The sequence below is a fragment of the Rothia sp. HMSC064F07 genome, from assembly GCF_001837265.1.
Lineage (GTDB): Bacteria > Actinomycetota > Actinomycetes > Actinomycetales > Micrococcaceae > Rothia > Rothia mucilaginosa.
The window spans coordinates 219,535-277,205 of the sequence record NZ_KV831928.1; the positions used below are offsets into that span (position 1 = coordinate 219,535).

Sequence of the window (57,671 nt, forward strand, 5' to 3'; positions counted from 1 at the left end):
GAGGCTTCACCGGCAGAGGAGACCGCTTCTTCTCAGGAATCCGAGCAGTCTTCGCAGAAGGATCCTCGCCTGCCCGCCAAGCAGTTTAGGACCCCGCCCTCGGGTATGGCGGTGGGCGGTTGGGCTCTGGCGCTGATTCTGCTGGGCATGGGTTCGAGCTTTACCGGTTGGTGGCTTGCGACCTCGCTGGTGCAGTCGCAGTGGTGGCGCAATATTGAGGCGTTCCTGACCTTCTAGTAGTGCTCCCCCTCGAGCACTCCGTCCTCGTCTGTGCACTCTGTCCTCGTCTGTGCACTCTGTCCTCGTCTTTGCAGTGCGCAGGTTAAACGCAATGCCCGGGTCTTCATTCACGATGAATGAAGACCCGGGCATTGTTTTTTCTGCTATTTCTCACTGACTAGTACGGCGAGGCGCATGAACGTTTTATGCGCGGTTCTTGAGGTACTCGGAGACCAGGAACGCGATTTCCAGGGACTGCGAGTGGTTCAGACGCGGGTCACACAGGGACTCGTAGCGGTCAGCCAGTGCTGCCTCGTCGATAGCGTCGGAGCCGCCCAGGCATTCGGTCACGTCGTCGCCGGTCATTTCCACGTGGATACCGCCGGGGAACGAACCCAGTGCCTCGTGCACCTCGAAGAAGCCGCGAACCTCGTCGAGCACGTCGTCGAAGCGGCGGGTCTTGTAGCCGGAGGGCACGGAGATGGTGTTGCCGTGCATCGGGTCGGTAACCCAGACGACCTTCGCGCCTTCAGCCTGCACGCCTTCAACGATTGCGGGCAGCTTCTCGCGGATGTTCTTCGCACCCATGCGGGTGATGAAGGTCAGGCGGCCGGGCTCGCGGTTCGGGTCGAGCTTGTCGATCAGTGCGAGTGCATCCTCAGTAGTGGTGGTCGGGCCCAGCTTCACGCCGATGGGGTTGCGGACCTTGGAGAGGAAGTCTACGTGTGCATCGTCGATGCCGCGGGTGCGCTCGCCAATCCACAGGAAGTGTGCGGAGGTGTCGTAGGGCAGGTGGGTGCGCGAGTCGATGCGGGTCAGGGCACGCTCGTAGTCCAGCACGAGTGCCTCGTGGCCGACGTACATGTCGGTGGTCTTGAGGGCTTCGAAGTTCACGCCGCATGCTTCCATGAACTTGAGGGCGCGGCCGATTTCGTTGGCGGTCTTCTCGTAGCGCTCATGCGCGGGGTTGGAGGTGAAGCCGCGGTTCCACTGGTGTACGGCGCGCAGGTCTGCGAAGCCGCCCTTGGTGAAGGCGCGCACCAGGTTCAGGGTGGATGCGCTGGCGTGGTAGCCGCGCAGCATGCGCTTGGGGTCGTGTACGCGGGCTTCGGGGGTGAAGTCGAAACCGTTGACGGTCTCGCCGCGGAAGGAGGGCAGGGTAACGTCGCCGCGGGTTTCCATGTCTGCGGAGCGCGGCTTGGAGAACTGGCCAGCCATACGGCCCATCTTCACCACGGGCATGGAGGCGCCGTAGGTGAGCACTGCAGACATCTGCAGGATGGTCTTGATGCGGCCGGAGATCTTGTCGGCGGTTGCACCAGCGAAGGTTTCTGCGCAGTCGCCGCCCTGCAACAGGAATGCGCGGCCGTCAGCAACCTCACCGAGTGCCTGGCGCATGGCGTCGACCTCACCGGCGAAGACGAGCGGCGGTACCGAGTTCAGCTCGGCGATAGTGCTCTCAAAATCTTCGTGCTCGCTCCAGGTGGGCTGCTGGTCAATGTGCAGCTGACGCCAGGTGTCTAGGCCGTGGTCGGTGGCCTGCGAGGTGCTGAGGTTTTGATTGCTCATCTTCACTCCATCGGGATGGTCTTGTGCGTTTTCTGGTTCACCCCTGCTTCAGGTGCTCGGTAGGCCGTATGTGGCATGCGTTCACGTGATTCTTAGGGGCGAATAGACCTAATTGTACTCTTGCTTGCTTCAACACCTAACCCTGCAGTCAGGTACATCTCACATGTTTAGATAGCGCCACCCGGTGTCGGCGATACGCGGGTTGATGTGCAGGGGATTTATACGCAGCAGGTTGATGAGCACCGTTGCAGAGCCGCATATGCCAGAGGGCGGGATGTGGCATGTACCGCATCCCGCCCTCTGGCGTATGTGTGCACCCGGGGTGCTGCCTCAGGGTGCTGTCTCAATGTTTAGTGTTGCAGGTGTGCGACTGCCGCATCAGCGCTCATATTTTTATCGGCCATGAGTTTCTTGACGCGGTCGGCGTACACGTCCACGTATTCCTGGCCGCTGAGGGCACGGATCTCGGAGCCAATACGGTCGGCGATTTCACGCTGAACGCGGTGGCTCAGGTCTGAGCCGTCGGTGTATTCCTCGAAGGTGAGGGGCTTGCCGATAATGGTGCGCACCTGGATGGGCTTGCCGTCGTGGCGCAGACGGATACGGTTCGAGCCGGAGGGCTGAATCAGGTCGGTACCGATCTGTCCGATGGGCACTACGGGCACGCCTGCTTCAACTGCGAGGCGGGCGACACCGACCTTGGGGCGGTAGCCGCGTCCGTCGGGACTACGGGTGCCTTCGGGGTAGATGCCAATCACGCCGCCGTCCTTGAGGACCTGCGCACCGGCGTTGAGGGATTCCTGGCTCTTCTGGCCGCCGGAACGGTCCATGGGAAGCTGACCGACACCACGGAAGAACGCCGCCATAGCACGACCCTTCACACCGGGGGTGGTGAAGTAGTCGCTCTTGGCGAGGAAGTTCACGGTGCGCGGCATGGCGAGAGGAATGAAGATAGAGTCGCAGAACGCCAGGTGGTTGCTGGCGACGATGTAGGGGCCCTCGGGCAGATTCTCTAGGCCCACCACGTCATGGTGGTACAGTCTCTGCAACAGGGGGGAGCCAAGAATCTTGAGCGTTGAATAGAGGGCGGTGTTAGGCATGGGGTCTCCTCTCTGAATGTTCCCGGCTCAATTCTAGCGTGTCTGGAGAGGCACGAGGGAACGCGCGATAATTAAAAAAAAAGGGAACGATTTTTCTGCGCACCGGTGTATTCGGGTGCGCTGGAGGCGATATACCGGCATCGGCGCTGTATCTGTGGCGCCCCACCGGGGTACGCTATAGAGCCTGCACCTGCGTTCATATTCTCGCAGGTTGGCGAAGGAGGACCATGAGCATTTTTGATAACTCGTTGGAGCCGCTCAAGCGGATGCGCCGCAAGGCTCGCGAGCGCAGGCTTCTAGCAACCCAAAATGTTAAGGACTCCCTGGCGCGTCGCCTCGAGGGCGACCAGGAAGCGTTCGATCACTCCCCCGTTTCTTTTAGTCCTGACCCGGCGCAGCATTCTGTGGGTATTTTGCTGGTGCACGGTTTTACGGGTTCACCGCATAGCATGCGCCCGTTGGCTCAGCATTTTATGGAGCTCGGGTATGCGGTGGAGATGCCGTTGCTGACCGGTCACGGTACTCATTGGAAAGACTTGCGCGATAGCACCTATGAGCAGTGGCTAGCTTCTGCCGAGCAGGGGTACCGTCGCCTAGCCGATCAGGGTCTGCGTGTGGTGGTCATTGGTATGTCGATGGGCGGCACGGTGGCGACCCATCTGTCGGCGCGCCTGCCGGTGGCGGGTACGGTGCTGATTAACCCCTATATGGTGGATGTGAACCCGATGATGCGCCACGCCGGTAAGGTGTCGAAGGTTCTGCCGATGCTCAAGGCGATTGGTTCCGATATTGCGGTTCCTGGCGTGAGCGAGGGCGCGTATTCTATCGTTCCGACGGCGGCGGTGCATCAGTTACATCTTTTGGGCGCTGAGACGCGTGCACTGATTCCGCAGTTGAAGGCGCCGGTTCTGTACGCGCGTTCACTGGGCGATCATACTGTGTCGGATAGCTCCCACAAATATTTTCTCGAACATTGTTCAGTTCCTGTAGAATTTAGGTGGCTGACCCGCAGCTACCATGTGGCAACGCTCGACTACGACGCCGAGTATCTTTTCTCTACTGTTCAAGCTTTTGTCGCATCCCTAAACCACTAAATTCTGACAGTTCCGCCCGCTGCACACCGGCGAATGCATCACCCGCCGCGGCGAGCAGAACAACCAGAAAGCCATCACGGCACCTCGAGCATTCGAGGACAGCCCGCGGCCCGGACCGCCCGAGCTTACGCCCTGATTCGAAAGGCGCATTATGAAAGTCTTCTCCACTCCCGCTGAGGTTCTTGTCGACCCCTCACTGAACCTGACAAGCATTGTTGAGCGTCACCGAGCCGACAGCTCCAACCCGGTGCTGTACCGCCGTCAGATGTCTCCGGGTAACTGGCAGCCGATTCGCGCCCAGCAGTTCCACCAGATGGTAACCGACCTAGCTAAGGGCATGATTGCTGCGGGCATCCGCCCGGGTGACCGTGTGGGCATTATGAGCCGCACCCGCTTCGAGTGGACCGTCATTGACTTCGCGATTTGGTACGCGGGCGCCATCTCCGTGCCGGTGTACGAGACCAACGCACCCGCACAGGCGGCGTGGGCGCTCGCCCACTCGGAGGCTACCGCCATCTTCGTTGAGGATGAGAAGCTTCTGGCGCGCATCGCGGAGGCTGAGGAATTCGCCTCCACGACCCAGGAGCCCATGCAGTTGAAGCACCGCTGGGTCATTGAGAACGGTGACCTCGATACCCTGAGCACTCGCGCCTCCGAGGTAAGCGATGAGCAGCTGGAGCAGGTACGTTCCGCAGCCGGTTGTGACGACCTCGCGACCATTGTGTACACCTCCGGCACAACCGGTCGCCCTAAGGGTTGCGCACTGACTCACGGCCACTTCCTGAACCTCAGCGCCAACACCAGGCTGGTCGAGCCGGAGATTGCGAACTCCCGCAACTCCTCCATTCTTTTCTTGCCGCTGGCGCACGTTCTGGCGCGCCTGATTCAGGTTCTGGCGCTGGATGCTGGCCTGGTTATTGGTCACTCCCCCAACATCAAGAACCTGGCAGCTGACTTGGATAGCTTCAAGCCGACCATGCTGCTGGTGGTGCCCCGCGTCTTTGAGAAGGTGTACGAAGGTGCCATGGCAAAGGCGGCTAAGGGCGGCAAGTTCAATAAGTCTCTGTTTGAGCGTTCCACCGATATTGCGGTGCGCTGGTCGCAGGCGAAGGTTGAGGGTCGTGTGCCCCTCAAGCTGGCGGCGCAGTACGCTCTCTACGACAAGCTGGTCTACTCGAAGCTGCGTGCGGCTCTCGGCGGCGAGCTGCGTTACGCGGTCTCCGGCGGTGGCCCCCTCGGCGAGCGCCTGGCGCACTTCTTCCACGCGGTGGGTGTGCAGGTGGTGGAGGGTTACGGTCTGACCGAGACCTGCGCCCCGATTGCTGCTGGCCGCATCAACCCGTACCAGATTGGCATGATTGGCCCGCTCATCCCCGGTTCCGAAGGCTACATTGCTGAGGACGGCGAGCTTCTGGTTCGTGGCGTGGGCGTGATTAGCAGCTACTACAAGAACCCCGAGGAGGACGCTCATGCGTTCACCGAAGACGGCTGGTTCCGCACCGGTGACCTGGCTCGTTTCGATGAGCGCGGCTACCTGAAGATTGTGGGCCGTAAGAAGGAAATCATTGTCACCGCCGGCGGTAAGAACGTGATTCCGGGTATTGCGGAGGGTCATTTGCGCACTTCTCCCCTGGTGTCTCAGGCAATGCTGGTTGGCGATGAGAAGCCGTTCATTTCAGCGCTGGTGACCCTAGACCCGGATACCTTGCCCGAGCAGCTCGAGCATCTGGGTCTGCCGCGTTCGCTCTCCATTCCGGAGGCTGCGGTTCACCCGGCGGTCCGCGCCGCGATTCAGAAGCTCGTGGATGAGGCGAACCAGCTGGTTTCCCGCGCCGAGGGTATTCGCGAGTTCCGCATCATGAACCGTGACCTAACCGAGGAAGATGGTTACCTGACTCCCTCGCAGAAGCTGCGCCGCGCGAAGATTCTGCAGGATTTCTCCTCTTACGTGGATGAGATGTACGGCAAGGTTTCTGATAGCACGTCGGATTCTTTGGCTCGTCTGCAGGAGTACGCGGCAGAGCAGTCTGAGAAGTTCGCTGAGCTGCGTGAGCAGGCTGCTGAGCGTCTGCACGAGTACGCGGATCAGCAGACGGAGCGTCTTGCTGAGTTGCGTGAGCAGGCTGCCGAGAAGTTCGAGGAACTACGCGAGCAGGCAGTTGAGCGCATGCAGAAGCCGCAGGAGGATAAGACCGAAACGAAGGAAGACGCCGAACGGTCTGAGAAGACTAACGACGATTCCGAGCATGAGACCGCTACCCCGGCTAAGGGTGTAGAAGCTAAGAAGGCAGATACTCAGCGTTCTGAAGGCGAAGACTCTTAGTCGTCACTAACTGATTGTGAATATATATGTGAGGAGGGGGTCGTACCGTTTAGGTACGACCCCCTCCTCTCTGTTTGTTCGCTAGATGCCTCGGCTTCCGGGCGTTATCTAGCCGTTGTTAGTTGGCGGGCTCGTCGAATTCCAGGCCGAGCAGCGCGTTCTCAATGATTTCGGTCAGTGCCGGGTGGATCCAGTACTGGCCGCGTGCGAGGGTGCGCGCATCCATGCCGAAGCTCATTGCCTGCAGTAGCGGCTGGATGAGCACGGAGGATTCTTCACCGACCAGGTGCGCACCGAGCAGCTCGCCGTTGTCCTTGCGGGCAATCAGCTTGCACAGGCCGATCTTGTCTTCCATTGCCCAGCCGTAGGCGGTGTCGCCAAAGTTCTGTGCCTTGACGGTGATCTCGAAACCTTCACGCTCAGCGGCCTGGCGCGCCTGCTCTTCGGTCATGCCGACCACGGCGATTTGCGGGTTGCTGAAGACCGCGCCGGGTACGTAGCGGTGGTCGCTGGCGCGCAGGTCCTCGGGGTGGCTGAGGTTGTGCTGCACCACGCGAGCCTCGTGGTTTGCCACGTGCTTGAGCTGGTAGCGGCTGGAGACGTCGCCGAGGGCGTAGACACCGGGTACGGGTGCACCGTTGTAGAGCACGCGCTGGTACTTATCGACGCTGAGCTGACCGCCGTCCTGCACGTCGAAGTAGTTCTTTGCGTTGAGGGTGTCGGTGTTGGGGCGGCGACCGGTTGCTACGAGCACAGCGTCTGCCGGGATTTCGAGCAGTTCTTCACCGTTCTCGGTGGTGCGCTTCGCTACGACGGTTACGCTACCGTCGGCGTTCTCACGGATCTCGGAGAGGGACGCATTCTTGACGATGTTCCACTGCTTGCTTGCGGCTTCTTCAAAGCGTGCCACGACCTCTTCATCCACGCCGCGCAGCAGGCGGGAGGAGCGGTTCAGCTGGGTTACTTCGGTGCCGAATGCGGAGAAAACGTGGGAGAATTCTGCCGCAATCACGCCGCCGCCGATGACGACCATGCGGGCGGGCAGTTCGTCCAGGCGCATGACGTTGTCGTTGGTGTAGACCTTGGAGGAGTCGATACCGGGCACGGGAGGCAGCACGGCGCGCGAACCTGCCGCAATGACAATCTGGCGGCCCTGCAGGCGGGTGCCGTCGGTCAGCTCAACGGTGTGGGAGCCGACGAAGCGCGCGTACTGGTCGTAGAAATCGACGTTGGGCAGACCGGCACGCCATTCGCGGCCGCCTTCAACAATCTGGTCAATGCGAGAGGCAAAGATGCGGTCACGAATCTGTGCCCAGTGCACGGCGTCTACGTGTGCGTCGACGCCCAGGTGCTTGACCTCACAGGTCTTCTGCGCGATGGTCGCCGGGTAGACGTACATCTTAGTGGGGATGCAACCAACGTTCAGGCAGGTGCCGCCGAAGATACCTCCGTCGATGAGGGCGACCTTCTTGTCGTCCCATTCGGGGCCGATGAGGGTGTTGCCGGATCCGGAGCCGATGACGATGAGGTCGTACTGTGCTACGCCGTCAATGCGTTCTACGTTCTCGATGCTCATGTGGTCCTCTCGTATAAGGTGTTGAGGCTGGGCTCGTTCCCAGCGTGCCCCTCGATAGCGGGGTTATTTCTGTTACTGCCACTATAACGCGTGGAGGCTACCGGCTATTCCCACTTCTGGTGTCAATGTTGACGGATATGCGAAAGTGCGCCGTCCCAAAGGACCACAGCACTGAGAACACAGCGCTGAAAATACAGAGGTTCTTTGAGAAGACGCACTTATTCGTTGAAACCTCAAGCGTTGAAACTATGTGAGCCCGCGGATTATTAAGGCTTAGATGTCTGCGCTTAGAGGTCTGCCATGAGCCCAGCCAGCAGACGGGTGAAGTCAATGGCGGGATCAACCGATTCTTCGTCGGGCCAAAAATGAATCGGGTACGCCGCACCCTGGGCGCGCTGCAGCACGGGGCTTTCAGCGAGCACGGGTTCTGCCACGAGCTCGCCGAAGAGGGAACGCATTTCGTCGCGTCGGTAGCGGTGTTCGCTGTCGTTGGGGCGCATCTTGTTGATAACTACTCCCGCACCGTCAATGCTGATGCCGCTTTCCTGCTGAAAGCGCACGATGGCGCGCAGGGTTCGTTCGGTGCCCGCCACGGAGAAAAGGGAAGGCTCTGCGACCGAAAGGATGCGCTCGCTAACCGCCCAGCCCATCGAAGACAGGGTTCCGAGGAACGGCGGGCAGTCAATCAGGATGACGTCGTAGGCGTCCGCAGCCGCCTCCACCATGCGCTTGAAGCGGCGGATGAACGGCGCGGCTTCTTGCCGGTCCACGAGGGTGGAGCGCGCCGAGCCTCGCGCCACCTTCACGCTACCGGTGGTCACGGGGTTATTGGTCAGCAGGGTGGGTTTGCCGACGAGCGCATTCCAGGAGGAGCTACCGGCTTCCTCCGCGAAGGCGCGCTCATTGGAACTGGCAATCAGGGAGGCGACGTCGGGGATGGTTTCATCCACTGCCAGGCCGGTGCTGGCGTCGCCGTGGGGGTCGAGGTCAATAACGAGTGTGGAGAGTCCGCTGTGTAATGCCGCGGAGGCGAGCCCCAAAGTGATGGACGTTTTACCAACGCCGCCCTTGAGGCTGCTGATACTGACGATGCGGGGCATGCAGGTCCCTTTTTTGAGTGAGGTGTAATGCCCCTTTATTTTAGCGAATCTTCGCTTTTCTTCTGGCTCTGACAGGGGTGTATCTTGAGTTTTTTCTCAAGTGAGCATTGAATATTCCCTCGCGTTTAAAGCTTCAGCCCGCGCTCGCTACCCGATAGGTAGTGAGCGCGGGCTGATTCACGTTTTGTGTTTTATGCCTGTGCGCGGCGGGCACGGCGGGCGGCGAGTTCGTCGCCTTCGAAGTTTTCGTGCATCTCTTCGCCGGGCTGGCCGTTGAGGTTCATTTCGATTTCGCGCCAGACGCGACCGATAGCGATGCCGAAGACGCCCTGACCTGCCTGAACCAGGTCAATGACCTCGCTCGGGGAGGTGCATTCGTAGACGGTGGTGCCGTCACTCATGAGGGTGATGTTCGCCAGGTCGTCAATGCCGCGGGTACGCAGATGCTCGATGGAGGTACGGATCTGCTGCAGGGACACGCCGGTGTCCAGCAGGCGCTTCACAATCTTGAGTACGAGCACGTCGCGGAAGCTGTAGAGGCGCTGGGTACCGGAGCCGGATGCGCCACGCACGGTGGGTACGACCAGGTCGGTGCGTGCCCAGTAGTCGAGTTGGCGGTAGGTGATGCCGGCTGCCTTGCAGGCGACGGCGCCGCGGTAGCCGAGGTTTTCCTCGACGACAGAGACAGGATCGGTGAAGAGTACGCCCTGTTCACCGCGCGGAGGCGGTGCTACAGGGAAGAGGGTGTCGAAGCCATCCAGGGGCTGGTCGAAGCCCTGGGGTGCGTGCGTGGTTGCGGCCTCGCCTGCATTTTCGGCTACCTGCTGCTCTAGCACGGTCCCTCCTTTTCGTTAAACCCTTTTAAGTGCTTCACCGCGCCCTATCAAATGCGGTCGATATCGTTCCGGTGTAGACCCGATTCTCAGGGAAAGATTATCGGGGTGAGATTCTAGGGTTGAGGTCTAGAATCTGCGTCTATGATTCGCGTGGTTCCTCTACTGGGTTCCGGCGCGGTTTTCAATACTACACAGCGGTTCGACAGTGCGACCGATGCGCGATAGGCGCGGTTGTTCAATCTATTTTAACTGATAGAGGGCTCTACTTAAAATTGAACCCACCGGAGCGAACGATCTTTTCAGATTCATTCTTACCTCATTAACGCCTCATAGGGGCACCCCTCCCCCACTGTTCCGTTCGCTTTTTCTGGGCACCCCCGCACAGGGGGAGTTTATACAGGGGGAGTTTAAAAAGTAAATGCGTACGGACTGGTAGTCCGTACGCATTTACAGCTGAGTTGAGTGAATAGCCTTGGCAGGCCGGGAGCCCCCTGGTGAGAAAGCTCTTCGTGTTGGACGAAGGGGTAGAAATTCCGAGCGTGCCAGCGTCGGCTTCGTCCAAGTCTAGAGGCCGCTACCCGTTGGTGCAGGTAGGGACTATAGAGGGAATCACCGTGGTCAGTGGTGTTTCCCGAGGGAAATCCCCGTTTGGGGTGCGGTGGAACCGCATGGGTTTGAGAAGGGTAGACAGTCCGGTCGTCTGCGCCTTCAGCCGCCTACTCGTAGGTAGGCATTGCCGATTCGACGAGGGTTGCGTGCAACTGCAGGCACAACTTGCGAATCTTGTCGGCTCGTTCCTGCGCCTGAGCCTGGGAGGCTGCGTCGCGGCGCGAAGCCAGCGGAGCTACCGCAATTTCCACGAGGGAGATTTCGCGGTCTGCCGCAGACTTGAATGCGCGCAGGTGACGGGGCTGAATGCCGTGCTGGGTCAGCTCTGCGCTCACGCGGGCGATCAGCACGTCGTAATCGGTGTACTCCACATCCGAGCCGTCTTCGAGCAGTCCAAAGTCAATCAGCTCGCGAATCAGTTCGGGAGTGGTGTTAGCGTATTCTGCCAGCTCACGGAGGCTGTATGTTCGGCCTTCCTGCTCGTCTGGTCCGAGGACGGTATCCAGGACGTCTTCACTTACGGTGGTGGGCATGGAGTTCAGTACGCGTCCGGCTTCCAGGTCCTCCAGATGCTGACGGATTACCTTGAGCGGCATGTAGTGGTCGCGCTGCATAGTGAGGATATAGCGCAGGCGCTCAATGTCAGTCTGGGAGTACTTGCGGTAACCGGTTTCGGTACGGCTGGGGTGCACCAGACCGCGCTCCTCCAGGAAACGAATCTTGGATGCGCTAATTCCGGGGAACTCCAGGTCAAGCTGACTAAGAACCTGACCGATGGTCCGACTCTTAACGTCACGCGGGTTACGGTCAGAGTCGCCGTTCTCCACGTCCTCTAGTTGAACCTCAGCGTTAGTGAGGTTTTCATCGATGCGTGAGGTCATCTATGTCTTTCGGGTACTTTGTTCAGCCGATGTCGATACGAGCCGAAGTTTGAGTGAGTGGCTCGTTCCCCCGGTCGGGGGTCTCGCTTCGTGCCGAACATCTTTGCTTAGTGTTGAGAGTGTGATAGATAAGTTTAGTTGTTTATCACGAAATGATAAACCGCAAACCTTCGAGACAATCTTATAGCCTCACAAGGCATTTTGCTATTTAGTTCGCCCTTTTCAGAGGCTTTTTGAACCCAAAAATAGCCACACAATCAAACATTAATCAGTAGAGACAGTACCAATTTTAGCAAAATTCCAATACTTCGAACACATATATCTCATATTGGACTGCTTTACGAGGAAAATTTTATCTTCTCGCGATAGTTGAAGTTTTCATCACATTTAACTTGAAAGAGGCCCCCACTAGGGGTTTAGCCATCTTTCAAGCCCCTTTAGTGAATTCCTGCACCTTCAAGACGAACCTTAAATACGCCCAACTATTTGCGTTTGTGTGCATTTTAAAAGAAAAACGGCGAGACCAATCGGTCTCGCCGTTTCATCAGTACGTACCTCTTAACACGAGGGACGCCAGAGCTATAGAGTCTATCGAGCTAGACTATCGACTTAGAGCTTAGCCAGCTCAGCCTTGTACGCCTCTGCATCCAGCAGGTTAGCCAGATCATCAGCGTTCTCGGGGCGAATCTCAATGATCCAACCCTCGCCGTAGGGATCGGAGTTGACCAGTGCGGGGTCATCCTCCAGGCCCTCGTTCACTGCGACAATCTCGCCAGCGATGGGAGCAAAGAGATCGGAGACAGACTTGGTGGACTCAATCTCACCGAAGCTATCCTCAGCAGCTACAGAATCGCCGACAGAGGGAAGGTCGACGTAGACGACGTCACCCAGTGCATCCTGAGCGTGGTCGGTAATACCAACACGTACGGTGCCCTCGGCGGTGAGAGCGGAAACCCACTCGTGCTCAGAAGTGTACGAGAGTTCTGCGGGAACGTTGCTCATAGCAGCGGTGTCCTTTCAGTGTGTTCTTGCGTAGCGCGGATCGTCCCGCGCACGGTGTCGTTCCGTATGTGGGATGACGGAACGTCCTACACCAATTATCACATAAGAAGTAATGCGGGGCACGTCCAAACACCCCCGTACCACTTCTAAGACACTATATTTTCCTTATCCTATCTAGCCGCTCAACAATCACCCCTTCCCAAGGCCCTAGAAGCACCCCTATTACTCACCTCCAGCAGACAGCCATTCAGACACACCAAAAGGCTCAGGGCCCCACACCATGAAAGGTGCAGAGCCCTGAGCCCAAAGACTAGAGAGCTAAACTCTCACAGCGCCTTAGCGGGAAGAAATGACGCGCTCGGAGAAGCGGTTCGGGTTACCGAAACGGTGTGCGGTAATCGAAACAGCCTGCTCGCGGAGGAAGGGCAGCATCTCGATACGGCCAGCCTCGGTGACCGGTGCGAAGTACACTGCAACATCCGGGCGACCGCCCAGTGCCGAGTAGATGGACTTCTCATCGTTACCGATGTAGCGGATACGGGTGCCTTCCAGCGGGGTACCAGCCAGTGCGCGAACCGGGGTCTTAGCGTTCGAAGCCAGGTACTCGCGGAACTGAGCGTCCGACTTGACTTCGTACTTGATGCCCTTGTTCTCGAGGACGCCACGGACGTCGACCGGCAGGTCCTTACCGACGGACAGAGCAACCGGTGCGTTAGCTGCCAGACCGGCGAGCACAACGCGCAGGGTCTCTGCTGCGGATGCGGACTCGTCTGCACGAACCAGAACCTGGGTGGGTACGTAGCGCAGGATGTTACGCTCCACGCCCAGCTTCGAGGGGTCGTGACCGAAGCCGAACTCGGTGTCCCAAGCGTGTGCGTCAGAGGAGACACCGCGCTTGATGAATGCGAAGTCCTCGCGCTTGCCCAGCTCGGAGTTCTCGATGGTAGCCAGGGTCTCGCGGACGGTCACGGACTGGGTGGTTGCGGTCGCGGTTGCCTGTGCGGGCTCCCAATCGGACAGAGCGATCAGGTAGCTGGGGCCACCAGCCTTGGTACCGGAGCCAACGGTGGACTTCTTCCAACCACCGAAGGGCTGACGCTGAACGATTGCACCGGTAATTGCACGGTTGACGTACAGGTTACCTGCCTGAACCTTGGAGAGCCACAGCTCGAGCTCGTCAGCATCCAGCGAGTGCAGACCTGCGGTCAGACCGTAATCGGGTGCGTTCTGCAACTCGATTGCCTCTTCCAGAGTGTCAGCGGTCATGATACCCAGGATGGGGCCGAAGTACTCGGTCATGTGGTACTCGGAACCGGGCTTGACGCCTTCGCGAACACCGGGGCTCCACAGGCGGCCAGTGTCGTCCAGTTCCTTGGGCTGGATGAGCCAGCGCTCGCCCGGGCCGAGGGTAGTCAGACCGCGCAGCAGCTTCTCTTCCGGCTTCTGAACAACGGGGCCCATCTCGGACTCGATGTCCTGCGGGTGTGCCACGTGCAGGGAGCTGACGGAGTCAATCAGCTGACGACGGAAACGCTCGGACTGTGCAACGGAGCCAACCAGGATGACGGTCGAACCAGCGGAGCACTTCTGACCTGCGTGGCCGAATGCCGAGTAGACGACGTCCTTGACGGCGAGGTCGATGTCAGCGTTCGGGGTGACGATAATCGAGTTCTTACCCGAGGTCTCACCGAACAGGGGCAGGTCATCACGCCAGGAGCGGAAGAGCTCAGCGGTCTCGTAACCACCGGTCAGGATCAGGCGGTCAACCTCGGGGTGCGAGATGAGCAGCTTACCTGCAGCGCGGTCAACAACCTTGACGAGCTTCAGAACTTCCTTGGGAACGCCTGCATCCCACATGATCTCTGCGATCAGGGCACCGGTGCGAGCGGTGATGGTTGCGGGCTTGAAGATGACAGCAGAACCTGCAGCCAGACCAGCCAGAACACCACCGGCGGGAATAGCGGTCGGGAAGTTCCACGGGGGAACAACCAGGGTCAGGTCAACAGACTTGGGCTTTGCGCCGTCGATCTTCTCGAGGTCCTCAGCCAGCATTGCGTAGTAGTATGCGAAGTCGATTGCCTCGGAGACCTCGGTGTCGCCCTGCTCCAGGGTCTTGCCAGCCTCAGCTGCCATAACCTCCAGCAGGTCACCGCGGCGCAGTGCGATAGCCTTACCGACCTTGCGCAGAATCTCTGCACGCTCGTGGCCGGAGAGCTTGCCCCATGCCTTACCAGCTTCCTCAGTTTCCTTGATCAGCTTCTCAGCCTCAGCCTCGCTGGTCAGCTCGTTAGCCTTGAGGGTGTCGATGCCCAGCTTGGTGGTCTTGGAACGCTCGAGGATTGCGCGGCCCCACTCGCGGTTACCGGAGAGTGCGGGGTCGGTGTCGGGGGTGTTCTCGAAGCGGCCTGCCGGTACGAAGACGTTGTCCTCGTTCTCGGTCAGACGGTTCTGGGTGCGCTTGGATGCGGGAACCTCGTCGGTGACGGAGTTCAGTGCACGCATGAAGCGGTCCTCTTCGCGCTTGAAGATGGACTCGTCGGTTGCCAGGTCGAAGATACCGGACATGAAGTTCTCGGAGGAAGCGTTCTCCTCGAGACGACGGATCAGGTATGCGATTGCAACGTCGAATTCCTTGGGGTTCACGACGGGCACGTACAGCAGCAGGTGGCCAACGCGACGGCGGATGATCTCTGCCTGCTGCTCAGCCATACCAATCAGCATCTCGAACTCGACGCGGTCCTTCACGCCGCGGTCCTCGGACAGCAGCAGTGCGAAAGCAACGTCGAAGAGGTTGTGACCTGCAATACCGAGGCGAACGTTCTTCACGTGCTCGGGGCGCAGTGCGTAGTCCAGAACGCGCTTGTAGTTGGTGTCAGCAGCCTGCTTGGTGTCCCAGGTGGTCAGCGGCCAGCCGTGCATAACAGCTTCCACGATTTCCATGGAGAGGTTTGCACCCTTCACCAGGCGGACCTTGATGCCTGCGCCGCCAGCAGCAACGCGCTTTGCGGACCACTCCTGCAGGTGCTGCATTGCAGCCAGGGTGTCGGGCAGGTATGCCTGGAGCACGATACCGGCTTCCAGGTCCTTCAGGTGGGGCTGGTCCAGAATCTTGGTGAACACCTCAATGGTGAGGTCCAGGTCCTTGTACTCCTCCATGTCCAGGTTGATGAACTTCTTGGGGGAGGTGGATGCAGCCAGCTCGTACAGGGGGGTCAGGCGACGAACTGCGGTCTCAACGACCTCGTCGAATGCCCAGTGCTGGTGGGGGCCGGAAACAGCGGACACCTTGATGGAGACGTAGTCAACGTCGTCACGTGCCAGCAGGCGCTTGGTCTCAGCCAGGCGGTGCTCTGCTTCCTTGTCACCCAGAACTGCCTCACCGAGCAGGTTGACGTTCAGGCGGTTACCGGTCTTGGTCAGCTCTGCGATTGCGTCGCCCAGCTTCTCCTCGGAAGCGTCGACAATCAGGTGACCGACCATCTCGCGCAGCACGCGGCGTGCAACGGGAACGGTGGGCCATGCGACCTTGCCAGCCAGCTTGCCACCGAAGCCAACAGCGGACTTCATGTACCAGGGCAGGAAGGAAGGTGCCAGGCCGGAAATACGGGAAAGGTTGCGGCCGGAGACGTTGTCGTCTTCGGGGCGAATAACGCCATCAACAAAGCCGACGGTGAAGGGAAGACCATTGGGGTCCTTCAGAACACCGGCGAGCTGCTCAGCCGCGAAGGTGGGCTTGATCGACTGGGACTCATTTACCCACTGACGAACAAGCTGACGAGCTTCCAGAGCCATCTTCTGGTAGTGCTCAGATGCGAAAGGATGGGTCATCCTTGACTCCTAACTATCTCACTGTGTGCGGTGCACACCACGTTTGGCGATGTCTCTATTTCACCACAAAAGGGTAATAAATACCTCATTAGAAAAACTGAATGTTTTTTCCAAAATCCATTTAGTTTTTCTAAATGATTGTGCGGTGAGGTTTTCACCCCGCGCCCCCTCCGAACCTCCTGTTCGAAGAGACAAGGTGAAGTTTGTAGCGACATCGCTATCCATCTCTCTCAGGCTAGCACTTTCAGAAAGCAAATACCGAACCGATTTCGTAACAATCGAACACTTCAAAACCAGTCCCAAAAGCATCTTCGGCTCTAAGAATCATCACATTCAGCGCGAAAATACTCGCTACACAAGCCAACATGCCGGCACCCCACTTCAGGCGTCTCAAAAAGAGCCAGCCGGAAGCCCACGCGGTACCATAGACAAGAGTCCACGATGAGAGACGCACCACGGAAGAACTCAGAGGCACAATCTGCAGAACAACCGGGCGCGCCAGGGAGGAAACACATGTCAATCTACGACATCCGACGCATGCAAATGCTCCTCGAAATCCAAGAACGCGGCACCGTCATCGCTGCCGCAGAAGCGCTCAGCCTCACCCCCTCCGCCGTCTCCCAGCAGATTGCCACCCTCGAAAAAGAAACCGGCACCCCGCTTCTGCAGCGCATCGGCAGGCGCGTACAGCTCACCAGCGCCGGACTCATCATCGTCGACAGCGCCCGCAGCATCCTGCGCGAACTCGACCGCATGCAAACCTCCGTCGCCAACCTCACCGGCGAACCCGCAGGCATGGTCCGCCTCGCCATCTTCCAGTCCGCGGCCTTCGCACTGCTACCGGAAACCCTCAGCTACCTTGCCGAACACGCACCCTCACTCACCCTGCAAGTACTGCAAATCGACCCCGAAACCGGAACCTCCCTGACCCGAAGCCGCGAATACGACATGGTGCTCTCCGAAGCCTACCCGCACCACCACATCCCCGAATACCCCGAACTGCATTCCGAGCTACTCACCGAAGACCCGCTCAGCCTCATCGTGCCCAGCACCTCCACCATCACCTCGATTGAGGAAGCGCACGCACTGCCCTGGGTTCTCGAAATGGAACAGAACACCTCCCGCAGCTGGGCGCTCAACCAGTGCCGCACCGCAGGATTCGAGCCGGTCATCCGCTACAGCGCCAATGACATGATTACGAACTCCAACCTCGTCAAAGCAGGATTCGCCGTCACCATCGTGCCCGGTTTCATCCTCTCCTCCCTCTCCACCACCGAGGGGCTACGCATCGTGGAGCTGCCCGGCAAGCCCTGCCGCAAAATCTTTACCGCCGTACGCCGAGAGTCCGCCGCCAACCCCGCCATCGCCATGGTGCGCGAAGCACTGCACCACGCGGTGCAGGTGGCATTCGGCGAACACGACAGGAGCGAAACCGCATAAGAAAAATTAACTGCCAGCCATGCCGGCAGACTAGACAATGCAAAGGTCGGGGCCGTTCCCACGAACGACCCCGACCTTTCAACATACCTTTTTGAACAGGCGCCTATATATAAGGTATAAAAACACACAACGGAGCTACTCCCCCGCCGTGCCCATCCTTCACAGGAGCCAGCCCAACTGCTAGTTCAGCGAAGCAACCACAGCCGAGCTCTGCACCTCGTAGAACGAAGAGGACAAACCAGCCGCCGCCATATCCAGCACAGCGCTCACATGAACCTGCTTCAACGCAGAACCGGCAACACCCGAAGCCACCTGATAATTCAGCTGAATATCCAGGCGATGACCGCGAGGAATAGCAGTGCGCAACTCCAGAACGTTCTCGCTACCGGCACCAGCCTGACCGGTCTGCTCGCTACGGCGCACCGCATCAAGATTCAGAGCATCCACAGGAGCCACCAGGGCCGAAGCACCCAGGCTACCCGAAGGCAGCACCGCCTGACCCGAGGAAACACGAAGAGTCACCGCTGGCTTCAACAACAAACCAGTCTTCGGGTCCTGCGCGCGAGCACGCACCATCAGGCGAGTACCCACCGGCAGCGTCGAATTGCCCTCATTAATAATGCTCAGGCGAGTCGGCAGATTCCGGAAAGCAACAGTACGCGCCGGCTGACTCTGCAAAGGCACAGCCTGCACACCGTTAGCAGCCTTCAACTCCAGGCGGATGCACGACTCGTTATAGCGCATCGGAACCTGCACCAGCGCAGAACTCGCCGCGCCACCGTGCTGACCGCGTTGCCCGCCGCGCTGTCCGCCAGGACGCTGGGTCACGGGGGTCACGCGAGCGCGCTTACCGCCCGAACGAGTTGCCGCCTCCGCAGCGCTCACGCCGCCAGCCACCAGGGCAGCCGAAGCGCCCGCAACCTTCAACGCGGTACGGCGAGAAGCGTTCATCAGATTATTCTTAGTCATTTTCTACTCCCCTAAGCCTTCGCGATACGGTACACGCCGCTAATCGTGCCCTGCCACCAGGTGCCGTAACGATCAATCGTGCCCACCATCTGCAGAGTGTCACCACCGCCAAGCAGCAGGCTCACATGCTGAGGCAGGCGCTGCTCGTGCATCGTCTTACCGGTTTCCATGTCCAGCGCGACAGCCCACGCGTAGGCGCCATTCGCCAAACCAGCCGGGCCTCGGCGACGCTCACAGGTGTAAATCAGACCGTCAGCGGTGGAATAGCGAGGAACAGCCGAAGAGTACACGTCCTTACGGTCCCAAATCTTACGCAGACCGCGGTCGGTAATATCCCAACGCTCCATACCGGGAGCAAAAAGCGCATTCGCAGGAACCGACGGGCCGGCACCCTCCGGGTACTTCGGGTAGGGGTAGCCGTAGGTGCTTGCGCCGACCATCGTGTTACCCACACCGATCATGGAGTTCTCAGTGCCAGAGGTACCGGCAGTAAACAGGCCGGCGCTACCGACCTTCGCGCCGTTATCGGTGCGGTACACAATGACCGACTCCTGAATATCAGAGTTATCGGTCAGCATCACGTAATCCGAACCGTTCGGGCCAAAGAACGTCGGGGAGGCACCGGAACCCCACGCGAGCTTACCCGGCTTGCGGGCGCTACCGCGGTCGTACGCATGCCACCATTTGAGGGTGGGCGCGCCGGTTGCAGTAGCGTTCAGCATATAAATAGCGTGAGAAGTCACCACGCTCACGCCCTGCGGGCACGCCGAAATCGAGTTATCAATACGCTCACCCGCAATCGACGCCTTATTCAGGCGCATCGAGCGAATCGTGCCGCGGGCAGAATCAATCACCGCGATGTAGCCGTTCTTCGTCGCAACCCAAATGCGACCGGACCAGTCGGGCACCAGACCAACCACAGCGTCATTGGCACTCTGGGCGAGCATGCGGCTCAGGTCAATACGCTCATCAACTCGGATGCTGCGTCCGTCAGCAGAGTGGGAGAGGCGCAGCAGGCACTGAGAGCCATCCACCAGAACCATGCGGTCCTGCGCGTCAAGGTAGGCGTACACGCCACCGAGCAGTGCACCCTTCGGGATGTCCAGGTGGGAGAGCTCGCGGCCGGTATGCGGATCAAGAATAGAGAGCTTCGGGGTAATGAACTCGCCGTGGGCGAAGACCTGGGTGCAGAGCACCTGAATGAAGCCGTCGCGTCCGGCAAGAATCGTCGGGCAGGCGCCGCCAAGCTTTGTGCCGGTAATCTTCCAGTCGCCAGCGCCGGGGCCGGCAAGAGGAGTAGCGTCAGAGGACTGGGCATCACCGTGCATCGTGGTGATGCCGGGAGCGCCCAGGTGCGGATTCGCCTGGGCGTTATAGGTGGGGGTCATGGTTGGTTCTTTCTAACGGTGAGTGGCGCACACCTTCATTGGATTCAACGGAGTGCACTAATATGCATTTTTACATGCGCAAACGTTTCACATTGTAGGGTCAGAAAGCAGTTTTTGACGACACTAAAGGGCACCTTGAAACATTGTTCAGGCGACGCTTGAGAGCTTCACCAGGAAAACTCTCAGCACTACCCTTTCAGATTCAAGGTGCCCCTTTAACCCATCGCCACAGACTCTCGCACTCGAGGCGATAATTTATAGCTATTTCTCCATGAGCGCCTTTGCCAGAGCATCATCAAGAACCAAGTCAGTAATCGCACCCGTACGCAACGCGCCGCGCAAAGCACGCACACGGTGAGTACCGGACGCAACGCAAATACGGCGCGGAATACGAGCCAGCTCCTTCGGAGTCGGACCGGACGCACGCTTATTCAACTCAAGATCAGCCCACGAGCCGTCCTCACGCAGAAGAATCGTGCACATATCCCCCACAACGCCCAGCTCACGCAACTGACGCTGCTCCTGCACCTCAAAATAGCCGCCCGAGTACACGTGAGAAGGAATAGGCCCGCCAAAAGCACCCACGCCAAAAATAGCAAGGTCAACATTCTGCTGGGCATGCAGATTCTTCTGCACGCTACGCTCACGCCACATGGCGGTCTTCGTCTCCGCATAGTCAAAGAACGCGGGAACCGGAAAATGGATAGTCTGCGCATCATAGGCATTCACCAACTGCCCCAGCAAGGAACCCAGGTACGGAATGCCCGAATGGTGCGCGTTACCGGCACCATTCAGCTGAACCACCGTCACGCCCTTCAGAGGGCGGCGCGGCAGATGACGAGAAATCTCAGTCATCGTTGAACCCCACGCCACACCCAGGCTCGTTCCATTATCAATCAGGGAATCAAGTAGAGCCGCCGCAGTACGGGATACCTGACTCATACGGGCAATAGGGGTGGCGTCCGAACGGACATTCACGAGAGTAACGCGCACCTTATAGCGCTCGCCGATGCGGCGCTCAAGCTCGCTGCGGGCACGGAAGGAATCATCCAGACGGATCTGCACCATGCCGCTCTCACGAGCACTTTTAAGCAGACGCGACACCGTGGCTCGAGAAACCCCCAGACGAGCCGCGATAGCATCCATCGTCATGTTGTGGATGTAGTACAGCTGCGCCGCCTCGTAAGTGTGGTTAGCGCGTTCGTTCATCGACCCCAGACCCCCAGTGAAAATCCGTTCAAACTACTTGGTTATTATTTCACCATTGGGTTTTACTATTTGCAAGATGAAACCCCACGCCGCGCACGCGGCACGACAAGAAAGAGCACTACATGAGCTCCCAGCACATTGCACAGCAGTCCCAGCTGACCGCTGAGTCCCGCGCCAAGGCACTCAAGAGCATGGTCAACGAAGAACTCGACATCCTGGTTGTGGGCGGCGGCATTACCGGTGCAGGTATTGCCCTCGACGCAGCAACCCGCGGTCTGCGCACCGGTATCGTCGAAGCAGGTGACTGGGCTGCAGGCACCAGTGCATGGTCCTCCAAGCTCGTTCACGGCGGCCTGCGCTACCTCTACAACCTCGACTTCAAGCTCGTGACCGAAGCTCTCACCGAGCGCGGCCTGCTGCTGAACAAGATTGCACCCCACCTCGTGCACGCACAGCCCTTCCTGTGGCCCCTGAAGATGCCCGTCATCGAGCGCGCATACTCCGCAATCGGCATCGGCATGTACGACACCCTGGCATTCCTCGGCTCCCGCGGCAACAAGGGCGTCCCCTCCCAGCGTCACTTCACCAAGGCCGGCACCAAGACCGTCTTCCCCGATATCAAGGACTCCGCATTCAGCGGCGCAATCCAGTTCTACGACGCACGCGTTGACGACGCACGCCTCGTCATCGACGTCGTCCGCACCGCTGCAAGCTACGGCGCACTGGCTGCATCCCGCACCCAGGTTGTCGGCTTCACCAAGGACGCATCCGGCCGCGTCATCGGCGCAGAGCTGGCAGACCTGGAGACCGGCGAGCGCCTGAACGTGCGCGCAAAGCACGTCATCAACGCAACCGGCGTGTGGACCGAAGAGTCCGAATCCCTGGCTAACCCCGAGGGTGGCCTGGAGGTTCTGGCATCCAAGGGTATCCACATCGTGGTTCCCCGCGACCGCATCAACGCAACCAGCGGTATCTTCACCAAGACCGAGAAGTCCGTTCTCTTCATCATCCCCTGGCAGCGTTACTGGATCATCGGTACCACCGACACCCCCTACACCGAGGACCGCGAGCGCCCCGTCGCAACCAGCAAGGACATCGACTACGTCCTGATGCAGGCGAACAAGCTGATCGCTAACCCGCTGACCCGCGAAGACATCATCGGCACCTACACCGGCCTGCGCCCGCTGCTGCAGCCCAAGGTCAAGGACGGCGCAGCATCCACCAAGGTTTCCCGCGAGCACACCGTGACCGAGGTTGCACCCGGCATGAGCGCCATCGCAGGCGGCAAGCTCACCACCTACCGTGTCATGGCTGCCGACGCTGTCGACTTCGCGCTGGGCGAGCAGGCTAAGCAGAACCCCTCCGTAACCGCAACCATCGGCCTGGTCGGTGCAGACGGCTACCACGCAATCGCTGCTAACCGTGCACGCTACGCAGAGCGTTACGGCTGGGATGAGGACCGTATCACCCACCTGCTCGAGCGTTACGGCGCGCAGATTGAGGACCTCGGCGCTCTCATCGACGCTGACCCCTCCCTCGGTGCTCCCCTGGCTAAGGCACCCCAGTTCCTGCGTGCAGACGTCGTCTTCGCTGTCCGCTACGAAGGTGCACTGCACCTGGAGGACGTTCTGGTCCGCCGCGTACGCCTCGACCTTGAGCAGCGCGACCGCGGCCTGGCAGCAGCAGACGAGATCCTCGACATCCTGCGTGCCGAGCTCGGCTGGGACGACAAGAAGGTCAAGGAGGAACTCGACCTCTACACCGCACGCGTACAGGCTATCCGCGAGGCAGAGTCCACTTCCACCGACGCTGAGGCATCGGCAAAGATTGAGGCTGTCACCCCCGTGGCACCCCGCGTAAAGCTCTAATCCTTAGAGATTCCACGCACCTTTCGTGACCGGTTATCCGGTACGAACCGACCGTTCGCCCCTCACCGAGCATGGGTTATCTCATATTTTCGGTGAGGGGTGGACGAGAGGTTAAATAACCGTTTACGATAATCCCCTGCATAAGAAGCAGCGAGCTAAATACAGGGTTAACCCACTGGTACGATCTGCTTCTCATCCAAAAACATCTATCAATTTTTCGTAGCAATCCGCTACACATTTCAGCACAGCGTTGTGCCCCCAAAACCGCATTGCGGGGAGGACGGCACAGGAACAAACAAGCATCGGTTCGCTTGCCTTCCAGACGCTTCGTCTTCAAGGAGCATCAATGTCTCTTCTTGCTTCCGCAGGAACTGTACTTGCAGCCGGCTCATCCGCACTCGTGGATGCATCCGGTGCCCCCACCACTCTTGGTTTTGTACTTTCCGAGTTCTTCGGCACCTTCATCCTGATTCTGCTCGGTGCCGGCGTATGCGCCGCAGTGACCCTCAAGAAGTCCTATGCTAAGGACGCAGGCTGGGTTGTTATCACCTTCGGTTGGGGTCTGGCAGTGTTCACCGCCGTATACCTCTCCTTCCACTCCGGTGCACATCTGAGCCCCGCTGTGACCGTTGGCCTGGCAACTGCAGGCCGCGACCTGGCAACTGGCGTTCCCGCAACCCCGCTGAACATCACCCTGTACATCGTCGCTCAGATGCTCGGCGCAATGGCTGGTGCAACCGCAGCCTACCTGACTTACAAGAAGCACTTCGATGAGGACCCGGGGGACCGCCTCGGCATCTTCGCAACCGGCCCCGCTATCAAGTCCTACGGCTGGAACTTGCTCACCGAGATTATCGGCACCTTCGTCCTGATTGGCTGGATCATCGCATCCGGTAAGACCCCCGCCCAGATTGGCCCCTTGGCTGTTGCCCTGGTCGTTGTTTCTATCGGTATGAGCCTTGGTGGCGCAACCGGTTACGCTATCAACCCCGCCCGTGACCTCGGCCCCCGTATCGCCTACACCTTCCTGCCCATCCCCGGTAAGACCGGTTCCAACTGGTCTTACGCTTGGGTTCCGGTTGTTGGCCCGATCATCGGCGCTATCCTCGCAGGCCTGATCGTTCCGGCAGTTCTGCCCCTCTAAACCTCTCTAATACCCCCGTTCTTTTGTTCTAAGGAAAAATCAATGACGACTTCTCTGCACTCCGCAACCCTCAACGTCGAGCGCAAGTACATCCTCTCCATTGACCAGGGCACGACGAGCTCCCGCGCGATCCTGTTCAACAAGGCGGGCGAGAACGTAGCGCACGGTCAGCTCGAGCACGAGCAGATCTTCCCCAAGGCAGGCTGGGTCGAGCACAACGCAACCGAAATTTGGCAGAACGTCCGTAAGGTCGTAGCAACCGCTATGGCAAACGGCGAAGTCAACCACCACGAAATCGCTGCAGTCGGCATCACCAACCAGCGTGAAACCACCGTCGTATGGGACAAGAACACCGGCGAGCCCGTCTACAACGCAATCGTCTGGCAGGACACCCGCACCCAGGAAATCGTTGAAGAGCTCGCAGGCGAAGAGGGCGTTGGCAAGTACCACGACATCGTCGGCCTGAACCTCTCCACCTACTTCTCCGGCCCCAAGATCAAGTGGATCCTGGACAACGTTGAAGGCGCACGCGAGCGCGCAGAACGCGGCGACCTGCTCTTCGGCAACACCGACACCTGGCTGGTCTGGAACCTGACCGGTGGTGTTGACGGCGGCGTGCACGTCACCGACGTAACCAACGCATCCCGCACCCTGCTGATGAACATCCGCACCCTCGAATGGGATCCGCAGATTGCTGCAGATATGGGTATCCCCATGAGCATGCTGCCCGAGATCAAGTCCTCCTCCGAGGTGTACGGCTTCGGCCGCGCGACCGGTCTGCTCGCAGGCACCCCTATCGCGGGTATCCTCGGCGACCAGCAGGCTGCAACCTTCGGTCAGGCTTGCTTCGAGAAGGGCATGGCGAAGAACACCTACGGTACCGGTAACTTCATGCTCATGAACACCGGCAATGAGCCTGTCTTCTCCAACAATGGTCTGCTGACCACCGTCGCATACAAGATTGGCGATGCAGCACCCGTCTACGCTCTGGAAGGCTCGGTCGCAATGAGCGGCTCCCTGATCCAGTGGCTGCGCGACAACCTGCGCATGATTGAGCACGCTGCAGAGTCTGAGGAACTGGCTACCTCCGTCAAGGACTCCGGCGGCTGCTACGTTGTTCCCGCATTCTCCGGCCTGTTCGCGCCTCACTGGCGTTCCGACGCTCGCGGCGTCATCGTTGGTCTGACCCGCTACGTGAACCGTGCACACATCGTGCGTGCGGCGCTGGAAGCAACCGCATTCCAGACCCGTGAAGTTCTGGACGCAATGAACGCTGACTCCGGTGTTGAGCTCTCCGAGCTGCGCGTGGACGGCGGCATGACCGCTAACGAGTTCCTAATGCAGTTCCAGGCTGACATCCTCGGCGTTCCCGTGATCCGCCCGAAGGTTGTTGAGACCACCGCTCTGGGCGCAGCATACGCTGCAGGTATCGCTGTTGGTTTCTGGACCGGCGAGCAGGACGTTGTGGACAACTGGGTTGAAGACAAGCGTTGGCTGCCCTCCATGGAGCCTGCAGAGGTCGACCGCCAGTACCGCCTGTGGAAGAAGGCTGTCTCCCGCACCCTCGAGTGGGTTGACGAGGACGTTCCGACCGCCTAATCGCAGCACCCGTTGCCTAACGGCACGGCCCGCGTACTAGCGACGCCCCGGCTGCTTCTCCCCCGCTATGGGGTTGAAGTAGCCGGGGCTTTTCGCTGTTTTATGACGCTCAATTCAGCGTTTATTGCGGCGTAATTTCTACAAAAATTAGTGCTGGGGGTACCGTTGGTTTTTGTAAATTTGGTATCTTCCGCCGATCACCTGGCGCGGTGTTGTTCGTGAGGTGTCAGTACCGCACAGGACGCGTACGCGACATATTCATGCGCTGTCCTGACAGGAGTTGACGGTTCGCGCTGATACTTTATTTACGTTCCCGTCCGCCGTGGTGCTTCCCGTACCGCGGCGGACGGACTTTTATCTCTTGTTACTGGGTTCTCTGCGTTAACGATGAGTGGGGTTCGCTTTTCGTGTTGCAGATCTCGCTGTAAAAATCACTGGTTTTATGCCCCTTGTTGAGATACCCGTTCACATGTTGTGTGGGTTTGGTCTAACGGCGCTTGTTTGCCTTTGATGTCCACTTCAAGCGCCGTATCATAGATATATAGGCTTATGATTCTATTCTGACCACCGAAGATGGCGGTTAGTTACGCATCTGGCACCTTCCGGTGGTCGTGAGAACGGAGAGAGGCTCCGTTGGAAGGAGGGAGCGGGTTTCCCGCACCGATTATGGTTGATGTCCGTCGCCGCAAGCTTGCAATTATTGCTATGAACGTTTCGGTTCTTGCAGCTGCTCTCTCCTGGCTGTTGGTGCTCTTCTCTGTTATGTATTCTGCCGCCGCTGTGCCGTGGGCTCTGGGCATTGCTATCGTGCTGACGGTGATTGGCGCCTACGCACTGTACCGCTACTACTCCAAGTACTCGCACGTGCTCCCGAACGAGGACCCGGACGCGCACGATGTGCTCGGTCACGACCTGCACTCGACTCACCTGCCGCACCTGCACCACACGGAGGGCAATGCTGATGGAGCATCCGCTAAGTAGCGAGCTCCTCATCCCCTAGACAGCATAAATGTGCCGCCTCACTGATACCGGTGAGGCGGCACATTTACTTTAAGATTGCGGTTCAGAGTCCGGTACTGCAACCATGTCTGAACGGTTTGAGTCAGTACTTTGACGCGTTTCAGCTTCGGCTCTGGCTAGTTCTAGTCTTTTGTTCTCTTCGACGATCAGAGCGTTATATTTCCAGCCGGGGATTCGTTCAAAAAGCCACCCAACCCAGAGGAGCGCAGCGGTAATGAGAGCGACAGGAATCAGGTAAATGAGGGCTCTCGGGTCGCGGGTGTGGTCTGAGGTGCTCCCCGCGGTAAGTTCCCACAGCGCAAGGATTGGTACCGCCATTATAGGCATCACTATAAAAAGGATGATGGCATAGTAAATGCCCATCATGCTACCGGGCCTACCTCTATTTATACGAGCTTGGGTAACAGCTCTCTCCAGGCGTTTGTATTCCTCCAGAGTTTCACCGTCTAGAAGCGAAGTGTTAGGGATCTTGGCCATGACATACTGTACGGCTTCGAAATCTGAGGGCGAGCAAATAAAGATATGCCCCTGCGACATAACGGTATATTCTTTCGCAATGTCGAGGCACGCCTGCGCGTAACGGTTATTGAGCTCTCGACTCTCCGGGTTTTCCTTGAGTTGCCGGCGGAGGTCTTTCAGATCTTCCATGTTTCTCCTTGCAATTTCAGTCGTCGTTGAACCCATCGTTGGGGCACGAGAAACACAGGTCATCCCCCACCCGGTGCGGGGTGGAGAAGCCGGAGTATTGAATTGCGGTGTATCGGTGTGTACTTCACAGAATGCCAGCTCTTGGGGCTCAATCAAAATTGACGGGGCACAGTGAGAGGCATAACCGGCGATGCATATATCTCGTAGCGGTTAGTTATAGACAAAAACCCGCTACGGGTACGGTACGGAGGCGCCCCTCCCCTATGATGGTTGAAAGGGATATTTATCTCTAATACCATCTGCAGTACACGCCCTGGAGCCTACGAGGAAGAGCATGACCAAAGCGACCGATTCGCCGCAGCCGCCGGAAGCGCTCGCGCGCTGGTACACGCGCTACGCAAGCCCCGTGGGCACTCTCTACATCGCCGCCCGCGCGGATGCGGTTGTCGGCATCTGGTACGAGGACCAGGCGCATTTTCCGCTCCCTCATGAGCTTGGTGGACTGATTGAGAATCCTGACGCCTACCTGCGGGATCACAGCGCTACTGAAGGTGAAGAGCCTACCGGCAAGTATGCTGCGGCACAGCTGCTGTCGCGTGCTGCGGCAGAGCTCTCCGAGTATTTTGAGCGCAAGCGCACTTCTTTTACGTTGCCGCTAGATCCTGAGGGCACCGATTTTCAGCTGATTGTGTGGGAGCACCTGAAGACTGTTCCTGCCGGGTACACCACCACTTACGGTGAGATTTCGCGTGCGGTTGGCCCCGGTGCTCCGGCGCAGGCTGTGGGGCAGGCGGTCGGCCGCAATAAGGTTTCTATTATGATTCCGTGTCACCGCGTTATTGGTGCTGATGGTAGTTTGACTGGCTACGCTGGCGGTGTTGAGCGTAAGCAGTTCCTTCTCGATCTGGAGGAGCCGGAAGAGGTGCGGGAGGCGCGGCTCTTCTAGCTAGGTCACCCGGCAGTGATTGAGACTTATCAGAGGGCGGAGCGTGCATCGGATGCAGGCTCCGCCCTCTGTCGTACCTGTTTTCGGTTTCGTTGCTCTGCACCACGACACATAATCGAATATACTTGCGATTTACTCACGCTAGGGCTAGTGTTTAAGTAGAACATGCTTCCGAAATACTCGGATGAGCACAGCAATCTCAGAGAGGAGAAACCGTGACCTCGCAACCTACTATTCCCGCCAACCCCCTCGAAAACACCCCGAGCTACCCCATGTGGGTGACCGATAAGCTTCTGCGCGACTACTACGACGCCGAATGGGGCATGCCCGTCACCGATGAGCGGGGACTCTTCGAAGCCCTGAGCCTCGAAGCTTTTCAGGTGGGCCTCTCCTGGCGCACGATTCTTGCCCGCCGTGAGGCATTTCGTCGCGCTTTCGAGGGGTTCGATCCCGAACGCGTGGCCGCGTTCACCGACCAGGATGTTGCGCGACTCCTCCAGGACGAAGAGATTATCCGTAACGAGCGGAAGATTCGCGCGGTCATCTCCAATGCACAATTGACCCTTCGGATGCGTGAGCTTGCCGCCACGCCGCGTGACGCCTCCGCAGAGGATGTTCATCTTCCCCTTATCACCCACTCTTCTACCCCGACCAATACGGATAGCGTTGAAGCGCCGAATGCCTGCCGCCGTCGAGTTCGTACGCTCCGCGATGAAGATTTGGACCGGATGCGCGAGCGCACCCTATCCGATGGCACGCGTGTACCGGGCGGGCTGCCGGCGTGGCTGTGGTCCTTCGCACCGCGCGAGACTATCGCACCGCATACCCTGGACGATATTCCGACAGATACACCCGAGTCCGCGCTTCTTGCCAAATCTTTTAAAGCTCTAGGAGGTGTGTTCTTGGGTCCGGTGACCGCCTATGCGCTCATGTGCGCGGTCGGTATGGTCGACGCTCACCTGGTGGGTTCGCATCGGCGAGGCTGTTCGGGGCTCTTTACCTAAGCCCCCTCGCCCTAAGCTCCCCTCACTCGGCGTGCTCGCGTCTAAGGGCGCAGAAAAGCCGCGCGCCACTTCGTAGAAGTAAGCACGCGGCTTCTATACGTTGAGATGTTCCGCTCTGAATTAGGTCGTCACAGGGTTAGATCATCACGAAGAGGAAGATCAAAGACAGCAGCGGCGGGGTCAGCTGAATCAGCGCCGGCTTACGCTTATCCGGGGAGGTGAGGAACAGGTAGACACCGGCAATCGCCATGGAGCCCAGGCCTGCGAACATGAGTGCCACACCCACCTGCGGGGAGCCGAACCAGAAAGCGAGCAGACCGGTTGCGGCGATCCAGGCGAGCATCAGGTTGTACAGGCCCTGGTTTGCCGCCATCTCCTTGGTGGACTCGGCGAATTCTTCGGTCATTCCGAAGGTTTCGCGGCCCTTGGGCTTAGTCCAGAGGAAGGATTCGATAATCCAGATGTACACGTGAATAGCGATTGCTACGAAGGCAAAAACGGTGGTGACCGTTGCGAGTGCCTGCATTGTTTCTCCTTGAGTAGTAGGTCATCTGTTAGCCGTGTGTCTCACGCAGCGGGCGAGCGAGTAACGCACAGATAACAGCCGGGCAGCCTCTCCTGTGCACGTCTCCGGTGTGTGGGCACAAACACTAATTCTACTCCTGCCGGGCGGATTATCCTCATCGTATGACATTGGGTACCTCAGATACGGCGAACGCTCGCCGCGACATGACCTCGCAACGAGCGTTCTGCGTATCTCTCCGGTTCTTCTTCGAAGACAGGAAAAATCGCTTAAAAAGCCTAGTGCACGATGAGCGTGAGCAGGTACGTCCACATGCACAGCAGTACCAGCAGGAAGAGACTGTACTTGATGGTTATGGAGGTAACCTTCGACTCCTGCCCTGCCTCGTTCACGGCGGCAACCGCCACCGCAATCGACTGCGGGGACACAATCTTACCCATCACACCACCGGAGGTATTGGCTGCAACCAGCATGGCGGGGTCTACACCAATCTGATGCGCGGTGCTTGCCTGCAGACCGGCGAAGAGCACGTTGTTGTTGGTCACCGAACCGGTCACGAACACGCCAACCCAGCCGATTATGGGCGAGAAGAGCGGGAAGAGTGCACCCGCGGTAGCTACCGCCAGAGCGATGGAGGAGGTCATGCCCGCGTAGTTCATGAGGTTTGCTACGGACATGACCAGGCAAATCATGTAGATGGGCTTCTTCAACTGCTGCCATGCGCCGTTGAGTTCTTCCAGAGTCTCACGGACGGTAATTTTCGAAGTGAACGCAGAGAGCAGAGCCGCCACCAAAATGGCGGTACCCGCCGCACCCAGAATGTTCCAGTTGAAGACTGCGTGGATAGCGAGGCCTTCACCGTCGCCGATCTGATGGTGGATACCGGGCACGTGGAAGCTCAGGTTTGCAAAACCCAGGGCTCCGTTATGGTCAAAGACGGGGCGCAGCACGGTGGACCAGAGCAGGATGGTGATGGAAAGGAAGATGAAGGGGCTCCAGGCGCTCGCAACTTCGCGCAGGGTGTACGTCGGTTCGTCCTGTGCGGAGAGCTCTTCTAGAGTCGGTGCGGTGGGCTCGCGATAGATGTTCTTGGGCTGCCAGAAACGCATCACTACTGCCAGGAACACCAGGCCGACAAGGGGCGGCACAATGCCGATGAGCTCGGGGTCCTGCAGGACCCACAGCATGATGCTCTGCAGGCCAGAAATCACGATACCGGTTGCGAGCGCTACTAAGCCTACCTCACGAATGCCGCGCAGACCGTCCTGAATAGCTACCACGAGCACGGGTACGAGGGCCGCAAAGATCTGCAGGACCCAAACCATCTGGTTGGATAGGTGCCCCAGGTCTACGTTACCGATAGCGGCACCGGTGGTCACAGGAATACCGACCGCACCGTAGGCGCCCACGGTGGCGTTAGCGACCAGGGAGAGCATAGCGGCTTTGAGCGGGTTGAAGCCCAGGGCAACCAGTAGCGCCACAGAAATAGCAATCGGGATGCCGAAGCCCGCCGCACCCTCAATAAACCCGGCAAAGCAGAGGGCGATGAGTAGCACCTGGATGCGCTGGTCTGCTGAGATTGAGGAGACGGAGGACCTCACGATGGCGAATTTTCCGCTGCGCACCGCGATGCGGTAGAGCCACACTGCCATGAGCACAATCCATGCAATAGGCCATAGCGCTGAGAGGAATCCGTAGAAAATAGAACCTGCGGCTGCTGTCCAGGGCAGGTGGAAGACTCCGAGTGCGATGCACAGGGTCAGGGCTAGGGTGATTAGCGCTGATTTGATGCCGCTGAGTTTGAAAACCGTGAGGCAGAGTAGAAAAAGAATAATGGGGGATGCCGCTACGAGTGCAGAGAGCACCGGGGAGTTGAGGGGATCGTAGGTCTGCGACCACATGAGAGTGGTATGTCCTTCCTCGCCGCAGGGTGTACCTACAGCGGTTTGGATGCCGCTGTAGGGTGCGTCCGCCTGCCCTTATGGGGTAGCACGAGGCGTAGCCTCACGACGCCTCTACCGCTGAGGGTCCCTGAACGTGAAAGGCGTAGCAACATCATGTGTCTGTGTTGTAGCCTTGGCTGAAGGCAGGGGGCGCGGGGAAGGATATTTCCACGATGCGGGGCGTTGGTTCTCTCGTTGGAGGCCTCGAAGCTAAAAGTTCCTTAGCTCGTGCTCTCGCCTACGGCGCCAATGCCCACTGAGAACTGTATCACTGTGGCATGTGGGTCCTTTGCTAGGTACTGGGTGCTTTTACAGTGTGAAACGCTAGTTAAGAGTCATTATGATTTAGCTCTTGTCGGTAGTTTTTTCTCCGGCCAGACCCTTTCTGCTACCCGACCTAAATCTATACGGCGGCAGGTAAGAATAAAGCCCCTTCCCCGACCGCACGGGTCGAGAAGGGGGCTTTACCTCAGAATCATTAGGGGTTCAGCGTCTTATTGCTATCTGCCCCAATATGAGACTCACGAATGGCTTTAGCCAGCCATGAGCGACAGCGCGAAGGACCAGACGCAGACCAGGCCCAGCAGAATAGCGCTGTACTTAATGGACATGGAAGTAATCTTCGATTCCTCGCCTGCGCTGTTCACAGCCGCCGCCGCAATCGCGATGGACTGCGGGGAGACGATCTTGCCCATCACGCCACCGGCAGTGTTTGCGGCCACAAGCAGGGTCGGGTCAACAGCGATCTGGGCTGCGGTGGTGGACTGCAGGCCCGCGAAGAGCACGTTAGCGTTGGTCACGGAGCCGGTCACAAACACGCCAATCCAACCGATAATCGGGGACAGCAGCGGGAAGACCGGGCCGGCTGCCGCGAGCGCCAGAGCGATGGAGGTGGTCATACCGGCGTAGTTCATGACGTTTGCGACGGACATAACCAGGCAGATCATGAGGATCGGCATCTTCAGCTGGTTCCAGGTGCCGCCGAGTTCTTCGAAGGCTTCGCCCCAGCTGATCTTCGAGGTCAGGATGGTGATGAGTGCCGACACCAGAATTGCAGTACCGGATGCGCCCAGGGTGTTCCAGGAGAACATCGCGGTCACGGTCTTGCCGGTACCGGTGGTGATGGCTTCGTGAATGCCAGGGATGGGGAATGCCAGGGTTGCAGCACCGAGCGGGCCGGTGGTTGCGAACACAGGCTTGAGCGCGGTGGACCAGAGAAGGATGGTTGCGGAGAGGAAGATGAAGGGGCTCCACGCCTTAACAATCTCGCCGCCGGTGTGCTTGACGTTCTGCTGAGCCTGGGCTTCTTCGAGGCTGGGTGCGGTGGGTTCACGGTAGATGTGCTTGGGCTGCCACTTCTGCATCACGAGCGCCAGTGCTACCAGGGACAGCAGCGGCGGGATGATGTCGACCAGTTCGGGCGAGCCGAGCAGCATCAGGATAGCTGCCTGACCGCCGGAGAAGATGATGCCGGTCATGAGTGCGACCAGGCCGACTTCGCGGATGCCGCGCATACCGTCCTGGATTGCGATCATCAGCAGCGGCACGAAGGCGACGAAGATCTGCAGTACCGGAACCATGCCTGCGGACAGGTGTGCGGTGTCCAGGCCGCCGACCTTAGCTGCGGTGGTCACGGGGATACCGATAGCACCATAGGCACCGGATGCGGCGTTAGCTACCAGCGCCAGCATGGATGCTTTGAGAGGGTTGAAGCCCAGGGATACCAGCAGTGCAGCAGAGATAGCGATCGGGATACCGAAGCCTGCCGCGCCTTCGATGAAGCCACCGAAGCAGAAGGCAATCAGCAGCACCTGGATGCGCTGGTCGTTCGAGATGGAGGAGACGGAGGAACGCACGATGTCGAAGTTACCGGCGCGCACGGCGATGCGGTAGAGCCACACCGCCATGAGCACGATCCAGCCGATGGGCCATGCGCCCGAGAGGAAGCCGGAGAGGATGGAACCGGCACCTGCGGTGATGGGCAGGCCGAAGACGGCACAACCGATGATGAGGGTGGTGCCGAGGGTCAGCAGTGCTGATTTGAGGCCGCTGAGTTTCAGGACAGTCAGGCCCAGCAGGAAGAGGACGATGGGCACTGCGGCAACCAGCGCGGAGAGCACCGGCGCGTTTAGCGGGTCGTAGGTTTGCTGCCACATTGGGACGGGTGTTCCTTTCGGTCTGTGTGTATTAGCGGTCGCTTCTTCCGGTACGGCGCCTGTGCTGTATGGAAGCGTTAGGCCGCATAAAAACCGATGGGCCCGGTCCTTGCGTCGTGGATGGGTCCATCGGTGAAGCGTGATGGTCTTGAGCTGCCGGGCGTTTGGTTACTTGACGTGGCGATATGCCGAGGCAATATACCGAGGCAATATACCGTGGCGCGGCGGCGGTGAGCGGAACCTTTCCCTCTCACTAGGTGCTCTTGACTTTATCTGTCTAAGCTAACAGGTCTTCTCCGAGACTTCAGGATAGGATGACCTTAAGTGTGCACAAATGAAACTTATATGCATATTTACACCTCCCCCAGCCCACAAATACAGAAATGCAAAAGCCCCCTCCTACCGAAGTAGAAGGGGGCTTTCGCTCAACCGTGTCGCGGGCACCTCACCTTTCAGGGAAGGCAGGTCACACGCATCGGAGCTTCACGCTGTTTAGGAAACAACCAGGGACAGAACGTAACTCCAAACACAGGTGATAGCCAGCAGGATTGCGCTGTACTTGATTGCCATGGAGGTAATCTTGGATTCCTCGCCGGAGCTGTTCACAGCAGCAGCAGCAATTGCAATGGACTGCGGGGAAACAATCTTCGCCATCACACCACCGGCGGTGTTAGATGCAATCAGCAGGGTCTGGCTGACACCAATCTGATGTGCGGTGGTAGCCTGCAGGCCAGCGAAGAGGATGTTGCTGTTCACCACAGAGCCGGTCACGAACACGCCGATCCAACCGATGATCGGGGACAGCAGCGGGAAGATTGCGCCCACAGCGGCAACAGCCAGTGCGATGGAGGTAATCATACCCGCGTAGTTCATGACGTTAGCAACGGACATGACCAGGCAGATCATGATGATCGGGGTCTGCAGCTGCTTCCAGGTTGCACCGAGTTCCTCGATAGCCTCGCCCCAGCTGATGGAGGAGGTCAGGATGGTGATGATTGCAGCCACCAGAATTGCGGTACCGGAAGCACCAATGATGTTCCAGGTGAATACCACATCAAATGCCTTGGGGGTAGGAACAATCGGTGCAGCCTGCTGGATGCTCTGGTGCACCCACGGAATGTTGAAGCTCAAGTTGCTGAAGGCGAGCAGACCACCCTTAGCGAAGAGCGGCTTCATCGCGGTGGACCAGAGCAGAATCACGACGGACAGGTAGACGAAGGGGCTCCATGCCTTGAGGATTTCGCCACCGGTGTGCTTGACGCTCTGCTGAGCCTCAACCTCTTCCAGGGAGGGAGCGGTGGGCTCACGGAAGATGTTCTTGGGCTGCCACTTCTGCATGATGAGTGCCAGAGCAATCAGAGCCAGCAGCGGCGGGATGATGTCGACGAGCTCGGGGTTACCGAGGCCTGCGAGCAGGACAGACTGGCCGCCAGAGTAAATCAGACCAACAATCAGTGCTACCAGACCGACTTCGCGGATACCGCGCAGACCGTCCTGAATAGCAACAAGCAGTACGGGGATGAGGGCTGCGACGATCTGGATAACCAGGACCATTTCGATGGACAGTGCATGCAGGTCCACGCCGCCGCGGGTTGCTGCGGTGGTCACGGGGATACCAATTGCACCGTACGCACCGGAGCTCACGTTAGCAATCAGCGCGAACATTGCAGCCTTGAGCGGGTTGAAGCCCAGGGACACGAGCAGTGCAGCACAGATAGCGATCGGGATACCGAAGCCTGCAGCACCTTCAAGGAAGCCGCCGAAGCAGAAGGCAATCAGCAGCATCTGGATGCGCTGGTCGGTAGAGATGGAGGAGATGGAGGAGCGAACGATTTCGAAGCCGCCGGAACGCACGGAAATGCGGTAGAGCCACACTGCCATGAGAACGATCCAGCCGATGGGCCACATACCCGCGAGGAAGCCGTGGAGGATGGAGCCTGCACCTGCGGTGACGGGCATGCCGAAGACGCCGCAACCGATGACCAGTGCAATAGCGAGGGAGATAACGGCAGATTTAATACCGCTGAGCTTCAGGACGGTGAGGCCCAGAAGGAAGAAAATAATCGGGACTGCTGCCACGAGTGCGGAGAGCGCGCTCGAGTTCAGCGGGTCGTAGACTTGCTGCCACATAGTGTATTGCGTTCCTTTCCGCGCCCGGAGGGGCGGGATCGAGTTGTGCCGTAAAGCCTACCCAATGGTGCGCGTGGCGGTGTGTGTGCCGTGTGCATAAGGCCTGGCTCCCTGTCGTCTTGTGCGTTGGGGAGGCTATCCCACCGGGATATTTGCCTTCACTTGGGTTCGTGTTGGTTTTGCGGCTATGAAATTCAGTGTGTATGAAGTCGTGTTTTAGTCACAGAAACCTAAATATTCCTTGATTTGTCAAGGGAAATTCAGTGCCAAAGCTAAAATTTCTGACCGCTAAAACGCGATTCCTTGTGTACCCAATGTACCACTGAACACCCACAAAATCGGGCATATTCCAACATTTAGATCGAAGCTCATAATTGCACACTAACCTAAAGCCCCACCGCTTTACAGGTGCAATGCCGGCCCCTCCCCCGCCATCCCAAGGAAGAGAGCGCCCTTCAGTGCTTCCAGCCGTGTTTTTAGCGCCGACACCCGTATTTCCCCATCCAAGCAAGCAAAACAAAAACCACTAAACGGCAGACAAAAAAGCTCCGGAAGGAAAAACCTTCCGGAGCTTTATCTGTCGGGTTGACAGGATTTGAACCTGCGACCCCTTGACCCCCAGTCAAGTGCGCTACCAAGCTGCGCCACAACCCGATTCGTTATTCACGATATTGTTTTCAAGGTTTCCCCTGAACACTCGAATAACTATACCGGGCTTTTAACCCCCGCGCAAGCCAGAATCCCTATTTTTAGAAAAAATCTTAAAAATCTTTTCCTCGCAGATTTTCCGCACAGAATTCAGCATGCGGGGGCCAAGCCTAGCAAGGGGCCAGCCCAGCAACACGGCATCAAGCAGACACCCCCGCTACTAGCGGCGGCCGCCCTTACCCTTCTTAGCCTTCGCGCTCTGACGCTCACCCAGGGAGCGGCGCTCACGCACACGCATCGAAATCTCAATCGGAGTACCCGTGAAATCAAAAGTCTCACGCAGACGACGCATAATGAAGCGACGGTAACCCGGATCCAAGAAACCGGTAGTAAAGAGCACGAACTTCGGTGGACGCGAAGACACCTGAGTACCGAAGAGAATACGCGGCTGCTTACCGCCACGTAGCGGGTGCGGATGCGCGGCCACAATCTCGCCCAGGAACGCGTTCAGGCGACCGGTCGGAATACGCGAATCCCACGACTCCAGCGAGTGCTCCAGGGCGGGCACCAGCTTGTCCTTGTGCCAGCCGGTCTTCGCCGAAATGTTCACGCGAGGCGCCCACTGCACGTGCGCCAGGTCGCGCTCAATCTCGCGCTCAAGCATGTAGCGGCGGTCCTCATCGAGGGTATCCCACTTGTTGAATGCCAGAACCATCGCACGACCCGAATCAATCACGGTCTGCACGATACGCACATCCTGCTCAGAGATCGGCTCGGAAACATCCAGCAGCACCACGGCAACCTCAGAACGTTCCAGAGCAGTCTGGGTACGCAGCGAAGAGTAGAACTCCGCGCCCTTAGCCATATGCTGGCGACGGCGAATACCCGCGGTATCCACAAAACGCCAGGGGTAGCCACCCAGCTCAATAATCTCGTCAATCGGGTCACGAGTCGTACCAGCCAGGTCATTCACCACGGCACGCTCAGAACCAGCCAGCTTATTCAGCAGCGACGACTTACCCACGTTCGGGCGACCCACCAGAGCCACACGACGCGGGCCGCCCAGCGCCTCCGGCTGAGCGAACTGCGAGTGCTCCGGCATGACCTCAAGGATTTCGTCCAGAGCATCCGCCAGGCCACGACCGTGCAGACCCGACACCGGGAACGGCTGACCCATACCCAGCGACCAGAGGTTATAAATCTCCGGCTCCAGGTGAGCGTCGTCAATCTTGTTAGCAATCAGAATGATCGGCTTCTTCACGCGGCGCAGCATACGCACGATCTGCTCGTCCGAAGCGGTCACACCCACGCGGGCATCCACCACCAGGACCACAACATCGGCCTGCTCCACGGCAATCTCAGCCTGCTCAGCAACCTGAGCATCAATACCGCGAGCGTCAGACTCCCAACCACCGGTATCAACCAGGGTGAAGCTCTTACCCAGCCACTCAGCCTTATAGGACACGCGGTCACGAGTCACACCCGGCTTATCCTCAACCACCGCTTCACGGCGGCCCAGAATACGGTTAATGATGGTCGACTTACCCACGTTCGGGCGGCCAACAATCGCCACTACCGGATCAGCGAGCTGCTCTTCCTCATCCTCAATGTCGAAGCCCCAAGCACCCAGCAGGGCGCGGTCCTCTTCATCCAGGTCGTAGTCCTCAAGACCCTCAAGAAGAGCCTGAGCACGCTGATCAGCGGTCTCATCATCAATCTCAGCGAGGCGCTCGATAACGTCGTCCTCGCCACCGCCCAGGTACTTATCTTCGTAATCGTCGCGGATAGCGTCCTCAGCCATGCGCATTCCTTTCTCTACCCGCCCCACGCCCAACCCAAGGGTCAGCACGCGAGCGCGGCTCAACGTCTTCTCGGGAGCGGATGCACCACTCCCCCAGCGTTTCGGCGGGGCCTAGCCCGCGCGCTTCGCCTTCAACTGGTCATTCACAGCGTTAATCACTGCAGAGACCGTCGCATTAAAATCAAGATCCGAGCTGTCCACCAGGGTCACGCCCTCGGCAGCTTCCATAAAGTTATTGACCTTCGAATCCTTCGCATCACGCTCAGCGATCTGCTTGCTCAAGTCACCCGAAGCACCGGACTTCTCCGCGTTCTCCAGGCCGCGGCGCGCCATGCGCACCTCTTCAGAAGCAGTCAGCAGGATGCGCGCATCAGCATCGGGAGCAACCACGGTGGTGATGTCGCGGCCCTCAGCGACCATGCCGTTAATAGCGTGGTTGATCATCCAACGCTGCAGGCCAATCAGGTGCTCACGAACCGCCGGCACCGAAGCCACAGCAGAAACAGCCGAAGAAATGCGCTCGCTACGAATCTCCTCACGGATATCGGTCGAGCCCATCAGAATCTCTTCTTCCTTAATGTTCGTACCGAACACCAGGGGCATCTCCTCGACAGCCTTCGCGATCGCCTCAGCGTCGTTCAGGTCAATGCCAAGTTCCAGCACACGGTAGGTTGCGGCACGGTACATTGCACCGGTGTCCAGGTACGCCAGGCCAAAGTGGCGTGCAACTTCCTTCGACACAGACGACTTACCGGAACCGGAGGGACCGTCAATAGCAATCGTCAGTTTAGGGTTCTCGTGCATCAGCACTCCTTAAAATTCGTCTCAAACTTTATGCCGGAAAATACAGCTTTAACTCTACTTCACAACACGCCAACCGCGAGCCGACAAATCGCGGACCAGCGCCTCATGAATAGACGGATTGACCGAGATTTCAGCCATACCCACCGGGGCACCCGTCGAGTGCTCCAGACGCAAATCCTCAAGGTTCGCGCCCAGCTCACCAATCTCGGCAAGCAAACGAGCCAGTGTGCCGGGGGTGTCGTCCACCAGCACCGTCATCTTTGCGAACGCGGCGGGGGCAGTACCGTGCTTACCCGGAATACGGCTCACGCCCGCGTTGCCTTCGCTCATCAGCTGAGCCAAATCCAGGCGAGCGCCGGATGCCGTCGGGTTCTCCAGCGTCGCGATGAGACGGTTCAGGTCATCACGCACCCCGTAGAGGGTCTGCACAATCGGGTCAGCGTTCGCCGCAAAAATCTGCACCCACAGCGTCGGGTCCGAAGCCGCGATACGCACCGTATCGCGCAAACCCTGACCCGCCAGGGACAACGCATACAGCGGAGTGTCCTGCAGACGCGAAGCCAACAGCGAGCTCATCGCCTGCGGCACATGAGAGATCAGGGCAACCGTCTGATCATGCTCCTCAACGCTCAGAGAAGTCACAATCGCACCCAGCTCCACCGCCACAGAACGCACCAGACGCACACACTCGGGGCGAACCGAATCGTGCTCGCAGATAATCCACGGACGCGCCTGGAACAGCTCACCGCGAGCAGCCACCGGGCCAGACTTCTCACGTCCAGCCATCGGATGCGAACCCACGTAACGGGACGCATCCGCACCCGAGGCAAGCACATCAGCCAGCGGCTGCACCTTCACCGAGGCAACATCCGTCACCACGGCGCCGGGGTAGCCCGCCTCCGGTCGAGGCGCATAGGTGTTCAACGCGCGAGCGCACACGGCACCGGCACTATCCGGAGGCGCAGCCACCACCACCAGCTGCGGGGCGAACGCGGCGCGTTCCTCCTCCGACAGGGTGGAGAAGCTTGTACCGGCACCGATATCCTGCGCCACAGCCTCGGCGGTGGGTGAAATATCTTGGACGTACACGTCCTCGCATCCTGCCGCACGCAACCCCAAACCAATGGAGGCACCCAGCAGACCCGAGCCGATAATGAGTACCGGCCCGGTCAGCGTTGAGTCGATGGGCAGCTCAGATGTGGAAAGCTCAGCGGGCGAGCTCATGACAACTCCTTAGCGTTATTACATGTCGACCGAAGCGAGCAGGTGACCGATCTCGACCTTGGAGAGGTTACGGACGGTACCCTGCTTCTGCGAACCAATACGGATCGGGCCCATTTCAACGCGGACCAGACGCTCGACCGGGTAGCCGACAGCGTCGAAGAGACGGCGCACGATGCGGTTCTTACCGGAGTGGATGGTCACCTCAACGAGCACGTGGCCGGGAGTGGAGTCCACCAGCTTGAACTCGTCAACGCGGGTCACACCGTCTTCCAGGCGGATGCCCTTCTTCATGGCTGCGCCGACGCCGGGCTCCATCGGACCGGGAACCTGCACCAGGTAGGTCTTGGGCACCTCGTAGGAGGGGTGGGTGAGGCGGTTCGCCAGTTCACCGTCGTTGGTCAGCAGCAGCAGACCCTCGGTTTCGACGTCCAGGCGGCCCACGTGGAACACGCGCTCGCTCATGGAGGAACGCAGGAAGTCAGAGATGCAGGGGCGACCTTCGGGGTCTTCCATGGTGGAGACCACGCCGGCGGGCTTGTTGAATGCCATGTAGACGAGCTTGTCGTTGGTCTGAACGGTCATGCCGTCCACCTGCACGGTCACCTTGGAGGGGTCCACACGCACACCCAGCTCGGTCACGACTTCACCGTTAACGGTGACGCGGCCTTCGGTAATCATTTCTTCGCAGACGCGGCGGGATGCCACACCGGCCTGAGCCAGCAGCTTCTGCAGGCGCACGCCGTCGTGGTCGTAGAACTCGTAGTGGTCTACCGGGGCGTTGCGGGGGCGGCGGGGGCGGTGCGGGCCAGCGTAGTTGCTGACGCGGTATTCGCCGCGCTCGTTTGCGAAGGCTTCACCGGAGCGGTAGGGGCGGCCCGGTGCGCGGCGTTCGCGCTTGGGCAGTTCGGTACCGCGGCCTCGACCTGCGCGGCCTGCGCCGAACTTCTTCTCGCCAAACTTCTTGTCACCGAACTTCTTGTCACCGAACTTCTTCTCGCCGAAGCCCTTTGCGCCGCCCTTGCCTGCGCCGCTCTTCGGTGCGCCGGGACGACCGCCGCGTGCGGATGCGCCCTTAGCGCCGGGACGGCCACCGCGGGAGTTCTGGGGGCGGCCGGATGCAGAGCGGCCGCCGCGGGAGGAGTTTCCATATGCCATGGTGTTCTTCTCTTTTCTGTCGTATAGTGCGAACGTTTCAGGCTTTTCCCGAACGTTCCTTCGTCTTATTGATTCGTTGTCGTTGTCTTAGTCGTTGCCTTCGGCAAGCACTGCGGCTTCCGTGTCATCGGGCAGGAAGGGCGCGAGCGCCGGCAGCTCCTCCAGGGAGTTCAACCCGAGCTTTACCAGCAGCAGCTCCGTGGTTTCGTAGAGGGTCGCGCCGCTTCCGGCTTCACGACCGGCCTCACGAATCAGCTGCCGTTGCAGTAGCTGACGGATTGCCGCGTCCGCGTTTACGCCTCGAATGGAGGCTACCCTCGCCCTGGTCACCGGCTGCTGGTAGGCAATCACGGCGAGCGTCTCGTAGGCGGGTTTGCTGAGGGTTGCGCTCTTGGAGCGGGTCACGAAGCGTGCCACCCAGGGGGCGAAGTCGTCGCGGGCGTAGAGCTTCCAGCCTCCTGCGATGTTCCGCAACTGGAATCCGCGCGGTTCGGGCGCCACCCGGTTTTCGTCTTCTCCGTAGCCGCTTTCTTCGCCGTTGTACTCGCGGTACAGCTGGTCGAGCGCGTGCTCAACAGCTCGTTCGCTGACGATGAGCGCGGCGGAGAGTTCACGCACGCTCACGGGTGCTTCGGCAACGGCGAGGATTGCTTCGATGGCGCTTTTGACGCCGCCGGGGATTGCCTCGACCTTGGAGAATTCGGCTTCGGCATCGACCGCCACGCTGGGTGCGGTGGAGGGGCCTCCCGCCGGAATCTTTACCGATTTTGTTGCCGGCTCCTTCGACTCACGGGATACAGTTTCCTGCGATTCCTCATAGCTGTCGGAAATGTCGGAACCATCGGAGTCCTCTACCGGTTCAGTGGCTTCAGCCTCCTCAGCTTCTTCGGTAACCTCGGCATCTTCGGTCACCTCATCCAGAGGAGCTGCCGCTACCTCGTGCTCAGCCGGCTCAGCGTCCGCCTCAGCAGGCTTTGAAATTTCCGCCTCTACCGCCTCTGCCGGCGCCGAGTCTGCCTGTTCCGAATCCTCATCTGCGTTCGGATCCCAGTAGCCCATGTTCACGATGGCAAGGTCATCAGGGGTGAATTCACGGTCAAAGCGTGAGCCGTGATTACTCATAATCCTCCTCTACCGATCCCGTGTTAGCTTCAGATTCGTTCGCAGATTCGTTCACTTGGGGTGATTCTGGTGATTCAGGTGCTTCGCTGGTTTCGTGCGCATCCTGTGTGCCTGCGGTGTCTGCAGTTTCTTCACGGATCACGAACTGTGCCGCGCTCGCGCTCGCACGTACCCGAATAGCTCCGAGCGGTGCGTCCTGTTCCACGTGCAGGGCACCTTCTTTGTAGAGCTCAAGCAGGGCGAGAAAACGAACCACCGCGATTTCTAGTTCGCCGGATCCTTGAACCAGTTCGGCGAAGCTCAGTTCCCGCGCCGCGGTATCGAGCAGGCTGTGCAAAATGTAGTGTTCTTCAGCCGCGATGGTGGTTAGCGGAACGTGCAGGTGCTCGTTGAGTTCTTCAACGATTTCTTCGGGTTCCGGTTCGGGCTCTTTGGGGGTTCGGCTCAGCGCTGCTGCGGCGATGCGGGCGAACTCTTCGGCGCCTCCGGTGAAAACCAGCTCGGGAAGTGCCTGGGCGAATCGTTCTTCGAGGGCTACCGCACGGGGAAAACGCTGCGCTTCTTGCGCCCAGCGTTCAGCAAAAATATCGGCGACTTCGCGGTAGGCGCGGTATTGCAGCAGACGGGCGAAAAGCAGGTCGCGTGCCTCCAGCAGTGCAACGTCTTCTTCGAGGGGTTCACGATGCTGCGGGAGCAGGCGTGCGGTTTTGAGTTCCAGCAGGGTTGCGGCGGTGACCAGAAATTCGCTGGCTTCGTCGAGTGCACGTTCGGTGCCTTCAGCATAGAGGGCGTGCAGGTATGCGAGGAACTCGTCGGTAACCTCTGCAAGCGCCACCTCGGTAATGTCGAGTTTGCGGCGCGAAATCAGGGTCAGTAGAAGATCAAAGGGACCCTCAAAATTACTGAGGGTGAGGGTGAAACCGCGTTCCGGGTTCTGCAGGCCGCGACCCTCAGTCCGGGCATTCGCGGCGGTGTCTGCGTTCGGTGTCGGTACCCTCACGGCAGCGACGTTCGTGGTCATAAACGACCTATTCTCCTTAGGTTTATTCTCCCCGGCTGTGTTGGTGCCGTCTCAGATGCGGCTTTCACTTCGCCTATTTTTCGGCGTAAGCAACGTGCGGGGTCTTTAGAATCCACACAATTATACGCCCTCTGCCGGTGTGACTCAAGGGTGAGAGTCACCTCAGCAGAGGGCGTATAGGTGTGGGGGCTTTAGCGTGCGCCGCCCTTGTAGATCAGTTCGCGCGCCACCTGGCGGTATGCTTCCGCACCGGGGTGGCTGGAGGCGTAGCTGAGAATCGGCTCAGCGGACACCGATGCGTCCGGGAACTTCACGGTGCGCTTGATGACGGTGTCGAAGACCTTGTCGCCGAATGCGTCCACGATGCGTGCCAGAACTTCCTTGGAGTGGATGGTGCGCGCGTCGAACATGGTGGCGAGTACGCCGGAGATTTCGAGGTCGGGGTTCAGGCGGTCCTGAACCTTCTCGATGGAGTCGACCAGCAGTGCGACGGCGCGCAGCGCGAAGAACTCACAAATCAGCGGAATAATGACACCTTCGGAGGCGGTCAGTGCGTTGACGGTCAGCAGGCCCAGGGAGGGCTGGCAGTCGATGAGGATGACGTCGTATTCGTCGCGGACCTTGCGCAGTGCCGAGGCGAGAACCTGCTCGCGAGCCACTTCGTTGACCAGCTGAACTTCAGCTGCGGAGAGGTCAATGTTGGCGGGCAGCAGGTCGATGTTCTCCACACCGGTGGGCAGGATGACGTCCTTAATGTCGACCTTGCGGTCCATCATGACGTTGTAGACGGTCAGGTCCAGTTCGTGCGGGTTCGCACCGAAACCGGCGGAGAGAGCACCCTGCGGGTCGAAGTCGACCAGCAGCACCTTACGGCCGCATTCTGCCAGTGCCGCGCCCAGGTTAATGGTGGAGGTGGTCTTACCCACGCCGCCCTTCTGATTCACCATAGAGATAATGCGGGCGGGACCGTGGCTGCTCAGCGGAGCCGGGTCGGGGTATACGCGCAGGGGTCGACCGGTGGGGCCGAGTTCTTGAGCCTGAGCTTCAGTCAATGGTTCACCTTCATCAATGAATTGGAAGTTTTAAAGTTTAAGCGTTGTCTATAAGGTTACCTCAAGAGCGGCTGTTCCGCGGATTGACGGGGTTTTATCCCCGTTCGTGAGCACGCGGATGCGCCATTCGGTACACCTCCATGAGCCCCTCGGGCGTGACCTTGGTGTACACCTGCGTGGTGGCGATGGAGGCGTGTCCGAGCAGTTCTTGCACCACGCGAATATCGGCGCCGCCCTGCAGCAGGTGCGTTGCGAAGCTGTGGCGCATGGAGTGCGGTGAGAAGTCGGAGCTGAGCCCGGCGGCTTCGGCGGCTTCTTTGAGGATGAGCCAGGCGCCTTGGCGTCCGAGTCTGCCGCCTCGTCCGTTGACGAAGAGCGCGGCGGTGCCTTTACCGTGCGCTACGAGGGAGGGGCGGGCACGCACCAGGTAGTCTTGGATTGCTTTTTGGGCGTAGCTTCCGATGGGTACGAGCCGTTCTTTGTTTCCCTTACCGAAGAGTCGAACGTAGCCGGGCAGAGTGATCTGGTTGCCGTCTTCGTCGGTGAGGGTTCCCTCGAAGTGCACGTCGTCAATATCGGCATTGAGCATTTCGCTCACGCGCGCGCCGGTGGCGTAGAGGAATTCGAGGATGGCTCGGTTGCGTAGCCCGGTGGCGGTTTCGCGGTCGGGTACGGCGAGTAGCCGTTGGATGTCTTCTACGCTGACTGCTTTGGGTAGGCGTTTAACGTTCTTGGGCGGGGTGACCGGTGCCGCCGGGTCGGTGGGCACGATGAGCGCGGAGACCCAGAAGGCGTGTGCTCCGCGGACTGCCGCCATGGTGCGGGCGATGGAGTTCGGTCCCAAGGGCAGGGGCAGGTTCGGTGCCCCTTCAGCGGTTGGCGTTTCTTTTTCTGGTGCCCCGGCTTTCTCCGGCTGTCCGGCACGACCTTTCCCAGCGCGCCCATTTCCAGCGCGCCCGTTTCCTGTCCCTCGCCCCGATTCGGAGGCGATCATCAGCGCCAGCGATTCTGCGGCTTCTTCCTGCGCTTCCTGAGATTCCTGCTCGTTCTGCTTGTTCTTCTCCCCCGCTTCGAATCCGGCAAGGGGCACGGTGGGGGCGGCGAGTTCCCGCATGAAGGAGCGTACCTGCGCGGTGGTGATGCGTTCGGGGTCGATGACGCCGAGGGTCGCCATGTAGGTGCTGTATCGTCGCAAATCGCGCGCGTAGGAGGCAATGGTGTGTTCGCTGCTTCCTCGTTCCACGCGCAGGTGGATGAGGTACTGGTCAATGGCTTTCTGGAGCGGGGTCTGTGCCTCCTGGTGGGAAGCACCCAGGCTAGAAGAATCCAGAGCAGAAGAACCCAGCGCGGAGGAACCGGCAGAAGAGGGCACGCCGAGCAGACCCGCGCCGCGGGATGTCTTGCTCACCGTGCTTTTAGCCTGCTTCACGCTATCTCCTCTGCCGGTTCTGTTGATATTTGGGCCTCTTGACGTTTGGGTTTGCCGTATGCGGGGCTACTCCCCCGCCCTACGTTCGGTTCTTAGTGGTTGCGGAAGTTCTCCGGCTTTTCGCGGCGCTGTCCCATGTAGGGGTGGAACTCCCAGCCGCCCTCGGCGGGGCGCAGACCTTCAAAGTTGTTCTGCGCCGCCGCGTAGGTGGCGAGTACCGCCTGGATAGCGAGCGCGTTATGAACCTTTCCGCCCAGCACCAGCTGTACTGCCTCGGCGAGGGGCACCCAGCGGTAGGTCATTTCTGCTTCTTCGTCGGTGCGTTCGCTACGTTCTTCGGCGGGCAGTTCCGAGAGGTTACGCGCCAGGTAGACGCGGCCTGCTTCGCTGGTTGCGCCGGGGCTGCTGAAGTAGTCGGTCAGTGCGTTCCAGGTGTCTGCCTGCAGGTCTGCCTCTTCGGCAAGTTCGCGCTGCGCGGCGACCAGGGGGTCTTCACCGTCGATGTCGAGCAGTCCTGCGGGTACTTCCCAGAGGTTCATGCGCACCGGGTGGCGGTACTGGTTGAGCATCAGCAGTTCGTTGTTGTCGTTGAGGACCGCCACGGCGACGGCGCCGGGCATTTCCACGACGTCGCGGGTCAGCACGGTGTTTTTGTTGAGTTCGTACTCTTCAACGGCCGTTTCGATCACGTAGCCGCTGTACTTCACGGTGCGGGTGCGGATGGTGCGTTCGGAGGGTGCATCAATAATCTGCTGGTTGTTGCTCATTCTTTCATTGTAGGCGGCTTCTTAGCCCCGCTACGTTTGGCGCGTCAGGTGTGGGCGCGGAGTAGACCACGCTCACGCTTAAACGAAAGCATCCCGCTCTCCCCTGCGCGGGGTGAACGGGATGCTGAACGTTTGTGCCTAGACGTTAGGCGCCGCGGCGCTCCAGAGCAGCCTTAATCAGGCCGGAGAAGAGCGGGTGCGGACGGGTCGGACGCGAGCGGTACTCGGGGTGTGCCTGAGTTGCCACGTAGTAGGGGTGTGCTTCTGCGGGCAGTTCCACGTACTCGACCAGCGAGGAGTCCGGGGAGGTACCGGAGATGCGCAGGCCTGCTTCTTCAAGCTGCTCGCGGTACTCGTTGTTCACCTCGTAGCGGTGGCGGTGACGCTCTGCAACCTCGGTTGCACCGTACGCCTTAGCTACCTGAGAGCCGGGAACCAGGTTTGCCTTGTACAGGCCCAGGCGCATGGTGCCGCCCAGGTCGCCTGCACCTTCGACGAACTGCTTCTGCTCTTCGATGGTTGCGATGACCGGTACGGAGGTTTCCGGATCGAACTCGGTGGAGGATGCTTCGGTCAGACCCAGTACGTTGCGTGCGTACTCGATGACCATGGACTGCAGGCCGAGGCAGATGCCCAGGGTCGGGAGCTTGTGCTCGCGTGCGTACTTGAGGGCGCCGATCTTGCCGTCCAGGCCGCGGATGCCGAAGCCGCCGGGCACGAGGATTGCGTCCATGTTGCGCAGCTGGTGGTCTGCATCTTCGTCGGTTGCGCACAGGTCCGCTGCAACCCACTTGATGTTGACCTTCACGTTGTTTGCGAAGCCGCCGGCGCGCAGAGCCTCGGAGACGGACAGGTATGCATCGGGCAGGTCGATGTACTTACCGACCAGGCCAACGTTGACCTCTGCTGCGGGGCGGTGCACTGCGTCGAGCAGGCGGTCCCACTGGGTGAAGTCCGGTGCGGGAGCCTCAATGCCGAAGTAGTCGAGGATGTAGTCATCGAGCTTCTGGCTGTGCAGGGTCTTGGGGATGTCGTAGATGCTGGGTGCGTCGGCGCAGGAGATGACTGCGTCGCTGTCCACGTCGCATGCGTTACCAATCTTGGTACGGTGCGATACGGGGACCTCACGCTCACATCGCAGGATCAGACCGTCAGGCTGGATGCCCAGGCCGCGCAGTGCTGCCACGGAGTGCTGGGTCGGCTTGGTCTTGAGCTCGCCGGAGGGGCCGATGAAGGGCACCAGGGAGACGTGCAGGAAGAAGACGTTCTTGCGGCCAACATCGCGGCGTACCTGGCGTGCCGCCTCCATGAAGGGCAGGGACTCGATATCGCCGACGGTACCACCGATTTCGGTGATGATGATGTCGGGTGCGTTGTCAATTTCCGCTGCGTGACGCATACGGGCCTTGATTTCGTCGGTAATGTGAGGGATGACCTGGACGGTGTCGCCAAGGTATTCGCCGCGGCGTTCCTTTGCGATGACGGAGGAGTAGACCTGGCCAGTGGTCACGTTAGCGGACTGGTCGAGGTTTTCGTCCAGGAAGCGCTCGTAGTGTCCGATGTCGAGGTCGGTTTCAGCACCGTCGTCGGTGACAAAGACTTCACCGTGCTGGAAGGGGTTCATCGTACCGGGGTCGACGTTCAGGTAGGGGTCGAACTTCTGCATGGTCACAGAGAGGCCACGTGCGCGAAGAAGCTGACCGAGGGAAGAGGCCGACAGGCCCTTACCGAGAGAAGATGCAACGCCGCCGGTCACGAAAATCTGGCGGGTTACCTTGTCGTTAGAGGACGCGTTCAGAGCGTTATTTTTTTCATTCACCACGGAATTTAAGCCTACCATTTTCTTGTCTGCTATCCAAGCAGAGGGTTTTGCCGCGAGAGGATTCTCTCAGGCGGCTTTCCCTCCCCTATTTGTCCTTATCACCACTGTAAACGGAGCTGGGGATTTATTATTCCCGCCGCGCCGTGTAGAAGCAGGTGTAGGAGCATTCACAGAGTATCTCACATCCTCTGAGCTCCATGCGCCGCTATTGGTCACCGGCGCGGGCTGCACCGACAACTTTCCGAGGCAGGCTCGCGCACTTCAGCTCTTTTGATGGTCTTTAGTGCGAAAGATGCCACCTTTCGGCGCTTTTGCCAGCACTTTCCTCATGCTTTTCCCTGCCGGTTTGCCGTCAGTTTCAGCGTCCCTGCGGCACTTCTCGACCGGCGGCCAGCAGCTCTCGGGCGTGCTCTCGCGCTGATTCTGATTGATCGTGCCCGGAGAGCATTCGCGCCAGTTCCACCACGCGCTCCTCTTCGGAAAGCACCTTGACCTTTGAGAGGGACGCGTCATCGTTTTTCAGCACGAGGATGTGCTGGTCCGCGAAGGCTGCGACCTGCGGCAGGTGGGTGACCACCAGAACCTGCACGTGTCGGGCGAGCATGGCGAGGCGGCGACCGATTTCGATAGCGGCCTTACCGCCCACGCCGGAGTCCACCTCGTCAAAGATGAAGGTGGGTACGGGGTCCACTTCAGCAAGCACTACTTCCAGGGCGAGCATCACTCGGGAGAGCTCGCCGCCGGAGGCGCCCTTACCGAGCGGGCGCGGCACGGCGGTTCGGTGGGGCGCCAGCATGAAGGTCACGATGTCTCGACCGTGTACCGAGAACTTTTCGGCTTCGGCAACTTCCACGACCAGGGAGGCATTCGGCATGGCAAGAGCAGTGAGCTCTTCGCTGACGGCGTCCGCCAGTTTCTGCGCGGCGGCACGGCGCAGGGCGGTCAGCTCTTCTGCCTGGGCGCCAAGCACCTTGCGTAGCTGTACCAGCTCGGTTTCCAGGGTTTCCTGTCGCTGCGGGTCATCCACCAGGGTCTCGAGGCGTGCGCGGGATTCTTCGGCCCATTCGAGGACCTCGGCAATATCGGCACCGTACTTGCGGGTGAGGGTCGCCAGCTGGGCGCGGCGAGTCTGCACCTGCGCCAGACGTTCGGGGCCTTCAACATCCAGGGATGCCATGTAGGAGGACAGCTCCGAGGAGATATCGGTGGCAAGAATCAACAGTTCGTTGACGCGCGCGGCGAGGGAGGCAAGTTCTTCGTCAGCGTCTGCCTGCGCCTGTAGCGCGGAGCGGCTTGCATCGAGCAGACTCATGACGCTCTGCTCGTCGCCGGTGGAGTATTCGCTACCGCTGAGCGCTGCGGAGGCGGTTGCCGACGCAATGCGTAGCGCTTCAACGTTCATGAGCTTCACCATTTCGGCTTTGAGCTCTTCTTCTTCCCCGGCCTGCGGGTTGACGGCGCTGATTTCTTCGAGGGCACCCTGCAGGGTCTGCGCTTCGAGGGCTCGTGCGCGCGAGTTTTCGCGTACTTCCTTCAGCTCTGCGGCAGCGGCGCGGTATCGCTCGTAGTTTTCGCGGTACTTCTCCAGCAGGTTGGAGAGCTCTTCACCGGCGTACAGGTCGAGGGACTGGCGCTGCTCTGCCGCTGATTTGAGGCGCAACTGATCGGACTGGCCGTGGACTGCAACAAGAGTCTGACCAATCTGAGACAGGGTTCCGATGGGTGCGGAGCAACCGCCGACGTGGGCGCGGGAGCGCCCCGAGGCGTTGACGGTGCGTGCCAGAAGTAGCTCGGAGGTCTGTTCGTCGATGTCTTCGGCGGTGCCGCCGGCTTCTTCGGCAAGCTCGAGGGCTCGGTGCCCGTGGGGCAGGCGAATCACTGCTTCGGCAAGGGCACTCTTGGCGCCGTTGCGCACGCCGGATGCGTCGGATCGGGCACCCAGGAGCATGCCGAGGGCGGTTACGACCATGGTTTTACCTGCGCCGGTTTCGCCGGTCAGCACGGAGAATCCGGGTTCGAGGGGGAGCCTCGCATCGGTGATGATGCCGAGGTCTCGAATATGGATTTCCTCAATCACGAACGTTCATTCCTTTTCTTTAGTGCTTCTCGGTGTCCTGCGGGCCACGCCAGCCACGGATCGGAAGCTCAAATTTACGCACCAATCGTTCAGAGAAGGGAGCCGGGTGAATACGGGCGAGTAGCACCGACTTTTCGGAGCGTCGCACCTCAATACGGGAGCCGGGGTCCAACTCCACGGTTCGGCGGCCATCGCACCAGAGCACGCCGGAGGCGCCGTTTCCGGGCATCATTTCTACCGCCAGGGTGGAGGTCGGCGCTGCTACCAGCGGGCGCGCGAAGAGCGCGTGAGCCGAGAGCGGCACCATGAGAATTGCTTCAACTTCGGGCCAGACGACCGGGCCGCCACCGGAGAAAGCGTAGGCGGTCGAGCCGGTGGGGGTTCCCATGACCACACCGTCGCAACCGAAGCTGCTGAGCGGGCGGCAGTCCACCTCGATAATGACTTCAATCATTTTTTCGCGGTTGCCCTTTTCGACGCTGGCTTCATTCAGCGCCCAGTCGCTGTGCACTCGCTTGCCGTCGTTCCAGACTTCCACATCGATTGCCATGCGTTCTTCAACGGTGTATTCATTGTTGACGATGCAGCGAACGGTTTCGGTCAGGTCGCTCTCTTCGGATTCGGCGAGGAAGCCAACGTGTCCCAGGTTCACGCCGATGAGCGGAACGCTGGTTCGGCGTACCATTTCTGCGGCACGAAGAATCGAACCGTCACCACCGAGCACCACGCCGAGTTCAATATCAATGAGCGCTACAGATTCGTGGACGACCTGCACGGGGACGGGCTCGTCCCAGTTTTCGCTCAGGGTCTCCAGATCGGAGCGAGTCATGACGGGTGCGAGTCCCGCTTCGTAGAGCTGGGTGCATGCCTGTCGGGCGGCATCTCGTGCTTCTTTGCGCCCCACGTGGGCGAAGACGAGAATCTTACGGTGACGTTGTTCCACCGAGTCTTCGGAACCATGACGCGCACCTGCGGTAGCTACCTGCGCGGTTGCTTCCTGCGGTGCGTGGCTTTCGTGTTCTGCCATAACGACTCTCTCCCATCGAGTGTTGAGATCGGGATGTTGAGATGGTGTATCTACACCTATCATACCGAATATGTTCTCGAAGATTTTCTAAAGAGCTATATTTTTAGAAAATTATTTCGAATAGCGTACGGCTGGGGTATCTCTAAAATACCTGTAAAAATACCTGCGAATAGCGCGGCAGCCTGAGAAAGCCCCGCCCTCAACGCGTCCTGCGTTACCGAGCGGTTTCTCTCAGACTGCCTTAGCACTATTTATTTTCGGCACTATATTTACTTTCGACACCGTTGAATAGGGAGTTGTAAAAAAGTTCCCTTAGCCTGCACAGCAAGATAATTTCGAAACATCTTTGTCAAAAGTTAGGACAGCCAGCTTCAATCCTTCTGCCATTGTTAGATATGGACACATCGTTTCTCTCAGATCTCCAACAGTTAAACCGAATTTCACAGCTAATGTTGCTGCATAAATTACGTCTCCTGCGTTTTCTGCCACTACATGCGCCCCTAACACTTTCAATGTTTTCGCGTCTGCCACTAATTTGAAAACACCTGTTGTTTCCCGATTAACGAGCGCTCTTGGAACAGCATCCAACGGCAATACCGATGTTTTCACTTCATATCCTTTTTCTTTTGCCTGTTGCTCCGTTAAACCAACCGTTGCAATCGATGGAGAAGTAAACGTAACGCCTGGAACCACTTCTAAATTGACCTTTTGATTTAGTCCTCCGATTGCATTACGAGCAGCAAGTCCACCTTCATAAGCAGCTACATAAACAAATTGGGGACCGAGAGTGACATCTCCAGCTGAATAAATTCGGGAATTGGTCGTTTTAAGATAATCATCAATGACAATTTCACCACGGGAACCAACTTCAACGCCTGCTGCATGTAAGTTTAATGATTCTGTATTTGGTTTTCTTCCAGTGGCAATTAGCAATTGTTCTGCTTCAATAATTCGCTTTTTACCATTTATCTCAACATGAACTTTTTTAATGTCTCCATCTTGCTCAACTCGTTCATAGGTTGCACCTGTTACTAAATTAATTCCCTGTTCTGTTAAGGCCTTAGTAATGGCTTCTGAAATTTCAGGATCGTATTCTTTTAATAGACGCTCGCTTCTTTGAATCAAAGTGACTTCTGACCCGAGGTTATGAAATAGTTGTCCTAATTCCATGCCGATATATCCTGAACCAATTACGGTAAGACGATTTGGAACCTTCTTTAATTCCAATAAGCTAGTGCTTGTTAAATAATCTACTTCATCTAATCCGGGAATATTAGGTGCAGTTGAAGAAGCACCTGTAGCTATTAAAAATCTTTTGGCTGTGATTTGATTGCCATTTACTTCAACTGTATTTTCATTTACGAATTTTGCTTCACCTTTTATTAATTCAAAACCATAATCATCAATTAAATTCACATATTTTTCATTTCGCATCTCGGTTACTAAATCATTCTTTTGTTTTACTAATGGCGCTAAATCAACATTTGAAGCCGAAGTGTGTAATCCTACAAATGGATTATTTTTTGCTAGATGATTGATTTCCCCTGCTCTTAATAAGGTCTTAGAAGGAACGCATCCGACATTAACGCAAGTTCCACCCACCGTTCCACGCTCAATCATAGCCACTTTTGCGTTCAAAGTAACGGCTTCAATGGCAGATGAAAAGGCAGCTCCACCAGAACCGATGATGATGTAATCATAATCATAGTTACCTTCATCATTTAAACTTACATCTGTCCTTTTTTCCGATTGCACTTGTATTTCTTCTGCTTCGCCCGGGTGATAATTTGCGTCAGCAATCGCCTTTATTGCACTTTCAACCTCAATATCATCGGACAGTTCAAATACTGCTTCACCACGACGATAACTAGACTCAATATTTTTAGCACCTATCTTTTCAAGTGCTGATTCTACGTGTTTTTCACAACCCGTACAAGTCATTCCTGAAATGTTTACCTTAAATTTATTCATAAAAAAGCTCCTTTCGTTTGTTAATTTTTCTATTATAACATAGTTTCAATTCGTTTCAAATCATCTATTTGTTTTCGCACTTCCTTTTGTTTTTTAGAAACAAATTCGAATATATCTTGACAACGAACTTCATCTTTATCTACAACACCAAGTAATTTATAAATCTCGCTTAAAGAGAAACCAAGTTCCTGTATTCGTTTAATAAACCCAACACGCTTAACGTCATCATATGAATATATCCGATAACCAGCTTCCGTTCGGTGAGGTTCTTGTAATAAATTTTTTCGCTCGTAATATCTGATCGTTTCTTTATTAACTCCACATTTATCTGCAAACTCACTAATGCGATAAATCATCTTATTTCACCCCCCTGAATATTATAAACCATGTACCATAGTACACGGTCAAGTAAATTGGACTATTTTATTTTTTCCCAAAGTATCACTCGTATGTGATTGATACTTTTATATAATACTATTGATTATCCTAACATCCCACCAGAAAATCCGATTTAAACACCAGTTGTTTTTAAACTATTAAGAAAGTAATTCCACTATATATTCCGAAGACCCTTTATTTTTTGCACCATAGGAAGTACTCTACGTTGCCGTCCTGTCCGGGGAGCGGGCTGGGTTCCATACCCATCACACGCAACCCGTGGCTCACCGCAGATGCCTGAACTTTTTCCACTGCTTCACGGCGGGCAGATTCTTCGTGCACCACTCCCCCGCGTCCAATGCGGTGCTTGCCGACCTCGAACTGCGGTTTGACCATGAGCACCAGGTCGCCGCCGGTTTCGGTGGCGTTCGCTAGCGCCTCCATAACCAGGGTCAGTGAGATGAACGAGAGGTCAGAAACCGTCAGTTCGACCTGCCCACCAATGTCTTCGGGCTTCATGTAGCGAACGTTGAGTCCTTCGTACACGCCAACTCGCGGTTCTTCGCGTAGCGTGTCCACGAGCTGCCCGTGTCCTACGTCAACGGCGGCTACGTGGGCTGCTCCTCGGCGAAGCAGCACGTCGGTAAAGCCTCCGGTGGATGCTCCCGCATCCAGGCAACGCTTGCCTTCTACCTCGATATCGGGGAACGCGTCGAGGGCACCTGCGAGTTTGTGGCCTGCGCGGCTGACGTATTCGGTCAGCTCGCTCTGGCGCACGTAGAGGGTGTCCTCCGGGCCCACAAGCATGGACGCTTTGCGCGCAACCTTGCCGTTGACTTGCACGTCTCCTGCCGCGATGAGTTTTGCGGCGAGGGTTCGGGAGCTCACGAATCCGGCTTCGACCAGGTATTTATCGAGGCGCACGGTGTCCTTGTCTTCTTTCTGTCGTCGTCTGGTGACGGGTTATCTAGTGCTCCTCAGAGCATTGCTGTTCTGAGGGATCACTGCTGCGAACTAGGAGAGGTTTTCGAGGTCCTTCTCCAGTTGCTCGCTCATCGTTTCGAGGCGCTTGACACGCTCTACGGGGTCCATGGCGAGGGTCGCCGCGAGTTGGCGCTCGAATTCTGCATCAAGCTCAGCGGTTTCCTCTGCCGTGCTATTAGTCTCCGGTTCTTTAGGCACCGGGGATCCCCTGGATGTTGGGGCGTGCGCCCTGTTCGGGGTTTGCTGCCCACCATGCTGCGCAGGCTACGCGCCATGCTTCGGCTTCGCTCTCGCTGCCCGCGAATGCTTCGGTGTCTTCAATCTCGGGGCCGGTCAGGCTCAGGTTTTCACCGCGAACTCGTGCCTGCCAGGTGGGGCCGGTTGCGATGACTTCGTACCCTTCGTAGAGCACCTCAATTTCGGGGTAGGGCGCGAAGAAGTCCTCGAGGGTGCGCAGAATATAGGTCGGACGCTGGTTCGGCACGGCCTCGATGACGTCCTGGTAGGTCTGTACGCCGGTGAGGACGAGGGCGCCGTCCATCTTTGCATTGTTTGCACCGAGAATGTCGGTGTCCAGGCGGTCACCCACGATGACGGGGCGGCTGGAGTTCACAGCCTGCGCTGCGGTGTGGAAGATGGGCGCTTCGGGCTTGCCCGCGACAAGCGGGGTGCGGCGGGTTGCGCTTGCCACGGCTGCTACGAGGGTGCCGTTACCGGGTGCCTGGCCTCGTTCCTTGGGGATGCTCTGGTCGGTGTTGGTTGCGATCCACAGCACATCGGGATTTGCGAGGGTGTAGGCGGCTTCTGCGAGGTCTTCCCAACCCATCTTCGGGTTGAAGCCCTGGATGAGGGCTACGGGGCCTTCTGCTTCGGTACGTACGGGTTCCAGACCTGCGTCACGCACGCAGTCGGCGAGTGCTTCGGTGCCGGTGATGAGTACTTTGGAGCCTGCGGGTACGTGCTGTGCGAGCAGTGCTGCGCCTGCCTGTGCGGAGCTGACGACTCGTTCTGCTCGGGTGTGCACGCCCAGTTCACGCAGGTGCTCTGCTACGGATTCTACGGAACGCGATGCGTTGTTGGTGACGAAGATGACCGGTACGTTGAGTTCTTCTTCAGCACGGTTGAGCGCTTCGGGTGCGCCTTCGATGGCGAAGGGACCCGCGTAGACCACGCCGTCCAGATCGGAGAGGAGGGCATCGTAGCGGGATAGGAGTGCATTCGTGGTCATAGAGTGTTCCTCTCGGGGTCTCTGGCGGTTGTCGCTATTAATCGTACCTGTTAGACACTCTAGCGTTGGTGCCTTCGGGTGATTATATGGAAAACCGCTGGACGCTCTCCCCTGCTTGGGTGTGGCGTCCAGCGGTTTCACGCTGACACTTAGGTCACGTATTTAGAATTCTTAGATTCTCTGCAGTCTTATTCTGCGGAGGTTTCTTCTGCTTCTTCAGTCTTGGGCGCTTCGGTCTTCTCGTCCTCAGCTACTTCCTCTTCTGCGGTTTCTTCAGCTTCTTCTGCGGTCTCAGTGAGTTCTACAGACTTCTCTTCCTGCTCGAAGAGGCCAGCTTCACCGAACATGTCGAAGATTTCGGGTTCTGCGAAATTGCCCTGGCCCAGTGCTGCTTCTGCCATGAATGCGAGGCGTGCCCAGCGTTCTGCTTCCTGGTTACGGCCTGCGTTAGCCAGCGCGTCGGAGTATGCGCTGAACAGGCGGGGGCTGTACTCGAAGGCGCGCTTGGGGTTCAGCTGAGGAATCTGCAGTGCTACGACAGCCTCAGACTTCTTGCCCTGATCGCTAAGGATGCCGGATTCAACGATGGCGAGCTCCACGCGCACGTTGGCGGGCAGTTCTTCCTTCTTGAACTCTGCAATCATTTCCATTGCCTTGGGCAGACGGCCGAGCGCACGTTCGCAGTCCACCAGCAGTGCCAGGTGGTCTACGGAGCCGCTGATACGGCGGTGGGTGCGCAGTTCGCGCAGTGCCAGTTCGAAGTCTTCTGCCACGTATGCGGCGACGCCAACGGCTTCACGTACTGCGGCAATACGGCCTGCACTGCGGGATGCGGCAACGGCGTGTTCCAGCGCGAATTCGGGGTCGATGTCGAGGTAGCGACCAGCCATGGCGAGGTGCTTTGCGACGGTTTCTGCGTTGCGCGGTTCCAGGGCGCGCAGCTGACGGAAGGTAGCACCGTCCAGCTCGCGACCGGTGATGTCGTCGTCGATTTCCGGCGCCTTGGGCTTTGCGGGGCGGTAGCCTGCACGGCCACC

At 58.6% G+C, this 57,671-nt stretch carries 43 protein-coding genes, 1 tRNA gene and 1 pseudogene (2 of these 45 only partly in view); 10 read left to right on the forward strand and 35 right to left on the reverse strand.

The features are described from left to right. Window positions 1-237, forward strand: the 3' portion of a protein-coding gene (locus HMPREF2712_RS08660; protein ID WP_246828704.1) for a serine/threonine protein kinase. Its footprint begins 1,464 nt before the window's first position; 237 of the gene's 1,701 nt are visible here — the last part of the coding sequence; its start codon lies beyond the left edge, outside the window; the stop codon is at window positions 235-237. A gap of 186 nt (window positions 238-423) precedes the next feature. On the opposite strand, the gene HMPREF2712_RS08665 is transcribed toward HMPREF2712_RS08660, so the two are convergent. Beyond that, on the reverse strand, window positions 424-1,788 hold the full coding sequence (locus HMPREF2712_RS08665; protein ID WP_070819770.1) for a class II 3-deoxy-7-phosphoheptulonate synthase: 1,365 nt from the start codon (window positions 1,786-1,788) through the stop codon (window positions 424-426). Between the two features lie 350 nt (window positions 1,789-2,138). Further along, window positions 2,139-2,888, reverse strand: a complete 750-nt coding sequence (locus tag HMPREF2712_RS08670) for a lysophospholipid acyltransferase family protein (RefSeq protein ID WP_070819771.1) — start codon at window positions 2,886-2,888, stop codon at window positions 2,139-2,141. Window positions 2,889-3,115: 227 nt separating this feature from the next. Here HMPREF2712_RS08670 and HMPREF2712_RS08675 point away from each other — a divergent pair, with 227 nt between their 5' ends. Beyond that, the gene (locus tag HMPREF2712_RS08675; RefSeq protein WP_070819772.1) at window positions 3,116-3,982 is read left to right on the forward strand and encodes an alpha/beta hydrolase; all 867 of its coding nucleotides are present in this window, start codon (window positions 3,116-3,118) and stop codon (window positions 3,980-3,982) included. Window positions 3,983-4,133: 151 nt separating this feature from the next. After that, window positions 4,134-6,305 carry an AMP-dependent synthetase/ligase gene (locus tag HMPREF2712_RS08680; protein ID WP_070819773.1) on the forward strand — a complete coding sequence of 724 codons (2,172 nt, stop codon included), beginning with the start codon at window positions 4,134-4,136 and terminating at the stop codon, window positions 6,303-6,305. A 118-nt stretch (window positions 6,306-6,423) separates the two neighbouring features. Here HMPREF2712_RS08680 and HMPREF2712_RS08685 read toward each other — a convergent pair whose 3' ends face one another. The 6 genes from HMPREF2712_RS08685 to HMPREF2712_RS08710 form a co-directional block, all read right to left on the reverse strand. Continuing rightward, on the reverse strand, window positions 6,424-7,881 hold the full coding sequence (locus HMPREF2712_RS08685; RefSeq protein WP_070819774.1) for a mycothione reductase: 1,458 nt from the start codon (window positions 7,879-7,881) through the stop codon (window positions 6,424-6,426). A gap of 287 nt (window positions 7,882-8,168) precedes the next feature. Beyond that, window positions 8,169-8,981, reverse strand: a complete 813-nt coding sequence (locus HMPREF2712_RS08690) for a ParA family protein (RefSeq protein ID WP_060823688.1) — start codon at window positions 8,979-8,981, stop codon at window positions 8,169-8,171. 191 nt (window positions 8,982-9,172) lie between these two features. Then, entirely contained in the window at window positions 9,173-9,817 is a 645-nt protein-coding gene (locus HMPREF2712_RS08695) for a MerR family transcriptional regulator (RefSeq protein ID WP_005507725.1), read from the reverse strand. 716 nt (window positions 9,818-10,533) lie between these two features. After that, window positions 10,534-11,307, reverse strand: coding sequence for a transcriptional regulator FtsR (locus HMPREF2712_RS08700; RefSeq protein WP_005506588.1), 774 nt, complete (start codon window positions 11,305-11,307; stop codon window positions 10,534-10,536). A 609-nt stretch (window positions 11,308-11,916) separates the two neighbouring features. Then, window positions 11,917-12,309 (reverse strand): glycine cleavage system protein GcvH, encoded by a 393-nt coding sequence (gcvH, locus tag HMPREF2712_RS08705; RefSeq protein WP_005507722.1) that lies wholly within the window; start codon window positions 12,307-12,309, stop codon window positions 11,917-11,919. A gap of 336 nt (window positions 12,310-12,645) precedes the next feature. Continuing rightward, window positions 12,646-16,137 (reverse strand): bifunctional proline dehydrogenase/L-glutamate gamma-semialdehyde dehydrogenase, encoded by a 3,492-nt coding sequence (locus HMPREF2712_RS08710; RefSeq protein WP_070819775.1) that lies wholly within the window; start codon window positions 16,135-16,137, stop codon window positions 12,646-12,648. Between the two features lie 513 nt (window positions 16,138-16,650). Between HMPREF2712_RS08710 and HMPREF2712_RS08715 the strand changes: the two genes are divergently transcribed. Next, on the forward strand, window positions 16,651-17,577 hold the full coding sequence (locus tag HMPREF2712_RS08715) for a LysR family transcriptional regulator (RefSeq protein WP_049354895.1): 927 nt from the start codon (window positions 16,651-16,653) through the stop codon (window positions 17,575-17,577). Window positions 17,578-17,757: 180 nt separating this feature from the next. Here the strand turns inward: HMPREF2712_RS08715 and HMPREF2712_RS08720 are convergent, their stop codons facing one another. From HMPREF2712_RS08720 to HMPREF2712_RS08730, 3 genes are all read right to left on the reverse strand, one after another. Beyond that, the gene (locus tag HMPREF2712_RS08720; protein WP_070819776.1) at window positions 17,758-18,546 is read right to left on the reverse strand and encodes a transcriptional initiation protein Tat; all 789 of its coding nucleotides are present in this window, start codon (window positions 18,544-18,546) and stop codon (window positions 17,758-17,760) included. An 11-nt stretch (window positions 18,547-18,557) separates the two neighbouring features. Beyond that, the gene (locus HMPREF2712_RS08725; protein ID WP_005506593.1) at window positions 18,558-19,934 is read right to left on the reverse strand and encodes a hypothetical protein; all 1,377 of its coding nucleotides are present in this window, start codon (window positions 19,932-19,934) and stop codon (window positions 18,558-18,560) included. Window positions 19,935-20,195: 261 nt separating this feature from the next. Further along, entirely contained in the window at window positions 20,196-21,143 is a 948-nt protein-coding gene (locus HMPREF2712_RS08730) for a sugar-binding transcriptional regulator (RefSeq protein ID WP_070616621.1), read from the reverse strand. Between the two features lie 122 nt (window positions 21,144-21,265). On the opposite strand from HMPREF2712_RS08730, the gene HMPREF2712_RS08735 reads away from it, so the two are divergent. The 4 genes from HMPREF2712_RS08735 (at window position 21,266) to HMPREF2712_RS08750 (ending at window position 26,735) form a co-directional block, all read left to right on the forward strand. Further along, the gene (locus HMPREF2712_RS08735; RefSeq protein ID WP_049354899.1) at window positions 21,266-23,011 is read left to right on the forward strand and encodes a glycerol-3-phosphate dehydrogenase/oxidase; all 1,746 of its coding nucleotides are present in this window, start codon (window positions 21,266-21,268) and stop codon (window positions 23,009-23,011) included. 346 nt (window positions 23,012-23,357) lie between these two features. Then, window positions 23,358-24,155, forward strand: coding sequence for an MIP/aquaporin family protein (locus tag HMPREF2712_RS08740; protein ID WP_005507711.1), 798 nt, complete (start codon window positions 23,358-23,360; stop codon window positions 24,153-24,155). A gap of 42 nt (window positions 24,156-24,197) precedes the next feature. Beyond that, on the forward strand, window positions 24,198-25,754 hold the full coding sequence (gene glpK, locus HMPREF2712_RS08745; RefSeq protein WP_070616624.1) for a glycerol kinase GlpK: 1,557 nt from the start codon (window positions 24,198-24,200) through the stop codon (window positions 25,752-25,754). Window positions 25,755-26,420: 666 nt separating this feature from the next. Next, window positions 26,421-26,735, forward strand: a complete 315-nt coding sequence (locus HMPREF2712_RS08750; RefSeq protein ID WP_246828705.1) for an N-acyl-D-glutamate deacylase — start codon at window positions 26,421-26,423, stop codon at window positions 26,733-26,735. A gap of 69 nt (window positions 26,736-26,804) precedes the next feature. Here the strand turns inward: HMPREF2712_RS08750 and HMPREF2712_RS08755 are convergent, their stop codons facing one another. Next, window positions 26,805-27,422 carry a hypothetical protein gene (locus HMPREF2712_RS08755; RefSeq protein WP_070819778.1) on the reverse strand — a complete coding sequence of 206 codons (618 nt, stop codon included), beginning with the start codon at window positions 27,420-27,422 and terminating at the stop codon, window positions 26,805-26,807. Window positions 27,423-27,756: 334 nt separating this feature from the next. Between HMPREF2712_RS08755 and HMPREF2712_RS08760 the strand changes: the two genes are divergently transcribed. Both HMPREF2712_RS08760 and HMPREF2712_RS08765 read left to right on the forward strand, forming a co-directional pair. Then, window positions 27,757-28,368 carry a methylated-DNA--[protein]-cysteine S-methyltransferase gene (locus tag HMPREF2712_RS08760; protein ID WP_070600458.1) on the forward strand — a complete coding sequence of 204 codons (612 nt, stop codon included), beginning with the start codon at window positions 27,757-27,759 and terminating at the stop codon, window positions 28,366-28,368. 215 nt (window positions 28,369-28,583) lie between these two features. Next, window positions 28,584-29,372 (forward strand): DNA-3-methyladenine glycosylase I, encoded by a 789-nt coding sequence (locus tag HMPREF2712_RS08765; RefSeq protein WP_070629541.1) that lies wholly within the window; start codon window positions 28,584-28,586, stop codon window positions 29,370-29,372. A 136-nt stretch (window positions 29,373-29,508) separates the two neighbouring features. Here the strand turns inward: HMPREF2712_RS08765 and HMPREF2712_RS08770 are convergent, their stop codons facing one another. The 23 genes and pseudogenes from HMPREF2712_RS08770 to HMPREF2712_RS08870 form a co-directional block, all read right to left on the reverse strand. Then, window positions 29,509-29,898 (reverse strand): DUF1304 domain-containing protein, encoded by a 390-nt coding sequence (locus HMPREF2712_RS08770; RefSeq protein ID WP_070819779.1) that lies wholly within the window; start codon window positions 29,896-29,898, stop codon window positions 29,509-29,511. Between the two features lie 275 nt (window positions 29,899-30,173). Then, window positions 30,174-31,796, reverse strand: coding sequence for an L-lactate permease (locus HMPREF2712_RS08775; RefSeq protein WP_070819780.1), 1,623 nt, complete (start codon window positions 31,794-31,796; stop codon window positions 30,174-30,176). 575 nt (window positions 31,797-32,371) lie between these two features. Continuing rightward, complete coding sequence (locus HMPREF2712_RS08780; RefSeq protein ID WP_070819781.1) at window positions 32,372-33,994, reverse strand: L-lactate permease; 1,623 nt, start codon at window positions 33,992-33,994, stop codon at window positions 32,372-32,374. A 492-nt stretch (window positions 33,995-34,486) separates the two neighbouring features. After that, window positions 34,487-36,124, reverse strand: a complete 1,638-nt coding sequence (locus HMPREF2712_RS08785) for an L-lactate permease (protein WP_070819782.1) — start codon at window positions 36,122-36,124, stop codon at window positions 34,487-34,489. A gap of 580 nt (window positions 36,125-36,704) precedes the next feature. Beyond that, window positions 36,705-36,778, reverse strand: a tRNA-Pro gene (locus HMPREF2712_RS08790). A gap of 214 nt (window positions 36,779-36,992) precedes the next feature. Further along, on the reverse strand, window positions 36,993-38,573 hold the full coding sequence (gene der / locus HMPREF2712_RS08795) for a ribosome biogenesis GTPase Der (protein ID WP_049353025.1): 1,581 nt from the start codon (window positions 38,571-38,573) through the stop codon (window positions 36,993-36,995). Between the two features lie 111 nt (window positions 38,574-38,684). Next, window positions 38,685-39,377 carry a (d)CMP kinase gene (gene cmk, locus HMPREF2712_RS08800; protein ID WP_005507701.1) on the reverse strand — a complete coding sequence of 231 codons (693 nt, stop codon included), beginning with the start codon at window positions 39,375-39,377 and terminating at the stop codon, window positions 38,685-38,687. Between the two features lie 54 nt (window positions 39,378-39,431). After that, window positions 39,432-40,601: a prephenate dehydrogenase gene (locus HMPREF2712_RS08805; RefSeq protein ID WP_070819783.1), complete on the reverse strand. Its 1,170-nt coding sequence runs from the start codon at window positions 40,599-40,601 to the stop codon at window positions 39,432-39,434. A gap of 18 nt (window positions 40,602-40,619) precedes the next feature. Continuing rightward, window positions 40,620-41,756 (reverse strand): pseudouridine synthase, encoded by a 1,137-nt coding sequence (locus HMPREF2712_RS08810; RefSeq protein WP_070819784.1) that lies wholly within the window; start codon window positions 41,754-41,756, stop codon window positions 40,620-40,622. Between the two features lie 87 nt (window positions 41,757-41,843). Beyond that, a complete protein-coding gene (gene scpB / locus HMPREF2712_RS08815; RefSeq protein ID WP_070819785.1) occupies window positions 41,844-42,878 on the reverse strand; it encodes an SMC-Scp complex subunit ScpB in 1,035 nt (344 codons plus the stop codon). Further along, a complete protein-coding gene (locus HMPREF2712_RS08820; protein ID WP_070819786.1) occupies window positions 42,871-43,899 on the reverse strand; it encodes a segregation and condensation protein A in 1,029 nt (342 codons plus the stop codon). The genes scpB and HMPREF2712_RS08820 overlap by 8 nt, the downstream gene beginning before the upstream one ends. Before the next feature lie 191 nt (window positions 43,900-44,090). Further along, entirely contained in the window at window positions 44,091-44,951 is an 861-nt protein-coding gene (locus HMPREF2712_RS08825) for a ParA family protein (RefSeq protein ID WP_005506637.1), read from the reverse strand. 94 nt (window positions 44,952-45,045) lie between these two features. Continuing rightward, window positions 45,046-46,380: a tyrosine recombinase gene (locus tag HMPREF2712_RS08830; protein WP_070819787.1), complete on the reverse strand. Its 1,335-nt coding sequence runs from the start codon at window positions 46,378-46,380 to the stop codon at window positions 45,046-45,048. A gap of 92 nt (window positions 46,381-46,472) precedes the next feature. Next, complete coding sequence (locus HMPREF2712_RS08835) at window positions 46,473-47,147, reverse strand: NUDIX domain-containing protein (protein WP_070819788.1); 675 nt, start codon at window positions 47,145-47,147, stop codon at window positions 46,473-46,475. Window positions 47,148-47,292: 145 nt separating this feature from the next. Beyond that, window positions 47,293-48,987, reverse strand: a complete 1,695-nt coding sequence (locus tag HMPREF2712_RS08840) for a CTP synthase (RefSeq protein ID WP_070600477.1) — start codon at window positions 48,985-48,987, stop codon at window positions 47,293-47,295. Between the two features lie 340 nt (window positions 48,988-49,327). Beyond that, window positions 49,328-51,046: a DNA repair protein RecN gene (gene recN, locus HMPREF2712_RS08845; RefSeq protein ID WP_070819789.1), complete on the reverse strand. Its 1,719-nt coding sequence runs from the start codon at window positions 51,044-51,046 to the stop codon at window positions 49,328-49,330. A 19-nt stretch (window positions 51,047-51,065) separates the two neighbouring features. Continuing rightward, window positions 51,066-52,073, reverse strand: coding sequence for an NAD kinase (locus HMPREF2712_RS08850; RefSeq protein ID WP_141752166.1), 1,008 nt, complete (start codon window positions 52,071-52,073; stop codon window positions 51,066-51,068). 312 nt (window positions 52,074-52,385) lie between these two features. Further along, the gene (gene merA, locus HMPREF2712_RS08975) at window positions 52,386-54,044 is read right to left on the reverse strand and encodes a mercury(II) reductase (protein WP_083309159.1); all 1,659 of its coding nucleotides are present in this window, start codon (window positions 54,042-54,044) and stop codon (window positions 52,386-52,388) included. Between the two features lie 35 nt (window positions 54,045-54,079). Next, window positions 54,080-54,400 (reverse strand): annotated as a pseudogene (gene merR, locus HMPREF2712_RS08980) (Hg(II)-responsive transcriptional regulator); the annotation flags it as partial. A 217-nt stretch (window positions 54,401-54,617) separates the two neighbouring features. After that, window positions 54,618-55,346, reverse strand: coding sequence for a TlyA family RNA methyltransferase (locus tag HMPREF2712_RS08855; RefSeq protein ID WP_070616645.1), 729 nt, complete (start codon window positions 55,344-55,346; stop codon window positions 54,618-54,620). 90 nt (window positions 55,347-55,436) lie between these two features. Continuing rightward, window positions 55,437-55,604: a hypothetical protein gene (locus HMPREF2712_RS08860; protein WP_005506658.1), complete on the reverse strand. Its 168-nt coding sequence runs from the start codon at window positions 55,602-55,604 to the stop codon at window positions 55,437-55,439. Next, window positions 55,597-56,634, reverse strand: a complete 1,038-nt coding sequence (locus tag HMPREF2712_RS08865) for an HAD-IIA family hydrolase (protein WP_070819790.1) — start codon at window positions 56,632-56,634, stop codon at window positions 55,597-55,599. Before HMPREF2712_RS08865 ends, HMPREF2712_RS08860 begins: the two co-directional genes overlap by 8 nt. Before the next feature lie 188 nt (window positions 56,635-56,822). After that, window positions 56,823-57,671, reverse strand: partial view of a tetratricopeptide repeat protein gene (locus tag HMPREF2712_RS08870; RefSeq protein WP_070819791.1) — the 3' portion only. The gene runs 240 nt beyond the window's last position; the window shows 849 of its 1,089 coding nt (coding positions 241-1,089); its start codon lies off the right edge, out of view — the gene reads right to left on this strand; its stop codon occupies window positions 56,823-56,825.

Coding starts and splice junctions, on each gene's coding strand:
- HMPREF2712_RS08665 (WP_070819770.1), bottom strand. CDS start 1,788: ATGAGCAATCAAAACCTCAGCACCTCGCAGGCCACCGACCACGGCCTA.
- HMPREF2712_RS08670 (WP_070819771.1), bottom strand. CDS start 2,888: ATGCCTAACACCGCCCTCTATTCAACGCTCAAGATTCTTGGCTCCCCC.
- HMPREF2712_RS08675 (WP_070819772.1), top strand. CDS start 3,116: ATGAGCATTTTTGATAACTCGTTGGAGCCGCTCAAGCGGATGCGCCGC.
- HMPREF2712_RS08680 (WP_070819773.1), top strand. CDS start 4,134: ATGAAAGTCTTCTCCACTCCCGCTGAGGTTCTTGTCGACCCCTCACTG.
- HMPREF2712_RS08685 (WP_070819774.1), bottom strand. CDS start 7,881: ATGAGCATCGAGAACGTAGAACGCATTGACGGCGTAGCACAGTACGAC.
- HMPREF2712_RS08690 (WP_060823688.1), bottom strand. CDS start 8,981: ATGCCCCGCATCGTCAGTATCAGCAGCCTCAAGGGCGGCGTTGGTAAA.
- HMPREF2712_RS08700 (WP_005506588.1), bottom strand. CDS start 11,307: ATGACCTCACGCATCGATGAAAACCTCACTAACGCTGAGGTTCAACTA.
- gcvH (WP_005507722.1), bottom strand. CDS start 12,309: ATGAGCAACGTTCCCGCAGAACTCTCGTACACTTCTGAGCACGAGTGG.
- HMPREF2712_RS08710 (WP_070819775.1), bottom strand. CDS start 16,137: ATGACCCATCCTTTCGCATCTGAGCACTACCAGAAGATGGCTCTGGAA.
- HMPREF2712_RS08715 (WP_049354895.1), top strand. CDS start 16,651: ATGTCAATCTACGACATCCGACGCATGCAAATGCTCCTCGAAATCCAA.
- HMPREF2712_RS08720 (WP_070819776.1), bottom strand. CDS start 18,546: ATGACTAAGAATAATCTGATGAACGCTTCTCGCCGTACCGCGTTGAAG.
- HMPREF2712_RS08725 (WP_005506593.1), bottom strand. CDS start 19,934: ATGACCCCCACCTATAACGCCCAGGCGAATCCGCACCTGGGCGCTCCC.
- HMPREF2712_RS08730 (WP_070616621.1), bottom strand. CDS start 21,143: ATGAACGAACGCGCTAACCACACTTACGAGGCGGCGCAGCTGTACTAC.
- HMPREF2712_RS08735 (WP_049354899.1), top strand. CDS start 21,266: ATGAGCTCCCAGCACATTGCACAGCAGTCCCAGCTGACCGCTGAGTCC.
- HMPREF2712_RS08740 (WP_005507711.1), top strand. CDS start 23,358: ATGTCTCTTCTTGCTTCCGCAGGAACTGTACTTGCAGCCGGCTCATCC.
- glpK (WP_070616624.1), top strand. CDS start 24,198: ATGACGACTTCTCTGCACTCCGCAACCCTCAACGTCGAGCGCAAGTAC.
- HMPREF2712_RS08750 (WP_246828705.1), top strand. CDS start 26,421: ATGGTTGATGTCCGTCGCCGCAAGCTTGCAATTATTGCTATGAACGTT.
- HMPREF2712_RS08755 (WP_070819778.1), bottom strand. CDS start 27,422: ATGGAAGATCTGAAAGACCTCCGCCGGCAACTCAAGGAAAACCCGGAG.
- HMPREF2712_RS08760 (WP_070600458.1), top strand. CDS start 27,757: ATGACCAAAGCGACCGATTCGCCGCAGCCGCCGGAAGCGCTCGCGCGC.
- HMPREF2712_RS08770 (WP_070819779.1), bottom strand. CDS start 29,898: ATGCAGGCACTCGCAACGGTCACCACCGTTTTTGCCTTCGTAGCAATC.
- HMPREF2712_RS08775 (WP_070819780.1), bottom strand. CDS start 31,796: ATGTGGTCGCAGACCTACGATCCCCTCAACTCCCCGGTGCTCTCTGCA.
- HMPREF2712_RS08780 (WP_070819781.1), bottom strand. CDS start 33,994: ATGTGGCAGCAAACCTACGACCCGCTAAACGCGCCGGTGCTCTCCGCG.
- HMPREF2712_RS08785 (WP_070819782.1), bottom strand. CDS start 36,124: ATGTGGCAGCAAGTCTACGACCCGCTGAACTCGAGCGCGCTCTCCGCA.
- der (WP_049353025.1), bottom strand. CDS start 38,573: ATGGCTGAGGACGCTATCCGCGACGATTACGAAGATAAGTACCTGGGC.
- cmk (WP_005507701.1), bottom strand. CDS start 39,377: ATGCACGAGAACCCTAAACTGACGATTGCTATTGACGGTCCCTCCGGT.
- HMPREF2712_RS08805 (WP_070819783.1), bottom strand. CDS start 40,601: ATGAGCTCGCCCGCTGAGCTTTCCACATCTGAGCTGCCCATCGACTCA.
- HMPREF2712_RS08810 (WP_070819784.1), bottom strand. CDS start 41,756: ATGGCATATGGAAACTCCTCCCGCGGCGGCCGCTCTGCATCCGGCCGC.
- scpB (WP_070819785.1), bottom strand. CDS start 42,878: ATGAGTAATCACGGCTCACGCTTTGACCGTGAATTCACCCCTGATGAC.
- HMPREF2712_RS08820 (WP_070819786.1), bottom strand. CDS start 43,899: ATGACCACGAACGTCGCTGCCGTGAGGGTACCGACACCGAACGCAGAC.
- HMPREF2712_RS08835 (WP_070819788.1), bottom strand. CDS start 47,147: ATGAGCAACAACCAGCAGATTATTGATGCACCCTCCGAACGCACCATC.
- HMPREF2712_RS08840 (WP_070600477.1), bottom strand. CDS start 48,987: ATGGTAGGCTTAAATTCCGTGGTGAATGAAAAAAATAACGCTCTGAAC.
- HMPREF2712_RS08850 (WP_141752166.1), bottom strand. CDS start 52,073: ATGGCAGAACACGAAAGCCACGCACCGCAGGAAGCAACCGCGCAGGTA.
- merA (WP_083309159.1), bottom strand. CDS start 54,044: ATGAATAAATTTAAGGTAAACATTTCAGGAATGACTTGTACGGGTTGT.
- HMPREF2712_RS08865 (WP_070819790.1), bottom strand. CDS start 56,634: ATGACCACGAATGCACTCCTATCCCGCTACGATGCCCTCCTCTCCGAT.